Origin of the sequence: Flavobacterium sp. FlaQc-48 (assembly GCF_044007335.1) — a bacterium.
GTDB lineage: Bacteria > Bacteroidota > Bacteroidia > Flavobacteriales > Flavobacteriaceae > Flavobacterium.
This window is the reverse complement of the sequence record NZ_JBIPCR010000018.1, coordinates 1-57,671: the sequence shown is the minus strand read 5'-3', so window position 1 is coordinate 57,671 and position 57,671 is coordinate 1. Positions and strand designations below refer to the sequence as shown.

Annotated in this window: 41 protein-coding genes (1 of these 41 running past the window's edge); 23 read left to right on the top strand and 18 right to left on the bottom strand. The window is 35.2% G+C overall.

Annotated features, from left to right (window positions below):
- From ACHRWY_RS22280 to ACHRWY_RS22235, 10 genes are all read left to right on the top strand, one after another.
- On the top strand, positions 1-2,118 hold the 3' portion of the coding sequence (locus tag ACHRWY_RS22280) for a patatin-like phospholipase family protein (RefSeq protein ID WP_395357598.1). 201 nt of this gene lie to the left of the window's left edge; 2,118 of the gene's 2,319 nt are visible here — the last part of the coding sequence; its start codon lies beyond the left edge, outside the window; it ends in the stop codon at positions 2,116-2,118.
- A 287-nt stretch (positions 2,119-2,405) separates the two neighbouring features.
- Entirely contained in the window at positions 2,406-2,960 is a 555-nt protein-coding gene (locus tag ACHRWY_RS22275) for a hypothetical protein (RefSeq protein WP_395357597.1), read from the top strand.
- A 119-nt stretch (positions 2,961-3,079) separates the two neighbouring features.
- Positions 3,080-3,364, top strand: a complete 285-nt coding sequence (locus ACHRWY_RS22270; RefSeq protein WP_395357596.1) for a hypothetical protein — start codon at positions 3,080-3,082, stop codon at positions 3,362-3,364.
- An 89-nt stretch (positions 3,365-3,453) separates the two neighbouring features.
- Positions 3,454-3,912 carry a hypothetical protein gene (locus ACHRWY_RS22265; protein ID WP_395357595.1) on the top strand — a complete coding sequence of 153 codons (459 nt, stop codon included), beginning with the start codon at positions 3,454-3,456 and terminating at the stop codon, positions 3,910-3,912.
- A 69-nt stretch (positions 3,913-3,981) separates the two neighbouring features.
- Positions 3,982-4,314 carry a DMT family transporter gene (locus ACHRWY_RS22260; RefSeq protein ID WP_395357594.1) on the top strand — a complete coding sequence of 111 codons (333 nt, stop codon included), beginning with the start codon at positions 3,982-3,984 and terminating at the stop codon, positions 4,312-4,314.
- 99 nt (positions 4,315-4,413) lie between these two features.
- Entirely contained in the window at positions 4,414-4,878 is a 465-nt protein-coding gene (locus tag ACHRWY_RS22255) for a GNAT family N-acetyltransferase (RefSeq protein WP_395357593.1), read from the top strand.
- A 134-nt stretch (positions 4,879-5,012) separates the two neighbouring features.
- Positions 5,013-5,864, top strand: coding sequence for a bifunctional helix-turn-helix domain-containing protein/methylated-DNA--[protein]-cysteine S-methyltransferase (locus ACHRWY_RS22250; RefSeq protein WP_395357592.1), 852 nt, complete (start codon positions 5,013-5,015; stop codon positions 5,862-5,864).
- A 10-nt stretch (positions 5,865-5,874) separates the two neighbouring features.
- Complete coding sequence (locus ACHRWY_RS22245) at positions 5,875-6,588, top strand: 2OG-Fe(II) oxygenase (protein WP_395357591.1); 714 nt, start codon at positions 5,875-5,877, stop codon at positions 6,586-6,588.
- A gap of 109 nt (positions 6,589-6,697) precedes the next feature.
- Positions 6,698-6,943: an Ada metal-binding domain-containing protein gene (locus ACHRWY_RS22240; RefSeq protein ID WP_395357590.1), complete on the top strand. Its 246-nt coding sequence runs from the start codon at positions 6,698-6,700 to the stop codon at positions 6,941-6,943.
- The gene (locus ACHRWY_RS22235) at positions 6,930-7,538 is read left to right on the top strand and encodes an alpha-ketoglutarate-dependent dioxygenase AlkB family protein (RefSeq protein ID WP_395357589.1); all 609 of its coding nucleotides are present in this window, start codon (positions 6,930-6,932) and stop codon (positions 7,536-7,538) included. The genes ACHRWY_RS22240 and ACHRWY_RS22235 overlap by 14 nt, the downstream gene beginning before the upstream one ends.
- 35 nt (positions 7,539-7,573) lie before the next feature.
- Here ACHRWY_RS22235 and ACHRWY_RS22230 read toward each other — a convergent pair whose 3' ends face one another.
- Genes ACHRWY_RS22230 through ACHRWY_RS22220 form a run of 3 tightly spaced genes read right to left on the bottom strand, consistent with a single transcriptional unit; the run spans position 7,574 to position 9,249 of the window.
- The gene (locus ACHRWY_RS22230) at positions 7,574-8,095 is read right to left on the bottom strand and encodes a GrpB family protein (protein WP_395357588.1); all 522 of its coding nucleotides are present in this window, start codon (positions 8,093-8,095) and stop codon (positions 7,574-7,576) included.
- 60 nt (positions 8,096-8,155) lie between these two features.
- Positions 8,156-8,476: an MmcQ/YjbR family DNA-binding protein gene (locus ACHRWY_RS22225; RefSeq protein ID WP_395357587.1), complete on the bottom strand. Its 321-nt coding sequence runs from the start codon at positions 8,474-8,476 to the stop codon at positions 8,156-8,158.
- A 17-nt stretch (positions 8,477-8,493) separates the two neighbouring features.
- Positions 8,494-9,249: an NrtR DNA-binding winged helix domain-containing protein gene (locus ACHRWY_RS22220; RefSeq protein WP_395357586.1), complete on the bottom strand. Its 756-nt coding sequence runs from the start codon at positions 9,247-9,249 to the stop codon at positions 8,494-8,496.
- Between the two features lie 351 nt (positions 9,250-9,600).
- Here ACHRWY_RS22220 and ACHRWY_RS22215 point away from each other — a divergent pair, with 351 nt between their 5' ends.
- Together ACHRWY_RS22215 and ACHRWY_RS22210 are read left to right on the top strand one after the other, a co-directional pair.
- Positions 9,601-9,858 carry a hypothetical protein gene (locus ACHRWY_RS22215; protein ID WP_395357585.1) on the top strand — a complete coding sequence of 86 codons (258 nt, stop codon included), beginning with the start codon at positions 9,601-9,603 and terminating at the stop codon, positions 9,856-9,858.
- A gap of 169 nt (positions 9,859-10,027) precedes the next feature.
- Positions 10,028-12,049, top strand: coding sequence for a hypothetical protein (locus tag ACHRWY_RS22210; protein ID WP_395357584.1), 2,022 nt, complete (start codon positions 10,028-10,030; stop codon positions 12,047-12,049).
- A 92-nt stretch (positions 12,050-12,141) separates the two neighbouring features.
- Here ACHRWY_RS22210 and ACHRWY_RS22205 read toward each other — a convergent pair whose 3' ends face one another.
- From ACHRWY_RS22205 to ACHRWY_RS22165, 9 genes are all read right to left on the bottom strand, one after another.
- Positions 12,142-14,367 carry a glycoside hydrolase family 3 N-terminal domain-containing protein gene (locus tag ACHRWY_RS22205; RefSeq protein ID WP_395357583.1) on the bottom strand — a complete coding sequence of 742 codons (2,226 nt, stop codon included), beginning with the start codon at positions 14,365-14,367 and terminating at the stop codon, positions 12,142-12,144.
- An 85-nt stretch (positions 14,368-14,452) separates the two neighbouring features.
- Positions 14,453-15,877, bottom strand: a complete 1,425-nt coding sequence (locus tag ACHRWY_RS22200) for a glycoside hydrolase family 30 beta sandwich domain-containing protein (protein ID WP_395357582.1) — start codon at positions 15,875-15,877, stop codon at positions 14,453-14,455.
- 2 nt (positions 15,878-15,879) lie between these two features.
- Complete coding sequence (locus tag ACHRWY_RS22195; protein WP_395357581.1) at positions 15,880-16,719, bottom strand: endonuclease/exonuclease/phosphatase family protein; 840 nt, start codon at positions 16,717-16,719, stop codon at positions 15,880-15,882.
- Positions 16,720-16,892: 173 nt separating this feature from the next.
- Positions 16,893-18,650 carry a cellulase family glycosylhydrolase gene (locus ACHRWY_RS22190; protein ID WP_395357580.1) on the bottom strand — a complete coding sequence of 586 codons (1,758 nt, stop codon included), beginning with the start codon at positions 18,648-18,650 and terminating at the stop codon, positions 16,893-16,895.
- A gap of 29 nt (positions 18,651-18,679) precedes the next feature.
- Positions 18,680-20,137, bottom strand: a complete 1,458-nt coding sequence (locus ACHRWY_RS22185) for a glycoside hydrolase family 30 beta sandwich domain-containing protein (RefSeq protein WP_395357579.1) — start codon at positions 20,135-20,137, stop codon at positions 18,680-18,682.
- A gap of 24 nt (positions 20,138-20,161) precedes the next feature.
- The gene (locus tag ACHRWY_RS22180) at positions 20,162-21,631 is read right to left on the bottom strand and encodes a glycoside hydrolase family 30 beta sandwich domain-containing protein (protein WP_395357578.1); all 1,470 of its coding nucleotides are present in this window, start codon (positions 21,629-21,631) and stop codon (positions 20,162-20,164) included.
- Positions 21,632-21,721: 90 nt separating this feature from the next.
- Positions 21,722-23,176, bottom strand: coding sequence for a glycoside hydrolase family 30 beta sandwich domain-containing protein (locus ACHRWY_RS22175; protein ID WP_395357577.1), 1,455 nt, complete (start codon positions 23,174-23,176; stop codon positions 21,722-21,724).
- Between the two features lie 403 nt (positions 23,177-23,579).
- Positions 23,580-25,088 carry a RagB/SusD family nutrient uptake outer membrane protein gene (locus ACHRWY_RS22170; protein WP_395357576.1) on the bottom strand — a complete coding sequence of 503 codons (1,509 nt, stop codon included), beginning with the start codon at positions 25,086-25,088 and terminating at the stop codon, positions 23,580-23,582.
- A 13-nt stretch (positions 25,089-25,101) separates the two neighbouring features.
- On the bottom strand, positions 25,102-28,212 hold the full coding sequence (locus ACHRWY_RS22165) for a SusC/RagA family TonB-linked outer membrane protein (protein WP_395357575.1): 3,111 nt from the start codon (positions 28,210-28,212) through the stop codon (positions 25,102-25,104).
- Positions 28,213-28,547: 335 nt separating this feature from the next.
- Here ACHRWY_RS22165 and ACHRWY_RS22160 point away from each other — a divergent pair, with 335 nt between their 5' ends.
- Entirely contained in the window at positions 28,548-31,418 is a 2,871-nt protein-coding gene (locus ACHRWY_RS22160) for a triple tyrosine motif-containing protein (RefSeq protein WP_395357574.1), read from the top strand.
- A gap of 61 nt (positions 31,419-31,479) precedes the next feature.
- On the opposite strand, the gene murF is transcribed toward ACHRWY_RS22160, so the two are convergent.
- Together murF and gldJ are read right to left on the bottom strand one after the other, a co-directional pair.
- Positions 31,480-32,766 (bottom strand): UDP-N-acetylmuramoyl-tripeptide--D-alanyl-D-alanine ligase, encoded by a 1,287-nt coding sequence (murF, locus tag ACHRWY_RS22155; RefSeq protein ID WP_395357573.1) that lies wholly within the window; start codon positions 32,764-32,766, stop codon positions 31,480-31,482.
- A 118-nt stretch (positions 32,767-32,884) separates the two neighbouring features.
- Entirely contained in the window at positions 32,885-34,570 is a 1,686-nt protein-coding gene (gene gldJ / locus ACHRWY_RS22150; protein ID WP_395357663.1) for a gliding motility lipoprotein GldJ, read from the bottom strand.
- Between the two features lie 213 nt (positions 34,571-34,783).
- On the opposite strand from gldJ, the gene porU reads away from it, so the two are divergent.
- From porU to ACHRWY_RS22120, 6 genes are all read left to right on the top strand, one after another.
- On the top strand, positions 34,784-38,620 hold the full coding sequence (gene porU, locus ACHRWY_RS22145) for a type IX secretion system sortase PorU (RefSeq protein WP_395357572.1): 3,837 nt from the start codon (positions 34,784-34,786) through the stop codon (positions 38,618-38,620).
- Positions 38,621-38,660: 40 nt separating this feature from the next.
- On the top strand, positions 38,661-39,869 hold the full coding sequence (gene porV, locus ACHRWY_RS22140; RefSeq protein WP_395357571.1) for a type IX secretion system outer membrane channel protein PorV: 1,209 nt from the start codon (positions 38,661-38,663) through the stop codon (positions 39,867-39,869).
- 77 nt (positions 39,870-39,946) lie between these two features.
- Positions 39,947-40,429: a cytidine deaminase gene (gene cdd / locus ACHRWY_RS22135; protein WP_395357570.1), complete on the top strand. Its 483-nt coding sequence runs from the start codon at positions 39,947-39,949 to the stop codon at positions 40,427-40,429.
- 158 nt (positions 40,430-40,587) lie between these two features.
- Entirely contained in the window at positions 40,588-41,586 is a 999-nt protein-coding gene (pdhA, locus tag ACHRWY_RS22130) for a pyruvate dehydrogenase (acetyl-transferring) E1 component subunit alpha (RefSeq protein WP_072954568.1), read from the top strand.
- A 7-nt stretch (positions 41,587-41,593) separates the two neighbouring features.
- Positions 41,594-43,249, top strand: coding sequence for a 2-oxo acid dehydrogenase subunit E2 (locus ACHRWY_RS22125; RefSeq protein WP_395357569.1), 1,656 nt, complete (start codon positions 41,594-41,596; stop codon positions 43,247-43,249).
- A gap of 123 nt (positions 43,250-43,372) precedes the next feature.
- Complete coding sequence (locus ACHRWY_RS22120; RefSeq protein WP_395357568.1) at positions 43,373-45,220, top strand: M1 family aminopeptidase/hydrolase; 1,848 nt, start codon at positions 43,373-43,375, stop codon at positions 45,218-45,220.
- 183 nt (positions 45,221-45,403) lie between these two features.
- Here the strand turns inward: ACHRWY_RS22120 and ACHRWY_RS22115 are convergent, their stop codons facing one another.
- Complete coding sequence (locus tag ACHRWY_RS22115) at positions 45,404-46,648, bottom strand: glycosyltransferase (protein WP_395357567.1); 1,245 nt, start codon at positions 46,646-46,648, stop codon at positions 45,404-45,406.
- Positions 46,649-46,762: 114 nt separating this feature from the next.
- Here ACHRWY_RS22115 and ACHRWY_RS22110 point away from each other — a divergent pair, with 114 nt between their 5' ends.
- Positions 46,763-47,344 carry a tRNA-(ms[2]io[6]A)-hydroxylase gene (locus ACHRWY_RS22110; protein ID WP_134148906.1) on the top strand — a complete coding sequence of 194 codons (582 nt, stop codon included), beginning with the start codon at positions 46,763-46,765 and terminating at the stop codon, positions 47,342-47,344.
- 51 nt (positions 47,345-47,395) lie between these two features.
- Positions 47,396-50,152 carry an AsmA-like C-terminal region-containing protein gene (locus ACHRWY_RS22105; protein WP_395357566.1) on the top strand — a complete coding sequence of 919 codons (2,757 nt, stop codon included), beginning with the start codon at positions 47,396-47,398 and terminating at the stop codon, positions 50,150-50,152.
- Positions 50,153-50,247: 95 nt separating this feature from the next.
- Here ACHRWY_RS22105 and ACHRWY_RS22100 read toward each other — a convergent pair whose 3' ends face one another.
- From ACHRWY_RS22100 to rplU, 3 genes are all read right to left on the bottom strand, one after another.
- Positions 50,248-51,531, bottom strand: coding sequence for a hypothetical protein (locus tag ACHRWY_RS22100; RefSeq protein WP_395357565.1), 1,284 nt, complete (start codon positions 51,529-51,531; stop codon positions 50,248-50,250).
- Positions 51,532-51,844: 313 nt separating this feature from the next.
- Complete coding sequence (gene rpmA, locus ACHRWY_RS22095) at positions 51,845-52,105, bottom strand: 50S ribosomal protein L27 (protein WP_017497241.1); 261 nt, start codon at positions 52,103-52,105, stop codon at positions 51,845-51,847.
- A 24-nt stretch (positions 52,106-52,129) separates the two neighbouring features.
- On the bottom strand, positions 52,130-52,570 hold the full coding sequence (gene rplU / locus ACHRWY_RS22090) for a 50S ribosomal protein L21 (RefSeq protein WP_395357564.1): 441 nt from the start codon (positions 52,568-52,570) through the stop codon (positions 52,130-52,132).
- Positions 52,571-52,845: 275 nt separating this feature from the next.
- On the opposite strand from rplU, the gene ACHRWY_RS22085 reads away from it, so the two are divergent.
- Both ACHRWY_RS22085 and ACHRWY_RS22080 read left to right on the top strand, forming a co-directional pair.
- Positions 52,846-54,168, top strand: coding sequence for a M16 family metallopeptidase (locus ACHRWY_RS22085; RefSeq protein WP_395357563.1), 1,323 nt, complete (start codon positions 52,846-52,848; stop codon positions 54,166-54,168).
- 12 nt (positions 54,169-54,180) lie between these two features.
- Positions 54,181-56,229, top strand: a complete 2,049-nt coding sequence (locus ACHRWY_RS22080) for a M16 family metallopeptidase (protein WP_395357562.1) — start codon at positions 54,181-54,183, stop codon at positions 56,227-56,229.
- Positions 56,230-57,671 lie beyond the last annotated feature (1,442 nt).

The following is a 57,671-nucleotide window of genomic DNA, read 5'->3' as shown; positions in this document are numbered from 1 at the left end:
ATTATTGGAGGCTTGTATGCCATGGGATATTCTGGCGATAGCATCGAAAAATTAACCAAAAACATTATTTGGGATAAATTACTTGGCGGCGGTCAGTCATTAAAATCTGTAAGTGTAGAAGAAAAAAGAGAATTTCAGAGATACTTAGTTGGAATAGGAGTTAAAGATAAAAAATTAAACAGTGTTGGCTCTCTTTTAAATGATCAAAATTTAAGAGAACTCCTTTCTGAATTGACCTATCCTGTATACAATATTAAAGATTTTGACAGCCTTCCGATACCTTTTAGAGCCATGGCCACCGATTTGGCCGAGGGAAAAGAGGTCATTCTAAGCAAAGGCAGTCTTGCTTATGCCATGAGAGCTAGTATGTCATTGCCAGGTATTTTCAAGCCTATGACATACGAAAAAACAGTATTAGTCGACGGAGGGGTATTGAATAATTTCCCAACAGATGTAGCCAAAGAAATGGGGGCGGACATTATTATTGGCAGTGATGTAGGAGGCGGATTGGAGCCAATAGACAAACTGAACAATCTTCTCACTATATTGACTCAAACCAGTATGTTCCCGAGTAATATTAAGAACCCGGCAAACCGAAAACTTTGTAATATCTTAATAGATCACCTGCCAAACTTACGTTTTTCTACTGCTGATTTTGCAGATAGCGAAGAAATCTATAAAGATGGTAAAATTGCCACAACAGAAAACCTTCCGGCTTTAATTGCATTATCTGAAAAATTAAAAGGATACACACAACGAACTCACGAATTACCAAACTTACCGGCAGATTTTATTCTGGACACTATTGTTTACAAAAAAATCAGTCCGGAAAACCTTGCTCTTGTATTAGGAAGAATAAACCTCAAAACGAATACAAAATATACCACCAAAGATTTAATAGCAGGCATTAACCGAGCCATGGGTACCAATCTTTTTGACGAAATCACGCACAGTTTTTTTATCAAAGACGGCAACAAACTAGGAGTTACAATATTTGGACATGAACGTGCCAAAAACCAGCTGAACACATCAGTACATTACGACACTTACCGGGGCGTTGGAATCATTTTTAATTACACTGCCAGAAATGTTCTGGCCAGAGCATCCCGCCTACTTTTAACACTCGATATTGCAGAGCAGCCAAAAGCACGAATCAATTATCAGAAAAATTTTGGAAAAAACAGAGACTGGTGGTGGTCATCTGAACTTTATGGAGCCTTTTTAAGGCAAGAGATCTATCTTAGTGGTAAAGCATCAGATAATGTACTTTATAATTCTTTTGAATTTAATAATGAGATGAACCGAAATTTAAATTCACTAAAAAGCTATTTTGGCTACGGTTTAAACTATCAATACACTAATTTAAAACCAAAATACGACAGAGATTACAACCCAAACTCACTCAACATCAACAATTACTCTCTAAACAGTATAGAAATAAACATACATTATTCCTACAATGATATGGATAAAGTTTTCTTTGCTGAAAATGGAACAATTATAAAAGCAAATGTAACCCGATCATTGTTAACAGATGTCTATACCTCTTTTACCGACCCAAATCAAACAAGCATATCCGGTGCAACCAACGGTTATACAAAATTTGGCTTCAGTTTTGAAAAGAGAGCACTCTTAAAAAAGAAAATCACAGGAATCATTGGGTTTGATTCTTATTTTATTTTTCAGGATCAACTTAAAGACAATCAAATCTCATTTTCAGATTTTGGTTATGCTTCAAAATATTTCTTTGGAGGAATTATACCAAGTTCCGGCAGTAATCGTTTTTCATTTCCCGGCCTACATGAAGACGAACTCAATGTTACCCAATATATGGGCTTAAAAATCGCTTCTCAAATAAACCTTATGGGAAAAATCTACCTAACTCCCCATTTTAATATCGCGACTGTTGGGTTTGAAACTTTTGATAAATACATTAACAAGGCATTTAGTCCAAAAGGAAAGTGGGATGATAGCTTTGATCCCAGCCTTGTACTATCTGGAGGGGCCGCTATCTCCTATCAGTCGATCTTGGGCCCTATCCATTTTGATATTTCCTGGATAAATAATATAGACAAAGTGAGATTGTTTTTTAGTGTCGGATTGTCATTCAATCCATAGAAAAACAACTAGTAGATCCTTCTGATTTAAAATCCGTCATGTTTATTTTTTTATAATCAGAGCGTGCCACCATCCCGATAAGAGGGCAAAAATACTGTACGTGTATACGCCCTCTTATCAGGATGCTGTCGGGCTATCCGGGCTACTTCGGTAGCTTCCTCCTATCCCTCACGCAAACGGTAACGAGACGTAAAAATTAATCAGATATTTTTGAATAATTTTTAAATTATGCTATACATTTGAGTTCAAAAAAAAACCTAACAAATATGAGAACACGCTTTATTTTAATGCTAATAATACTGTTACCAATTTTTGCTGCTGCACAATTCAACAACCAGGCCAGAGCCATGCACCAGCAAATGAACAACCAGAATCAAAAATGGGCAAGTGAGCGCAGAACAGCAGATCAGCAATGGCAAATGAGAAACATGATGTCTCAGACAAATAAAATTCAGAGTGCTGAAAACAAGTTAGCCAAAGAAGAAAAAAACAAACAGAAACTAGAAAAGAAAACAGATCAACTCAATGCTGATCTAAAAACAAACCAAGATCAATTAGCCAATCTTAAAAGCAATTCCGAAAACAACAATAATCCGGATCTTCAAAAAAACATCGCAAAATCTGAAAAGAAAATAGCAAAATCTGAAGAAAAATTAAATCAATCAAAAACAAAATTAGAATCAAGTGCTAAAAAAGTCGAAGATTTCAAAAAACAAATAGAAACCTCTAAAGCAGAAAAAGAAGAACTAACTAAAAAACAGGAGGAAGAAAAAAAGGTTAAAGAAGAAGAAAAAGAGAAAAAACAAAAAGAAAAGGAAGAAAAAAAAGCGGCAAAAAAATAAACCAGTTTATTTCGATATAACAAACCCTTACTAATATCAATTTATAGTAAGGGTTTTCTTTTATATAGTATCTTTGAAACTGATTCTAAAATCTCATTAAATCGACAACAATTAACAATATGATTGAAAAAGTTTTATGTGACATACACGGTTCAAAAGATATGTCTTTTGCCTGTATTCATATTGCAATGGCTATAGACAAAAAAGAAAAAGTTGGCTTTTTTTATTCGGAAGCCGAAGAAGACCTTCCGCAAATTGCCTGGTGCGGAGCATGTGAACAATGGCTGCTGGATAACGGCGAAGAATGGACAGACGTTTTTCAAACTAATGCCGATTTTAAAACGCTATGTGCCGATTGTTTTGATGAGGCAAAAAACAAGGAACCTGAAATTCATATACGATAAAAAATTTCAGCGTAAATAGTGTTTCGCTGGATAAAAAAGAATTAAAATAATTTTAGATTATTGCATTTTACCACACTTCAAAACTAGTCATGAAAAAAGAAGATTTCAAAATTAATCTGGCGAAAGCCCTGGATGGACTTATCGATTTCACGCAGGAAATGGTAACAAATAAATTACCAAACCAGTATAAGTTTATGATTAAAACGAATTGTTCATACGATGGAAATGAATTAGAAAATGATGAAGAAGTTTATCCTGATGACAAAATTGATGAGACAAGTTCGATTAATCCTGCAACAGAGTCTGCCGTAATTGATTATTTATGGCGTAATGGCAAGGTGCCTAAATGGATTAATGTTCAGGTTGAAAAGTGCGATGATAATTTTAGCTACATAAAATTGGAATGTTGCGGAAGATTTTCAACTTCCCCAAATCATAAAAATGGTCCGTTCAGAAGTTTAGGCCCTAATATACCTTATCATTATCTTGATCCAATTTCTGAAAAGCTTATCAAGAAAGTCGATTTGAATGAAATCAAGAAATATTAATATACAACAAACCTACTAATTCATCTGTTCACATCAACACAAAGCTTAACTTTGTAAAAAACGTGAAATATGAAAAACTTTTTCTTTTTAGGTATTGCCATTATATTCGAAATCATTGCCACTTCGGCTTTAAAAAAATCGGAGCAATTCACGCAGCTTATCCCAAGCATCATAACAATTGTGGGCTATTTTGCTGCATTTTATTTTTTAAGCTTTGCTATCAGAACCATCCCGGTGGGGATTGCTTATGCGATTTGGTCCGGAGTAGGAATTGTTCTGATTACTATTATTGGAGCCCTTTTCTTCAAACAAATACCGGATTTACCAGCAATTATTGGCTTAGCTTTAATTATGACTGGCGTTGTGGTCATTAATGTTTTTTCTAAAACTACGGCACATTAAATCAATAATAAATTGTTTCAGGTTTCAGGTTGCTTCAGGCCTTAAAAAGTTGATCCCTTTTTCATCAATTCTCGACATATTCATTTTAAAAACAAAACAATGGATTTCAAAAAAGCCACAATTTCAGATTTGACAGAAATGCAGGAAATGTATATCGAAACCATAAAATGGACTTGCAAAAATGATTACAGCCCGTTAGAGATTGACGCATGGGTTTCCGGGCTAAACAATGTAGAACGCTGGCTCAAAGTTATTCATACGCAATTTGTTTTATTAGCTCTTATTGACGATAAAATTGTAGGGTACGGAACACTAAAAGATGGAAATTACATTGATTTCTTTTGCGTTCACAAAGATTTCCAGCGACAAGGAATTGCTGATAAAATATTTAATAAATTAGAGATTGAAGCCAGAAAAGAAAACTCAAAAAGTATCACAGCAGATGTAAGTATAACTGCAAAACCCTTTTTCATTAAGAAAGGTTTCATCATAAAAGCCGAACAAAAAAACATCAGATTAGGTGTTGAGCTTATCAATTACAAAATGGAAAAAAATCTAAAGTAAGAATAATTGTTTCAGGTTCAGAACCTGAAACTTGAAACCTGAAACAACAAAACAACAAAACAAAAACCTCCGCAAGTTTCGGATTTTATACCCGCAAAAACCAATCGATCTTTGCATTATAAAATTGAACGACAATGAACACACAGGAAAACATTAATTATAATAGGATTGCCGATGCGATCGATTATATCAAAGTAAACTTTAAGGAACAACCCAACTTAGATGAGGTTGCCGAAAAAGTGCATTTAAGCCCGTTTCACTTTCAGCGCTTGTTTACGGAATGGGCAGGAACAAGTCCAAAGAAATTTTTGCAATATATTAGTGTCGAACATGCCAAACAAATTCTCAAAGAAAATAATAAAGCTACTTTATCTGACGCCGCTTATGATACCGGATTATCAGGAACCAGCCGTTTGCATGATTTGTTCGTAAACATCGAAGGAATGACTCCGGCAGAATACAAAAATGGCGGTAAAAAACTGGAAATCAACTTTAGTTTTGCCGAAAGCCCGTTTGGGAATATTATTGTTGCTTCTACACAAAAGGGTGTTTGTTTTATGGCTTTTGCCAAAAATGAAGAAACCGGATTTCAGGATTTAAAACAAAAATTCCCAAATGCAGCATTCGTACGAAAACTGGATCCGGCACAACAAAATGCCTTGTTTATCTTCCAAAACGACTGGAGTAAATTATCTGAAATCAAACTGCATTTAAAAGGAACTGATTTTCAATTGAAGGTTTGGGAAACCTTGCTTAAAATCCCGATGGGGCAACTTTCTACTTACGGTTCTATCGCACACCAAATCGAGAAACCAAATGCTTCAAGAGCTGTAGGAACTGCCATTGGCAGTAATCCTGTAGCGTTTTTGATTCCATGCCACCGTGTAATTCAGTCTTCCGGAACCTTTGGCGGTTATATGTGGGGAAATACCCGAAAAACGGCTATTATTGGCTGGGAAGGCGCACAAATTAATTCAGATATTTAAACCTTTTTTCATGCAAAATATACAATCAAAAATTGCTTCTCTTAATTGGGAAAGCATCACTGAATCTATGCACGAAACTGGATTTGCCATTATTCCAAATGTGCTTAATAACGAACAATGCGAGGATTTAAAATTCGATTATGATAACCCCGCTTTATATCGAAAAACGGTTGTTATGGAACGTTATCGGTTTGGTTTGGGAGAATACAAATATTTCAATTATCCGTTGCCCAATTTAATCCAGACGATCCGAACCTTTATTTATCCTAAACTGGCTCCAATTGCAAATGCGTGGATGAAAGTATTGAATATCAATACTAATTTTCCTGAAACTCATGAAAAATTACTGGAACAATGTCACAATAATAACCAACTAAAAGCAACTGTTTTAATCTTAAAATATGGCAAAAGTGGCTTTAACACCTTACATCAGGATTTGTATGGCGATGTTTATTTTCCCATTCAAATTGTTCTTTTCCTCAATGAACCTGATAAAGATTTTACTGGTGGTGAATTTGTATTAACGCAGCAAACGCCCAGGGCGCAATCGAAAGCCATTGTCTTAAAACCTAAAAAAGGGGATATTTTGGTTTTCACCACCAATTTCAGACCTGTAAAAGGGACAAAAGGGTATTATCGTGTCAATATGAAACATGGTGTCAGCGAAATTCATTCTGGCGAACGCCATACATTGGGGATTATTTTTCACGATGCGTTGTCGTAATTTTAAGGAACAAAGGCAAAGAGGTCCAGAGGAACAAAGTTGCCAGGATATGCATAAAAAAAACCTCTGAACTTTTGTTCCTCTGAACCCTTTGTAACCTTAAAAAAAAATGATAAAACACAATGAAATTTCTGATCACGATCTCCGAATTAAAATTAAAAATGCAGAAATTTGTTTTGGTGGAAACCGAAAACTAAAAATCTACGGATCTCTAAAATGTTCGTCAGGAAAAAGAATGAAACGAGAAAACCGGGTTTTCTTTTTATCTGAAAATGAAGCCAGGCAAAACAGTTTCAGACCTTGCGGACATTGTATGAAAACCGAATATCAAAACTGGAAAAATGGACTTATTTAATCCTCAAACTGACGAAACTACCAACCTGCTTCCTAAAGACGGAACCGTAAATTATTATGGCAAACTATTCTCCAGAGAAGATTCAAATCGTTATCTGGAAGTGCTTTTGAATACTATCGAATGGAAAAATGATGAAGCTGTTATCTTCGGGAAGTTAATTCTTACGAAGCGAAAAGTGGCCTGGTATGGCGATTCGGGTTTTGAATATACGTATTCGAATACTACCAAAAAAGCACTTTTGTGGACAAAGGAATTATTGGAATTAAAAACAATTATCGAACAGGAAACAGGCGAAACTTTCAACTCTTGTCTGCTGAATTTATATCATTCCGGCGATGAAGGAATGGCATGGCACAGCGATGCTGAAAAAGATTTAAAGAAGAACGGCGCTATTGGTTCGGTAAGTTTTGGTGCCGAAAGAAAGTTTGCTTTCAAACATAAAGAAACGAAAGAAACGGTTTCTTTAATCTTAGAACACGGCAGTTTATTAGTCATGAAAGATACCACTCAAACACATTGGCTTCACCGATTACCACCAACGAAAACAATATCAAAGCCCAGAGTGAATTTAACTTTTAGAACAATTGTAGCGTAAAAGCTTAAATTCTTATTTTTCATCAAAGAATGAGTTTATAATAATCCGCATTTTTTATAAATATCCAAAATTACGCCTTCCTTGCCTAAAAGGTAATTATCTATATCATGAGGAAATTTTTCAGCCATTTCAATTTTAATCTGGCTGTATCGATCTCTGTCATCATTATGCGCACGAAGGTGATTGCGAAAAGTAATATGTCGTTTTAATTCATTGGCATCTTTATGACATACATATAAATGATGCTCCATAAGGTGTTCTTTATTTTTATAACTAAAAGCTTCCCGACCTTCTATACCTAAATCACCAACATGCTCGTAACCAATTGTCTTCAGTTTTTCTTTTACTAATAAAAACATATTATCTCCGATTACAACATCAATATCAATAATAGGTTTTGCATATAATCCTACCACAGATGTACTCCCAACATGCTCAATTGACAACACTATATTGTTTATAACGGCAAGCAATTCTTTTTCAATTTTTTTAAACTCTTCTGCCCAATCAGGATGGTATGGAACTACTACTATATTCCAACTTTCACTACCAATCATATCAATATTTTTTCGCAAATATAATAATTGGTTAAACCTGTCGGGTTTGGCAGTTCGTAATTACTTCTTTTTTTTTGCAACATTTTGATAAGAAAGCTTTAATGCGTCTTCAAACATTTCTGGTCTTACTTTTGAAAGTTCAACAATTGTCCAGCCTTGTTTGCCCCATTTATTGGGTATTGGATAAAAAATCATTTCGCTTGACGCACAAAAAACAGACTGATCGATTTCGTTTAATTTCAAAACGGCCTGATTATTCTTTTCATCAAAAGTGGCGAATATCTTTTTATTGATCCTGAAAGAGGTTTTTTCGAAATGAGGATCTTCGGTTGCATTTTCAAACGCCAAGGCCAATTTTCTAAATGTTTCAATATTTACCATACCTGTCTATTTACAAATTACCAGCCTTGATTTAATCCATTTTTAAGGACTTCTTCGTATTTATCTTTATCAAAAGTATATAAGTTCGGGGCTTTGTGCGCAACATTACTTTTCTTTTCGTCGAGTTTATTTAAAATCCCGATATTGGTTATTTTACGCAAAAAATTTCTTCTGTCCAGTTTTCTATCCAAAATGGTTTCGTACAGTTTTTGAAGTTCGGGAATTGTAAATTTCTCCGGTAATAAATTATATCCAACCGGCATTAAATTCAGCTCAATTCTTAAAGTATCTAAAGCTTTATCGAGAATCTCTTTATGGTCTAAAATAAGTTCCGGCACTTCTTTATGATCAATCCATTCTATAACTTCGTCTTTATTTGCTGGTCTCGGAATTGTTTTTAAAAAATCAACTAAGGCATAGTACCCAATCGTAACAAATCGCTGCGTGAGCCATTTGCCTTTTTCCTCTTCAATTTTTAAATATTTCAGCACTTCTTCCCCAAAGTGCTGATCGTTTCGTTTTATTTTGCCGAAAGTAGCAAATTGCCTCAAAAAAATTCCTTCAACACCCGTTCTTTCATTCAAAACAGTAACCGCCGCAGTATCTATATCCTGATCGATGGGGATGAATCCGCCTGGCAGAGACCATATATGGCTATGCGGAACTTTAATCAACAAAACTTTAAGCTGATTGTCATGAAAACCAAAAATTACACAGTCAATAGATAGTCCGGGCTGATAATTGTGATTATTTTCTATAATATCTTTTAACATTCAATTTTCAATTAAATACAACTTTCTTATCTTCAAATAACGATGCAATTTACTTCATTTTAATAAAACCAAAACAATTTAAAGCATTCATACTTTTTTAAGGTCAGAATGAGTCCTTAATTAAAGAAGTGTACGGATTACAATTTTAACTTAAAATTAAAAGGCAATTTAAAAAAAATAAGTACATTGCGTCATAATAACACATTACGTTTTTAATTTGTTATTTTTTCAGAAAAAACAACACAAAAAGAGATAACATATTAATTTACAGATTTTAATATTGGTGTTGTTTTGTAACAAAAACTAAAACAAATAGTCTGTTTAAGTATAGAAAACATTAATGATTTACACATGAGCATTCCAAATCTATCAAAACTGAACAAGAAGCTTATTAAAAAGATATACTCGTCTTTGGGAGTAGTATCAAAAAATGATCTTTTAGAAGCTTCCTTAAAATACAGTGAAGAACAGGAAAGAATTTTTAACCGAATGATCGTTGAAACGGAATCAAAAGATAAAAAAGCAAAACGTGAAGCTTTCGATAAAGCATTGTATGCATCCTATAAAGGAATTGGAGCTATGGATTTTATACATACTGTTTTGAAATAATTTTCCCTAAATCTCTTAATTTTAGATACAACCTCGCTTTTAGTGAGGTTTTTTTATTTGTACAAATATAATTTTTACAAATACCTGCCATATATCTATCACAATTATCTATTTTTGTCAATCTCAAAAGTAAGAATATACGCAATTAAATAATATAAAAGCTATTAAGATGGAAAATACAGCAGAATTAGAAAAATACAAAATTCAGAAACCTGAAAATTGGGCTGCCCAAATTAACGACTCTCAACTTATTGAAAATATAAAAGAATCTGACTTTTCTAACAAGCAAGTCGATGAAGGAAGGGATTACTGTTATTTTTTAGATAAAATTTATTACACCAGTGATACTGAAAATAGTGAATATGCTTGTGTGGCATATACTCTTAATGAACCTTCAAATCTGGAAAATGCATCTGTAATGGATGTTGTGGTCGAGGAAAACGAAACTTATATTATACACCGAATAAGTGTTTTAAGAGAAGGTGTTTTGGTTGATAAAATCTCAGATACCAAAATCAAAGTACTGGATAGTGAGAACCAAAGTGATGGCGGAGTTTTGAGCAGTAATAAAAAGATTAATATTACGATTAAAGATTTACGTCTTTACGATGTTTTAATCATGGAAGATTCCAGGGTAAAGGTCTTTACAGATCGTGACTTTTTACGCAAAGAATTTCTAAAATTCGTTTGGGTAAGTCCAAGTACTTATTGGGCTTACGGAAGCTATAAATTTACTTTTATTAATGATCGTAAAAGCACAATTACCTACAAAAAAACTTTTTTCAGAGATGAACAAGGAAATGTATTAGAACCGGAAATCAGCTATTTAGAAAAAGGGCAGAGATTTACAATCGAAAAAGAAAACTACATCAACTTTGTCGATACCAATCGTGAAATTTCTCCTTTTATAGATTTTGCCACTGCCAATAACTGGACCGAGCTGTCTAACTATATTTCGCCTTTGTATGAAGAGGTTTATAGTAAAGCCTCCTTACAGGAATTTGCTCCTAATCTGGTTGAAAAACTGGATGCCATTACCAACAAAGATGAACAATTGCAATTTGCTATAGATTATGTGCAAAATCATGTTTATTATGTTTTTAATGCAGATGAAATGAACGGGCACAAACCACAAGAGCCAGCTGTAACGTATCAAAATAAGCAAGGAGACTGCAAAGCAAAATCGGTGTTACTGAAAGTGGTTTTAGATTATATCAAAGTGGATGCTTCTGTGGTATTGGTTAATTTCAACACAGATCATTATCTCAAATATTATTTACCATCGCTACTTACCTTCAATCATGTCATTGTAAAAATCGATTATAAAGGTGAGACGTATTTTATTGATGCAACAAGTCGTGATGAATTTGGTTTGATCGAAAATCGCGGGTTTATTTATTTTATGCACTATTTAGAAGTTAAGCCAAATCAGGAATTACAAATTAAAAAACCGCATAGATTCCCTTATTACGGGATCAATGAAAAAGCAGATTTGAATGTTCAGAACAACATTGGAAATCTTTTATTAACAACAACTTACAAAGGAAATCGTGCTAATTATATGCGTAAGTATTTTAAAAATACGAACAAAAGAGAAATCATAGACAGTTGGAATAATTTCTTTTTTTACACATTGAATTATAATAATGACCGAAACGGAACTGATGTTCGGAATATCTTTAAAGATGCAACAATTGAGACTTTAAAAGATGACAAAAAACTGAACGAATATACGATTCAATATAAATCTACTGTTGAAGATCCGTATTATGTAGATGCACAAAAAAATCGTTTTTTAATGTATTTTGATCGAAATATCATTAAAAATAATGCACGCGATTTTCTGCATACTGATATTACATTCTGGCACAATTTTGATAATGAAAAATACGAAATCAACCTTTATACAGATCAGCGAATAGATGTAGAAGAAAAATTTACGGTACAGGAAAGCACCATTAAAAATCCGTATTTTGATTATACAAGCCGTAAAAAAATTACTAAAAATGGGGCAACAATCTATATTGATTACAAACCATTGGTCAATTTGGAAATTCCGGCAGCAGATTTTGAAGAATTCAGAAATGCACATCACGAAGTCGCAGATAGTAATTTTGGACTGGGAATTGATATTATAGAACAAGGTTTTATGAATTTGATGAAATTTAATTTCAAGAAACTGGTAAAATAATCACAACAAAAAAACGGAGCTAATTGTAGCTCCGTTTTTTTTGCATTCTTATTCTACATCTGTAATGCTGTGTTTCTATGTGTTTAAAAAATTTAAAGCAATTCAAAATCTGCTTTTAATTTGATATCTGCTGATGAAGCTCCAATCATGACTTCAAAATCTCCCGGTTCTGCTGTCCATTCTAATTTGTTATTGTAGAAAGAAAGCTTCTCTTTGTCAATTGTAAATTCGATCGTTTTAGATTCCCCTGCGTTTAATTTTACTTTTTGAAAATCTCTTAATTCTAAAACCGGTCTTACCACAGATCCGAATTTATCTTTTAAGTACAATTGTACCACTTCTTCTCCGGCTACTTTTCCAACATTTGATAATTGAAAAGAAACTTTAATGGTTTCATTGCTTTTTATTTTAACCGAAGACAATTTCAAATCTGAATAATTGAATTTTGTATAACTCAAACCATATCCAAAAGGAAATTTAGGTGAGTTTTTCAAATCAATATAGGCAGAAACATAATTTTTTGAATCTTCATCTTTAGCTGGTCTTCCTGTACTAAAATGATTGTAATAAATTGGAATCTGCCCTACTTCTCTAGGAAAAGTCATTGGCAGTTTTCCGGATGGATTGTAATCTCCAAATAAAACATTGGCGATTGCATTTCCTGCTTCTGTACCTAACCACCAGGTATAAACAATCGCCGGAACGTTATCAGCCGTCCAGTTAAAAATAAGCGGCCTTCCTGCATTTACCAAAACCACAACCGGTTTTCCTGTTGCCTGAATTGCCTTTACTAAATCTTCCTGAACTCCGGGTAAATGAAGATCGCTTCGGCTTTTTGCTTCACCGCTCATGTCTCGTCTTTCACCGATACTTAAAATCACAACATCGGCTTGTTGTGCAGCTGCCACAGCTTCTGCAAAACCATCTTTGTTATTTCCGTCAACATCACACCCTTTAGCATAAAGCAATTTGGTGTTTTTGCCTACTTTATTTTGCAAACCATCCCATTGCGAAACGATCCATTTATTATAATCCACCTCCGGTAATTCTACAGACCAAAAGCCCATGTTTTCTTTGTATTCTTTTACCATTGGTCCAATAAAAGCAATCGTTTTCAGGTTTTTAGACAATGGTAAAGTCTCCTTTTCATTCTTTAATAAAACGATACTTTTTTGCGCTACATCAAGGGCCGCTTTTCTATTTTCAGGATCATTCAAAGCTTTATCGGCTCTTTTTTGATCTGAATATCGATACGGATCATCAAATAAACCCAATTCAAATTTCTTGCGTAAAATGCGTTTCACCGCATCATCAATCAAATCAACAGGTACTTTTCCTTCTTTAACCAATTCGGCTAAATGATATCTGTAGGCATTACTTTCCATATCCATATCACTTCCGGCAGTAATGGCAGAAAGTGCGGCAGCTTTAAGGTCTTTTGAATATCCGTGTGCTACCATTTCTCCAATCGATCCCCAGTCTGAAACTACAAAACCCTGAAAGTTCCATTTTCCTTTTAAGATATCACGTTGCAAATGTGCATTTGCCGTTGCAGGAATTCCGTTTAAATCATTAAATGAATTCATAAAAGTAGCTGCTCCTGCATCAAGAGCTGCTTTGAAGGGTGGTAAATACGTTTCCCACAACATTCTTTCGCTCATGTCTACAGAATTATAATCTCTTCCGCCAACCGCTGCACCATACGCTGCAAAGTGTTTAACGCAAGCCATAACGGAGTTTAAATCGCCTAGTTTATTGCCCTGAAAACCTTTTACTCTGGCATAAGCAATTTTAGATCCCAGATACGTATCTTCTCCGGCCCCCTCCATAACTCTTCCCCAACGCGGGTCACGGCCAATATCAACCATTGGTGCAAAAGTCCAGTGAATTCCGCTTGCAGAAGCTTCTGTAGCAGCAACTCTGGCTGCCAGCTCGATTGCCGCTAAATCCCAGCTCGCAGCCTCGGCTAACGGAATTGGAAAGGTTGTTTTGTAACCATGAATGACGTCCTGGCCAAATAACAACGGAATTTTAAGACGGGACTGCATTGCCAGTTCCTGATATTGTCTGGTATATTTTGTTCCGATGATATTTAGCATTGAACCTACAATTCCTGCTTTTATTTCGGCTTGCTTGTTTGGGTTTATCGTAATAGGTCCTGTTGCAGAATTGTCTCCTGTATACTGATTAAGCTGACCTATTTTTTCTTCAATCGTCATTTTTTTCAATAAAGCATTTACTTTCTGATCGATTGTTTCTTGTTGGGCAGCCGCAAAGAAGGACACCATCAACAAGGTAAATGTGGTTATTTTTTTCATACGCAGATAATATTTCTTTTTTAATGAATAGAGAATCGTCATTCCTGAGTTCAGTTTATAATGCGATTCCGGTATTTAATTTTGATTACCAAACGTAAGTTGCCACCGCCCCAGCGTTTAAAGTAGTTGAAATTTGTTTTTGATTGTATTTTATATTGAATGATGCTGTTGTGGTTCCGTCATTTTCTACCAGTAAAACAATTTGCCCTGACGGAGTTTTGAAAGCTACATTATATAAATTACCACTAATATTGCTGCCAATTCTAACCGATCCCTCAGGAACAAATTTAGAGGCATGACCAATAATATAATACCCAACTTCTCTTTTTATATTCTGGGCCTGATCAATCATTAATGCCCCTTTGCAGGTAGAACATCCGCCTGGTGTAAAAGGTTTATAGAATTCATCATTCGCCAATCCCCACGAAAGTGCGTTTACACTCCAGTTACGCATAGAGCCAATGACAACATTTTTCACACTCCATTTCAAATCAGATTCAAAACTACTTTTTGATCCTGTATATTGTTCTGTAAAATATAAATCTTTCTTTGGAAAAGCATCGTGAACTGTAGACAAAGCGCTTATGTCTCCTTCATACAAGTGAAATGCTGAACCGGCAACAAAAGGATTCGCTTTTGCATCTTTTAAAATCGTCAAAGGATATTCCGGTTTGTTGCAATTGTGATCGTAAACCACAATTTTGGTTTTGATATTAGCTTTCGCGAAAGCGGGACCTAAATGATTTCCGATAAAATCGGCCTGCTGTTCTGCAAGCATTAATAAACTTGGGTTATTTCCGGGATGCAACGGTTCATTTTGAGGCGTAACAGCATCTATAATAATTCCCTGGGCTTTCATTGCCTGAATATATTTTACAAAATACGCTGCATAAACCTGATAGTATTTAGGTTGTAAACTTCCCCCTTTTGAGCTTCCGTTGTCTTTCATCCAAACAGGTGGTGACCATGGAGAACCCATAATTTTTATGTTTGGATTTATTGCTAGAATTTCTTTTAAAAGTGGTACTACATCTTTTAGATCAGGTCCCAGATTAAATTTTTCCAGTTTTAAATCGGTCTGGCCTTCCGGCAAATCATCATACGAAAAAACTACTTCATTCAAGTCAGAGGCCCCAATACTAATACGAAGATAACTCAACCCGATTGCATCATTTTTTCTGGAAAACAATTCCTGAAGCAATGCTTCTTTTTTTGCTTGATCCAGTTTTAGGATTGCCTGAGCACTTCCTCCTGTCAAAGAAAATCCGAAACCTTCGATGGTTTGAAATTTCTGAGAAGGATTTACTTCAATAGTCGGATTGGAATTGGTTTCTGTATTGAAAACCAAATCGTTTTGCTTTTGAAGTTTTAAAGACTCATCTGTTGTTGTTATCCAGGCTTCTGCTTTGTTTGAAGTACCTGCTGGATTTTTTGAAGTTCCGCACTTTATCTGAACTGCAATAAGTGGCAGCAAAAGTAAAATTTGAAGTTTTTTGTTGATGTTTTTCATTTTTAATCTATTTCTATTAGAACAGGTAAATGATCCGATGGATATTTTAAATCTTTAGAATCACTTAACACTGCATGTTTTTGAATTTTTAATCCGCTATTTTTAGAGATAAAAATATAATCCAGCAATAATGTCACTGGTTCATTGTGCTTGAAATCGTTGAATGTTCCTGAGGGCCCAAAAGGCTTTTCTATCGAGACATCTTTAGTATCATCCATTACTTTTTTAATAGTTACAATTTGTTTGGTTTCAGGTTCTGAATTAAAATCTCCCATTAAAAAAACAGGATACTTTTTTGTGTTTAATGCTGCTATTTTCGAAAGCACCAACTCTACTCCTTTTACTCTTGCAACTTCTCCCATGTGATCGAGATGTAAGTTAAAAACCCAAAATATCTTTTTTGTTTTTAAATCTTTAAAGAGTCCATACGTACAAACTCTGTTGCAGGCTGCATCCCAGCCTCTTGATACCTTATCTGGTGTTTCTGAAAGCCAGAACGTGTTTGATTCCTGTACCTGAAAGCGGTCTTTTTTATAATAAACCGTACAGGCTTCTCCTTTTCCTTCTTCTTCCCTGCCTATTCCAAATTTGTTGTAATTGGGCAAAGCCGAAGCAATATCAGTAACCTGGTTTGGCGTTGCTTCCTGGACCCCAAAAATATCCGGACTGTAAAATTGAATTTGCGAAGCAAAATAATCCTTCCGGTTTGGCCATGCATTTTCTCCGTCAGAAGCTACGTCCAGACGAATATTATAGGTCATAATTTTTAGATTCTGACCATAAAATGAGGTACAGCCAAAAAGCAGGATTACGGCTAAAAAAAGTACATTTATTTTTTTCATGTTAAATAATTTTAATTCGGTAAAGCTACCAATTCATTAGCCTTAAAGAAGAACGTTAACTTTAAAAAAAATGTTAATTAAATATTCCATAATGATTAATATCAAACTTGTCATAACTTTTTAGTGTCATTTTTTCTTTCCAAATTTTACATGAAACCCATACTAATTTTTGTCTATTTTTTAGAGTTTCCTTTTTTACCTTCTGAAAAATCCAAATAATTTAGATTGAATCCTCCTTTTTCAAAAACCACCTTAATTTTATTTGTTCCCGTATTTAATTCTACACCGGATAAAATAATGGTTTTCCATTTTTCATTTCCTCCGGTTACAGGAAGTGTAATTGTTTCTGATTTTTTTCCGTTTTCTTTTTCCAGATATAATTTCCCCTCTAAGTTTTCACTTGAATATCGAATGGTTACGTTGTATTTGCCTTGTTTTTTAACCTGCGTGGTAAATTGCAGCCATTCTCCGTCTTCAATGAAGGAAACCTGATAGCCGTTTGAACCTGCATCTTTACAAGGCAGGATATCAACTCCGTCATTACGCATCGTATTTCCTTTATTCCATTCGTCAAACTTTCCTGTTTCTACTCTGTAGTTTACAAAATCCTTATCTGAGTAGGCATATCCATTTGTTCCTAAATCATATTGCGTTGCGGCAATTCTACCGGGAATTAAATGTTTTTTATAGGGTTTTGTATCGTTTGTCTGCACTTGTCTGAACATGGCGTCGACAACATCCGGTTTAACGGTTAGGTTTTCCATTTTGTAATTATCAGCCATTTTCATTAACGTTTTTTTCGAGAAATCAGCTGATGGTTTTTGACCTCCGTCTTTCCAGTATTTTAATAAAACATCATATTCGGGAATTTTAGTTACTGATGTTACACCGGCAATGTTTTCAATTTTTTTCATTGGCCAAAAAGCCCATCCAATATTGTTGGTTTCCATTAGCGTCAATGCATCTTTAAACCAGACATTAGAGTTTTCGCCACTTTCTCCTAACCAAATTGGCACATTATATTGGCTTCTGTAATCCAACATTTTCTGAATTGATTCTTTGGTATTGTAGTTCCAGTATTTATGAAAACTCAATGCCATATTTTCATCCCATAAAGGAAAAATTCCGTTGTAGTTGTTCCCCCAGCAGTTCCCTTCAATAAAAATTAAATGGTTGGTGTCGACTTCTCGAATTGCTTTTGTAACCTTCACCATTAAATCTCTTAAAGGCCCGTTTGAATTCTCGTCGCAACCATTTTTATTCGTTCCTGTAAAGTTCCAATTGGGTTCGTTGATGATGTCATAAGCTCCAATCCAGGGATTATCTCTGTAGCGGGAAGCCAGTTTTTTCCACAAGGCAATCATTTTTTTCTGATTGGCTTCGCTCTCCCAAAGTGATGGTTTTGTGGTGTCGTAATCCGAAATTGCCGCATCATTCCCTTGTCCGCCAGGTGTTGCATGTAAATCTAAAATCAGGTACATTTTGTTTTCGGCACACCATTTCAGCAAATTATCGGTCATCGTAAACCCTTCTTCTATCCAGGTAATTTCACCATTTTTTTCTTCCTGAATTGATGGTGTATATAAGTTGTAATGCATAGGCAAACGAATAGAGTTAAACCCCCAGGCCGCAAGCGAATCGACATCGCGTTTAGTGATTCCGTTTGCTTTATAAGCTGCATAAAATTCTTTTGTTCCCTGTTCGCCTGCAACTTCCTGAATTTTTTGTCTGATGATATATTGCGGACTTGCAAATGGTTGTGTTTGCATCATATATCCTTCCTGTACCATCCAGCCTCCAACACCAAGACCTCTTAATAGTATATTTTTTCCGTTACCGTCTACTATTTTTTGTCCGTCTCTATGTAAAAACCCTTGTCCGAAAGAAGCAATCGAAACTAAAAGCTGTAATGTTATAAGTATGTTTTTCATCTGAAAAATAATTTATTTTGTATTCTGTTTTATTTCCATGTATAAGTTCCAACAGCTCCGGCATCCAGAGTCGTTGCGATCCATTTTCCATTGAATTTAATATTGAAAGTTTCGCTTGTAGCCCCATCATTTTCGACAATTAAAACTTTGGAACCAGATGGTGTTAAAAAGGCAACATTCTGTAAATTCCCGCTATTATTACTTCCAATTCTGACAGAGCCTGCCGGAACAAATTTTGAGGCATGGGCAATGATATAATACGCTACATTACGCTGAAAATTGTCGTTTGAAGTTATGGTTATGGCTCCTTTACAAGTCGTACAACCACCTTCGGTATGAGGCTGAAAAGAGGCGTTATTTGCTAAATTCCATTCTAATGCATTCTTACTGTAATTTCTCATGGAACCAATGATAACATTTTTAAGGTGCCATTTTAAATCTCCTCCAAAATCGCCTGTTGAAGAAGTCCATTGCTCTGTGAAATAAATATTTTTGCCCGGGTAAGCATTATAGACATCTGACAGTGCACTGATGTTTCCGGCATATAAATGAAACGCTGATCCGTCTACAAAAGAGAATGCAAGGGCATCGGCTAAAATTTCTTTAGGATAATTAGTATTATCACAGTTATGATCGTACGCAATAATTTTGGTGGTAATATTTGCGGTTTTGAATGCCGGTCCTAAATTATTTTTAATAAAGTTCGTTTGTTCTGCAGCAGACATATACATACTTGGATTATTTCCGTCATGTAAAGGTTCGTTTTGAGGTGTTACAGCGTCAATAGTAATACCTTCTGCTTTCATTTGCTGAATGTATTTTACAAAATATTTAGCATAAACATCATAATATTGGGTGTTGAGTTTTCCTCCGGCAAAGCTGTTTTTGTCTTTCATCCAAAGTGGCGCTGTCCAGGGGGTAGCCAGAACTAAAATTTTAGGATTAATTGCGAGGATTTCTTTTAAAACAGCAATTAGGTTTTTGTCTTTTTCTAAACTAAATTTAGCCAGATTCAAGTCTGTTTCTCCTGCTGTAAGGTCATTATAAGTGTACGTTTCAGCACTTAAATCTGAAGCACCAATGCTGATCCTGATATAACTTACTCCTATTGAATTTTGGGCAGAACCAAATAATTCCTGTAACAATGCGCTTCTTTTTGACGCATTTAACTGATTTATAACATCGACACTTCCTCCGGTTAGGGTATATCCAAAGCCATCGATGGTTTGATATTTCTGAGAGGCATTTACCTCAATATTTGCATAAGTATTGCTTATTGTACCAAATCCTAAAATTCCGGTTTGTTTTGCCAATAAAACACTTTGATCTCCTTTTGTGAGCCAAAAATCAACATCATTTATAAGTTCCGGAGCGGTAGGAGGCGGTCCGGGATCAGCAGCATCATTTGAAGATGAACATTTGACCTGAGCAAATACCATTAAGGTAAAGAACAATACCTGTATGGTGTTTTTTAAATTAAATTTCATTCTATTTGTTTTTTAGTCCGGCACTTAGTATACAATTGTTTGCATAGCATGCGCCGGGATCGTTATAGTATTTTGCAAATCGTGGTTTATCAGGGTGTAAACAATCTCTTTATCGGATTGGTTCATGACAACAGTAATTACTTTGCCATCAGCGTTTTTAAAAGAGGTGCTTATTAAGCTTTTATCGGTTATAGTTTGGATTATTCTTTTTGCGCCGGGACGAATGAATTTTGAGAAATGACCTATATAATAATACATTGGTGTATAGATTAATTCATCTTTTGTGGTATTAGCATGGAGGGGTGCAAAACAAAAGTTTCCAACATGATTGGGGCCTCCGTTTTGATCAAGTAAAATGTTCCAGTCTGTCCAGCCAACAGTTCCGTTATTAAAATCGTTGATCATGTTAAGTCCGTATCGTTCTGCATTTCCCCAAAACTGAAATTTAGAAGCATCAAATTTTTCGATACAGCCTTCTGTAAAAAGTAAGTTTTTGTTTGGAAACGCTTTGTGTACTTCTTCTACAGATTCAAATTTGGGAGTACCTCCGTTCCAGGTTTCATACCAGTGAAATCCAATTCCCCAGGCATATTTTGAAACTTCAGGATCTGAAAACACAAGATGGGCCCTTTTGGTTAGCATATCTCCGCGATTGTGATCCCAGATGATTACGTTTTTAGCACTAAGTCCTTCTTTTTCTAAAGTGGGGCCCAGAAAATTTTTCAGGAAATCCCTTTCGGCTTCCGGAGTATAAATACAGGATTCCCAACGTTGTTTTGCCATTGGTTCGTTTTGAATTGTTAATCCCCACACCGGAATTCCTTCTTTTTCGTATTCTTTTATAAATTTGACGTAATAATTGGCCCAGGATTGCGCAAATTCAGGCAATAAAACGCCGCCATGCAAAATATCATTATTGTCTTTCATAAAAGCTGGGGGACTCCATGGGCTAACAAATAAGGTTAATTTCCCGCCGGCTGTTTCAATTGCTTTTTTGATTAATGGAATCCGATATTTTCTATCATGATCAATATTGAAGGTTTTTAGATCTTTATCACCTTCTGTAACATAAGTATAGCTTTTGCTGCTAAAATCACAGCTGTGAATATTGGTTCTGGCCAGAGAATAGCCAATTCCTTTGTTCTTATCATAATAAGCTGTTAGGAATTCTTGTTGTTTTTTAGGCGATAATTTGGCAAAAACTTCAGCACTGGCATCTGTAATTGCTCCTCCAATTCCTAAAAAAGTCTGATCTGTTTTTTCAGTATCTATAGTAATAGCAACTGTTGATTCTTTTTGTTGTGAAGAAGGTTCTGAAATAAGATTATCTGATGAAGACAATCTTAAATTAGTATTTTCGGCCGTAGTAAAAACCGTAATTTTTTTATTTGTTTTGGATGCAGAAACAGCACTGCCATTTGCAGTTTTTGATGGTAAACAACTCACCTGCAAGATTAATATTGATACGAATAAGATTCTATTTATGGTTTTCATTGTTACTTCAAAAAACATTTTATTTTAAATCAAAAAGTTGAGGGTTGAATTGGATGATTCAAATCAACCCTCGTATTAACTCAAAAAATATTAATAAACAAGTGTCTGAATAGCATGTGCAGGAATTTTGACTATTGTTTTTTCTGCTGCTATAATCAAATTATAAGTCATTTCTTTATCCGTTTTATTCATAACGATCGTTGCCATAGTACCATCTGTATTTAAAAATGAAGTACTTAACAGACCGCTTCTGCTTACCGCAGAACTAACCCGTACTGCATTTAAGCGAATGAATTTTGAAAAATGCCCGATATAATAATACGATGGCGTGTAAATTAATTGCCCGGTGGTAGTATCAGCATGAATTGGTGCAAAACAAAAATTCCCAACATGGTTAGGTCCTCCGTTTTGATCTAAAAGAATATTCCAGTCCGTCCAGCCGGCAGTTCCATTATTAAAATCATTAATCATAGAGATTCCGTATCTTTCACCGTTGCCCCAGAACTGATATTTGGCAGCATCAAACTTCTCTACACAACCTTCTGTAAACAAAAGTTTTTTATCCGGATATGCTTCGTTTACTTTTGCAACATTATCAAACATTGAATCTCCGCCAGACCAGTTTTCATACCAGTGAAATCCCATTCCCCAAACATATTTTGAAGCTTCCGGATCAGAGTAAATTACATTAGCCCTGTAATTCATTAAATCACGATTGTGATCCCAGGCAATGATTTTTACATCTCCCAATTTTTCTTTTTTCAAGGTTGGCCCAAGGAAATTTTTAATAAAATCTCTTTCTGCTTCGGCAGTATAAATACAGGATTCCCAAGTTTGAACAGCCATTGGTTCATTTTGGGTTGATGTTCCCCAAATTGGAATACCTTCTTTTTCATATTCTTTTATAAACCTGGCATAGAAATTTGCCCAGGTTTGATAATATTCCGGTAATAATGTTCCTCCTTTTAGTACATCTTTATTGCTTTTCATAAAAGCATTTGGTGACCATGGAGCCACATAGGTGGTTAATTTTCCTCCTGCTGTTTTTATCGCCTGCTTTATCAACGGAATTCGATATTGCCTGTCATGATCAATAGAAAAGGTTTTTAAATCTTTATCTCCTTCTTTGATATAAGAATAGCTTCCACTGCTAAAATCAGAACTTTGTATCGTGGTTCTTAGCAATGAATAGCCTATTCCCTTTTGTTTATCATAGTAGGCATTTAAGAATTCTGTTTGTTTTTCTTTTGAAAGTTTAGCAAATATTTCGGCACTCGCATCAGTAATAGCTCCTCCAATTCCCATAAAGGTTTGAAACTTTTTAGAGGGTTCTACAAAAACAGAAGTCTCTGTTTCCAAAGGTTGTTTGGCAGCTGTAAAGGATAAGTTATCTGTAGATGTTAATCTTAAATTTGAATTTTCAGCTGTGGTATAAACGGTTATCTTTTTTCCGGTGGTTGTAAATTCTTTTTTTGTTTTTGGTTGTTGGGCAAAAGCCCCTAACGAAAACAAAAAACAAAGAGCTTTTAAACTATTTTTTTTCATTCTTTCCTTATTTTTTAAATTCCAAATTGAAGTTTTTTGGTGAACTCTTCTTCACTAAAAACTTTCGGCAGCTTAAGGATTTAAAAAATAGCCCATACTCATAATGATTATGGGCTATTTACAACCAAACTTAAACTTAACTTAAACTTTATTTTCTCTCATTTTGATTCCTGATTCCAGATTACATATTGATGCAGAACATCTTTTTAATAAAACCTGCGAAGGAAATCTTCCTGAGAATTTATTTTAGTAAAACTGTACCGCTTGATTCATCCCGTTATCAGGTTGTCTAATAATGTACATTAACAATACCAGCTGAACTATTAAGAAACTATCTCTTATTTAGTGTGCCTAATACTAATAACAGCATTAGGCATACACTCTATTTAGTTTTTAATTTCTACTATTGATAGTTAGGATTTTGTTTCAATTTAGTACCATTAAGCTCAGTGTAAGGTATTGGGAAAATCTCATCTGTACCCGCATCAAAACCTCTGTCAGATAAAGCTGCTGCTGCATCTCCCCATCTTACTAAATCAAAAAATCTATGACCTTCACCAGCTAACTCCATTCTTCTCTCGCTTTTAATAGCGGCTAATGTTACCGGTACAGAAGGCAAACCAGCTCTATCTCTAACCGCATCAAGTAATGCTTGTGCTCTGGCTCCTGATCCTAAAGCTTCTGCCTCCATTAAATAAGTATCAGCAAGTCTGATGATATATGAATTTTGCTTGTAGTTCAACTCTGCATTACCTCCACCTGTACGAACATCTGATTGTCTTGGAAGGTATTTATTTAAGAAATAACCTGTATCCTGATAAGCCGGAATGTAATCTGCTTTTCCTGCTGCTTTTAAAGCTTTCAAATCAAGAATAGTAGCTCCAAATCTTGGATCCGTTTTCATTACATCATATAATTTTTGAGTGGCAACATTGAAAGCCCATCCAGAAGGAAGATCCGGTGCAGTAGAACCAGTAGGTCTTGAGTACCCTCTTGGCCCAACCATAATATTTAAAGTGTTTCCTTCATCTTTACCAGTTCCCCAAAATGTCCAGTCAGAATTACCTGCACTGGTATGAGATACTTCTAATAAGGACTCTGCATTAAACTTATTTGAAGTCACCCATAAATCACTAAACTTACTTAGCAATTTATTTCCATATTGATTGGTTTGTCCCGGTGTACCATTCACTTGAGCCAAAACAGCAGCTGCTTCAGGTTTTTTACCTTCAAACAAATATACTTTTCCTAATATCGCCTGAGCTGCTCCTTTATTAAGTCTTCCGGCTTCAGTGTCCGGAACAACAGTATTAGGTAAAGCAGCAATAGCTTCTAATAGATCTTTTTCTATTTGCGCATACACTACCTCTGGTGCAACCTGCTCCGGGTTATAAATAGTCTGAGTTGTTAAAGGCACCAAAACCAATGGAATATTCTTAAACAATCGTACCAAATTAAAATAGTACAGTGCACGCAATGCTTTCGCTTCTGCGGCAAATCTGGCTCTTACCGTATTATCCATAGTAGCTGCCGGAAGTTTATCCAATAAGATATTTGCTCTCGAAACACCTTGATAATGATCGTTCCAGTAACTTCCCGGAATACTGATTGAAGTAAGGGAGTGAGTAGAGAAATTCTGAATACCGGTTCCATCAGTAGAACTTCCACCACCAGCATAGAAATCGTCTGATCCTGCATTTAGCATGGCTACCAGATTTTCGAATCCGCCTGTATTTTTTCTAATCGGATCGTAAACTCCCATTAAGGCAGCATAACATTGTTGTTCGTTAGAAAAGTAAGTACTTGTATCAAATTTTCCCTGCGGATCAATTGTTACAAAATCTTCAGAGCAAGATCCCAGAAAAGCCATTGCCACGGCAATGTATATATATTTAAATTTTATAGTTTTCATAATTCTTTAATTATTAAAATTGAACGTTAGCTCCTAACAGAATAGATCTCGCTTGTGGATAAACTCCTTTATCTACACCATAAACCTGACCTCCAATTTCCGGATCATACCCCGTATATTTGGTAAATGTGATTAAGTTTTCTCCTGTTACGTAAAAACGAATTTTATCTGAACCAATTTTAGAGGATAGGTTAGTTGGAAGTGTGTATCCAAGCTGAACAATCTTAAGACGTAAATAATTTCCGTTTTCCAGATAAAAATCAGACATATTAGTGAAGTTTTTATTTGGATCATTGTTCGTTAATCTAGGATAATCGTTTGAAGTTCCTTCTCCGGACCAGTGACCTAATGCACTTGTTTGATAGTTGGCATTCAAAATATCAAGTCTTCTTAGACCCTGGAAAATTTTACTTCCTGCTGATCCCTGAGTAAATGCCATGAAATCAAAGCCTTTATAATCTAAATTTACAGTAAGACCAAAAGTATATTTAGGGATGTTCGTTCCTAAAAATTGTTTATCATCATCTGTAATTTTACCATCACCATTGGTATCTGTCCAACGGAAATCCCCTGGTTTAGCATTTGGCTGGATTAAACCTCCTGCCGCATTTTTGTAGGCAGCAACTTCAGCATCATTTTGAAAAATCCCTGCCGTTTTAAAACCATAAAACTCGTTGAATGAGTGACCAACCTGTGTTCTGGTTACCGGTCCCATAGACTGGAAAGTAGCATCTCCAACAATGTAATTTGTAGATGATCCTACATAAGTAATCTCATTTTTTAAATAAGCAACATTTGCATTTACACCTAAGTTAAAGTCTCCAAGTCTTTTCTTGTAACCCAATTCAACTTCAAAACCACTGTTGTTCATATCCGCAATATTCGCAGAAGGTGCATCAACAACTCCCACATATCCTGGGATAACAACGTTTCTTAAAATTCCTTTGGTAGTCTTTTTGTAATAATCTAAAACAAGCGTAAAATCATTAAACAGTTTTGCGTCAAGACCTACAGTAGTTTGTGATGTTTCTTCCCATCCTAAATCTGCGTTAGGCAAAGTAGAGTTTCCATAACCCGTTGTAATTGCCCCTGTATTCCCAACAGAATAGTTATAACCTCCAACAACTAAAGCTCTGTATTTGAAATCATCGATATTATCATTACCTACAACTCCATAACCTCCACGTAGTTTTAAAGTGTTAACTACATTGTTTTCTTTCCAGAATCCCTCTTTTGAAAGAACCCATCCTAAAGAGAATGAAGGGAAAACCCCGAATTTTTTATTTTCACCAAAACGAGTCGATCCATCACGGCGAATGATCCCTGTGAAAAGATATTTTTCTAAATAATCATAATTTGCACGTAAAAACAAAGAAGCTAATTTATGTTCTGTAAGATCACTTGCTCTGTTTACACGGTCAGTCTGAGGAATGTCAAAGTTAAAAGAGGCATCTTTGTAGCTTGTAATGGGTAAACCATACATAGTCACTCCGATAGTACCACCAATGTTTTCAACGTAAGCTCCCTGTCCTGCCAAAACGTTTACAGTATGATTTCCGAATTTATTAGAATAGGTTAAAATGTTTTCAAGAGTCCAGGCCAATGATTTATTATTATCCTGACTGTAGTTATTACGATCTTCTTTCATATTTGGATTTAGGAAAAAAGTAGGTGTAAACCCTTGTTTCCCCCAATATGATATTTTACCACCAAGTGTAGTTCTGAATTTTAAATGACTTGTAATGTTTGCTTCTAAATAAGCATTTCCAACAAAATCATCTGACCAGTCATAACCTCCCAGTCTTGTTTGTGTATATGCCAGAGGATTTGTCATCTCTTGTTGTACCAAAGAAGAAATTCCGTAAAGATTTCCGTTTGCATCTCTAACAGCATTTGGGTTGGTATAAAAACCAGTTCCGGCAACTGCAGGATCCGTAACCACTAATGGAGTAAGAGGATCTAAGTTAATTGCAGAACTTAAAGGTCCTCCAAATTCGCTGTTTGTATTTCCAATACCTTTAGTTTTTTGGTGAGTGTACCCAAAAGTCTGACCAAACGTAAAGTAATCCGAAATTTTATGTGTTGAATTTAAACGGAAATTTTTCTTTGTATACTCCGAAATATCTGTCGCAACAATACCTTCCTGATCTTGTATTCCAAAAGAAACATAAAAAGTAGATTTTTCGCCACCACCACTAAAACTTAATTCGTGCGTGTATCTAAAAGCTGAATCATTAAAGATGGCATCCTGCCAGTCTGTACCTTTACCAAAAGAAGCCGGATTGGCATATTTAATACCGCCACCGTCTGCTATAGACTTATCGTTCATTATTTTTGCATACTGTGAAGCATTCAGCATGTCCAACTTTTTAGCCGGACCCGAAATACCTGCAAAACCATTATAACTTACTGAAATTTTCCCTGATTTTCCTTTTTTAGTGGTTACAAGGATAACCCCTGTTGCTGCACGAGTACCATAAATTGCAGCAGAAGCAGCATCTTTAAGAACTTCGATAGATTCAATATCACTTTGATTGATAAAACCAACTGCGTTTGCATCTATTGCAACACCATCAACAACCCATAGAGGATCATTTCCTCCTTCTCTAAAAGTAGTTATACCTCTAATACGAACCTTCGATTTTTCACCAGGTTGTCCGGAAACAGCAGCTACAGATACCCCGGCTACCCTTCCTTGTAATGATTGTTCGACTCTTCCATTAGGAACTTTTTCAAGGTCAGCTGCTTTTACACTGGAGATTGCCCCTGTAACAACTGATTTCTTTTGAGTACCATATCCTACTACTACAACCTCATTTAATGATTGTGATTCAGGTTTTAATTGAATTGTAATTTTTGTTCTTCCGTTTACAGATTCATTAATTGGAGAATACCCGATAAAAGTAACGGTTAATACACCGTTTGAAGGTACTTGAATTTGGAATTTTCCATCAAAATCAGATGCCGTTGCCTTCGTTGTACCTTTTATTAAAATAGTAGCACCCGGAACAGGCATTCCACTTTCATCATTTATAACTCCGTTTACAGTGACATCCTGTGCCACAGCTATAACCGAGAATAACAAAGACGAAATACAAAAAATAAGTAATTTTGTTAATTTCATTTTTCTAAAAATTTTGGTTAATTAATTAGTAATTTGATGCAATAATAATGTTAATTTTTTACTATTAGCAACTAATTTTCACTACAAAAACACATCAAACCAAATTTTAATACATTACAAAAACACATCATTTTTAACATAAACATATGATTTACAATAAATTAAAAATTAATTTTTAGATGTTATGAAAATGTTAATTACAGAAATAAACACTACACTTGCCTTAGATTGTTTATTTTTATAAAAAATACAGTCTTCTACATCGTGATAGTAGAGACAAAAACGCCATAAACCACTACAAAACAAACACTTAACCAGTAAAAATTAAAAAAATTATGAAATTGATAAAATCATATTTTATTATTACTTTTTTTACATTATTCACAATTACATTTTTCGGACAAGTTAAAAACATAGGGCTTCCGGACGTAAGAAATTACAAACGAAACGAATACAAAGGAGGTACTCAAAACTGGAATATTGGTCAGGATAAAAATGGAAACTTATATTTTGCAAATAATAACGGCCTTTTACAATTTGACGGATCGTCCTGGAGAAAATATCCGTTACCCAACCTAACTTCAGTACGCTGTCTTAAAATTGATGATTCAGGGAAAATTTTTGTTGGAGGATATAACGAATTCGGCTATTTCAAACCAAATAATAAAGGAAGGCTCGAATACACATCATTAGCTAAAAAAGTAGACAAAAACAAAATCAAAATAATTGACTTTATCTGGAAAATTCATTCCTTAAACAATCAGACTATTTTTCAGTCTTTCGCGCGGGCTTACATTTTAAAAAACGGGAAACTCTCTATATTAAAAGCACCTAAAAGATTTCAATTTTCATTTCAGGTTAACAACAAACTTTATTTTCAGGATATCGAAAAAGGTATTTTAGAATATCGCGATGAGAAATTAATCCCTTTAGCCAATACCACTACCTTAAACAATACCGAAATCTGGGGCATGTATACCCTATCGAAAGATAAGATGCTAATAATTACCTTAGAAAAAGGGTTGTTCATTTATGAAAACAACAGTATCACACCCTGGAAATCAGAAGCTAATGATTTTGTCAAAAAAAATAACTCATTAGGAGGCGTCACGATCAACAAAAACTTTATTGTTTTAAATTCCGTATTAGACGGCATTATTATTTGCGATTTTAATGGCAAAATAATCCAGCATGTAAATCGAAAAAAAGGATTGCAAAATAATACTGTTTTAACCTCTTTTATAGACAACAAAAACAACCTATGGCTTGGACTGGACAACGGTATAGCGTTTTTAAATGAAAGTTCACCATTTACCTATTTTGGATTTAGCTATGACATTAGTACGGTATATGCTTCTGTAATTCACCAGGGAAACCTGTATGTTGCTACAAATCAAGGTGTTTTTTATCACGCCTGGAACAATAGTTTTAAGGAAGATGTTTTTAAACTTGTCGAAGGAACTACTGCGCAATCATGGAATGTTCAGGTAATTGACAATCAACTAATTTGCTCTAATAACAGAGGAGCATTAGCCATTCAGGGAGGAAGAGTAACCCACACTATAGATTCTAAAGGGTATTTTGGATTCAAAAATATACCCAACCATCCTGGCTTTTTTATTGGCTCTAATTACGATGGATTTGCTGTATTTCAAAAAACGGCTAATGGGCTAATATTCAAAAATCAAATTTCAGGCTTCGACAAATCATCCAATAGCTTTGAGCTGGATGAATCCTACTTATGGCTTAAAAAAGACGAATCAATATACCGAATGCAACTTAGTACTGATTTGACAAGATTTTCCATAATCAAAAAAATAGATCAGCTATCTCCTTTTTACAAGAACATTGGCAGCCTTCAAAAAATTGGTGGAAAGATCTATTTCCAAACTAATAATCACTTTTACAAATTCTCTAAAGAACAGGATTTGTTTTATGAAGACAAGAACCTGTCGGCATTATTCAAAAATATTCCGGTCATAAATGCTTTAAGCGAAGATTCACAATCGAACTTGTGGTATACATTTGATGAATCTCTTGGGGTATTAATGAAACAAAATAATCAATACAAAAATATTGTTGCCCCATTTTCAAACTTAACAGGCAATCTGGTAAGCAATTATTTATCTGTAAATACGATAGATTCAAAAAACATTTTTATTGGCTTAACGGATGGCCTGGCGCATTACGATTCAAAATTACTGAACAATTTTGTTACAAAACCAAAGGCCTTCATTAGAAGTTTTTCATTTCCGGGTGACACCATCGTTTTAGGAAATAATCAAAATAAAATAGAAAATGTCCGAATTCCCTATTCGTCAAATCATGTGCGATTTACGTTTTCATCTCCCACTTATGAAAATCTGGAGAATGTTCAGTTCTCCTATCAATTAGAACCTTTTGATGAGAAATGGAGCAACTGGTCTACGATTTCAATTAAAGAATATACCAACCTGCGGGAAGGAGAATATAAAATGAACGTAAAGGTTCGAAACAGTTACGGAATTCAATCTGAACCTTCAACACTTTCTTTTACCGTTTCACCACCCTGGTACAGACATTTTCTGGCTTATATGCTGTACTTCACATTAATCATAATAGGTGTTTTTTTAATTTCAAGCAGGATAAAAATGAAAATCAGAAAAAACAAATATTACGAGACTATCGAGCAACGAAGACTTTATCTTGAAAAAGAATCAAAAATAAGACAAGAACAATTTGACCTTGAGAAAGAAATTGAAAAATTGAAAAATGACAAACTTCAAATCAAAATCCTCGCAAAAGACAAAGAACTGGTTAATAATTCACTACAAGTAGTTAAGAAAAACAAAATACTAAACGGAATCATTCACAAACTAAAAGAAATTGACGTTGAAGCACTTGATGACTCTACTAAATTTCAGGTCAACAAATTAAACAAAAGCATTGTTAAAGAAGTAAACACGGATAAAAGCTGGAAAGATTTAGAAAAACACATTAAAAATGTACACTTTGAGTTCCTTAAACGATTAAAAGAAAAATATCCAACGATATCTTCCCGGGAACTCGATCTTTCTACTTATTTACTGATGAATATGTCTACCAAAGAAATAGCCGAGATTATGAACATTTCAACCGGGGGTGTCGAACTGGCAAGATACCGCCTAAGAAAGAAACTGGGCCTGAATAAAAAAGAAAACCTGATTGGGTTCTTAATGAGTATTTAAATAAAGCAGGAAAGCCATTCGTTGTCGCGAATGGCTTTCCTGTTTTGTTTTCAATTTTCTATCAATCAATAAATTCTAATGTTCGCTCTAAAGCCATGCCTCTTGAACCTTTAATGAGAATTGTATTTTCATTAAAATGGAGTGTTTTCAAATAAGCCGCAAAAGTCTCAAAAGTCTCAAAAAAATGAACATTTTCACGGGCCACTTTATTTTCATAAAATGATTTCCCTATTAAGTAACATATCGATTTATCCTGATTTAACAACGAATCTGCCACTATTTTATGTTCTTGCTGACTTTCATCACCCAACTCAAACATATCTCCTAAAATCATTATTTTGTTGTCATTTTCCAGTTGCAGGAAATTACTAATCGCAACAGCCATACTACTCGGATTGGCATTGTAAGCATCCAGAATAATCTGATTTGTACCTTTTCTCAATAATTGCGACCTGTTATTCTCCGGCACATAACTTTCTATCGCCGCTTTGATATCGCTTTCATCAACTTTAAAATAATAGCCCATTGCAACTGCTGCATTGATATTATTAGCATTATAAAGTCCTATTAAATGCGATTTTAAACCAAAATTATTATACGCTATAGCAACAAAAGGATTTGCACTTAATTCTTTGATATTTAAATCTGAGCTATCCTTGTTCACTCCAAAAGTGAAAGATTTAATTCCAACAGATTTTTCAATCTGAATTGGATCTTCAAGATTTACAAAAACCAGTTTATCGTTTTTAGCAAGGTACTGATACATCTCGCTTTTGCCTTCTATTACTCCTTCAACACCTCCAAAACCTTCCAGATGCGCCTTTCCAAAATTGGTAATATAACCGTAATCAGGTTGTGCAATTTCACACAAAAACTCAATTTCCTTCTTATGGTTCGCCCCCATTTCAACAATTCCAATCTCAGTTTCTTTCGTAAAAGACAACAATGTTAACGGAACGCCAATATGGTTATTTAAATTTCCTACCGTTGCTTTGGCTTTATACTTTTTAGACAAAACAACATTTATAAGTTCTTTTGTAGTTGTTTTTCCGTTACTTCCGGTTAAGGCTACAATGGGTAATTTTAAATATGTCCGATGAAATTTTGCCAGTTCCTGCAATGTTTGTAAGCTGTTGTCGACCACAATAGTCCTTTCATCAATAACATAAGATGCATTATCGACGATAACATATAAAGCACCTAATTCTAAAGCTTTTGCCGCAAATGTATTGGCATCAAAATTTTCGCCTTTAATAGCAAAAAACAGAGAATCCTCTTCAATTTTTCTGGTATCAATTGAAACCGATTTACATTGTAAAAATAAATTATGAATGTCTTGAATGTTCATTTATAAACAATTTTATGGATCATAAAAATAGAAAAAAAACAATACAAAAAATCCAAATTCCTTACTGAAATATTCAGCTTTTGGAATTTGGATTTTTTATTATTGAAATTTCTAAAACTTAATTTCTAGGCGATTTTCTTTTTTCAGCTTTTGCACCTACTCTGGACATTGCACATCTAAATCCGATGTAATCTGTTGCCATATCCTGAGGGAAATATCTTCTTTGAGCCGGGTCTAACCAATATGCTCTGTCTCTCCATGAACCGCCTTTGTAAACTCTTACATTATCATCGATTAAAGTAGTACGCTTACTAGAGTTGTCATATTTTCTAACCATCTGACCTAAACTATCTGTAGTTACATTATGCTTAGGAGAGTTGTACATAGACTGATCTGCTTTTGATCCTGCTTCTGAATCTCCAAAGTCAAAATATTTAGAGGATTGTTTATCACCATCTCTATAGTTGATATTGTCACTTGTACTAAAGTTTTGTCTCAAATACGTTTCATTTTCATCAACTGGAACCTGAGCAATTTCTCCTGGCAAGTTTGTAGCCACTTTTTTACCGTTGCTTAAAGTTTTGTATTGAATATTATCTTTAGTGATAATCTCAATTTTACCATCTTTACCAATTTTGTTCTTAGCATATTGATTTCCTCTAAAGTAGTTGAAATCATTCGCTTCATTATCAATAATAGGTCTGTAAACATCGGCAACCCATTCAGCTACGTTTCCAGCCATATCGTATAATCCAAAATCATTAGGAGCATAGCTTTTTACAGAATTTGTAATATCTGCACCATCATCAGACCAACCTGCAATTCCACCGTAATCACCGTTTCCTTGTTTAAAGTTAGCCAATTGATCTCCTTTGTTTTTACGTTTAGCTGAACGTGTATAATCTCCGGACCAAGGATATTTCTTTTGTCCTTTATATATATTGTATTCTCTTTGTCCAACATCAGCTGCAGCAGCATATTCCCATTCTGCTTCAGTAGGAAGTCTGTATTCTGGCAGGATAATTCCTGAAGAACGTTGTGCATACACATTTTTCTCTTCCGGTACTACACCGTCTTTTCCTGCTTTTGGTCTTCTTCCATTTGGATTTTTCTTCAAAACAAGTTCTTCGCTACCACCATAAGTAGTACTTGGAGAAGCAACATATGCTTCTGTATTAAAGATACTTTCAGCAGTAACATCTTGTGTTTTAGCCCCTTTTTTAAGGTATCCGTTTTTCTCTAAAACGGCTTCGTTTACACGGTCAGTTCTCCATTTACTAAATTCAACAGCCTGAATCCAGTTTACCCCTACTACAGGATAGTTAGCGTAAGATGGGTGTCTTAAATAGTTATTAGTCATCGTTTCGTTGTAACCTAAACGATTTCTCCATACTAAAGTATCAGGAGACGCACCTTCATAAATATTTTTGTAATTTTCTTCTGTTGGTGGAAAAACTTTCTTTAACCACTCCAGGTACTCTAAGTACATACCATTTGTAACTTCAGTTTCATCCATATAGAATGACTGAACGTGTTGTTGAGTAGGTGTGTTATTCCAATCATGCATAACATCATCCTGTACTTTACCCATAGTAAACGTACCTCCCTCAACAAAAACTAAACCAGGACCAGCCTGTTGTTTTTTTCCTGCATTTCTGGCAGCAGTTCCATTCTGACTATCTACATCCCAACCAGTTGCTCTGGAAGCGTGACTGGAACTCGATTTTTTGCTACAACTAGCCGTGCCCAACATCAATACCATTGACATCATTAATTGCAAGACTACAATTTTGTTTACTTTCATACTCATTCTTAGGTGATAAATTTAGGTGCTGCAATATAATAATTAACATTTAATTAGCAACATCTGTTCTAATAATTTTATTTAGCTGTTTTTTACCAGAAAATAACCTATAGTTACGAACGCAAAAATATACTTTTTATTATTTACTATAACATGAAATACTATATTTTTACTTACTAAAATATTTTTAATTTAAAACCGTTTTTCCAACTGATGAAACAAGCCCTAATCTTATATCTTTTTTTGATTCCTCTTATCTCATTTTCCCAGATAAATGGGAGCTTCACATTAGATTGGCAAAATAAAAAGGAGATGGGTTTTGGTGACTCAAAAATAAAAATACCATACTTTTCGGGAAACAGTTTTAGGTACGACACTACTAAAAAAAGCATAATATTGTTACTAAACCTGAATGAATCGGGTTATTCAGACAGCAATTCCGTTCAAATTAGCAACATTATTTACGAATCAATATCAATTGCAGACTTAGGCGACTTATCAAAGGAAAGCATACCCGAAAAACCAAATGAAACGTTAAATACGACCACATCAAGAGATAGAAAACAGACCTTCTTATCATTATCTCCTATAATAAAGGAAGGAAATGTATTTAAAAAAATAAAATCATTTTCTTACACTACAACAAGTTCAGCCTCAGTAAACAGCAGCACATCTTCTTTTCAAAAAACCAATGCGGTCTACAATTCCGTTTTAGCTTCCGGAGACTGGTATCGTTTTTATATCGAAAAATCAGGTGTATATAAAATTTCAAAATCATTTTTACAAAGTCTGGGTTTTGATCCCGCTAAGTCAGACCCGAGAAGAATAAAGATTTACGGAAACGGCGGAAGAATGCTGCCACTGCCCAACAGCACGTACTACCCTGAAGATCTAACTGAAAACGCTATACAGGTTATTGGAGAAAGCGACGGAACATTCAACAATGAAGACTATATCCTTTTCTATGGTGAAGGAGTTAACAATTGGAGCACGGAAAGCCAGACCAACCTTAATTTATACGACACAAAATCATATTATTACATCACAACTACCGGCAGCGAGGGAAAACGCATTTCAAACCTAAACCAGCCAACGGGAAATACCACCCTGGAACTAAACACTTTTGACGACTATCAATTTCATGAAATCGACAAAACGAACATTGCCCACCTGGGCCGCCAATGGTACGGAGAATCTTTTGACATCAATCAGGAACAGGAATTCGAATTTAATTTCCCCAATATTGACACTTCAACACCTGTAAAAATACAATTAAATGCAGCTTCGGCAGCTTATACCCCTACTTCATTTATCGTTTCTGCAAACGGACAAAATATTGGCTCAATTAATTTTCAGGCTTTATCTTCTGGTTCTGACCTGAAATTTTACGAACAAAAACTCCCTGCCAACAGCTCTTTTACAGGTTCTGAAAACATAAAAATAAAACTTACCTATAATAATAACGGCGTTCCCGGATCAAAAGGATACCTGGACTACATCAATTTAATCGCAAAAAGAAAACTATCAGGCACAGGAAAACAATTTAATTTTCAATACGACTTAGCCGGCGCAACAGCAGGAATCGCAAATTATACCATTGGAAACGCTTCAGGCATTTCACAAATTTGGGATATTACAGACCTATATAATATATCTAAAATAGAAAACACAAACCAGACTAGTTTTAGCTTTAAAGCTTCGCTGGGAGAAGTTAGAAAATACATCGCCATTGATCCTTCAGATTATTTCACCCCTTTAAAAGAAAGCCAGTCCAAAGTGGTTAATCAAAATTTAAAAGGAACTCTTTTCAAAAATGCCCAAAACAGCTTTCAGGATATCGATTATGTAATTGTCACTCCCAAATCCTTAGTTACCCAAGCCGAAAAATTAGCCAGCTTTCATCGGACAAATTCTAATCTCAATGTAAAAGTCATTGCATTAGAAAACATCTATCAGGAATTTTCTTCAGGAAAGCAGGACATTGCCGCTATCAGAAACTGCATCAAATACATCTACAACAACGCTTCAGCCCCAGAAAAAAGAATAAAATATTTAAATTTATTTGGAGACGCGTCCTTTGATTACAAAAACAGAATCGAAAACAATAATAATATTGTACCTATATATCAATCTGTAACCAGCAACACAACCGGAGAAGCATCATTTGCATCTGATGATTTTTACGCCCTGATGGATCCCAACGAAGGGGTAGTTGTATTCCCTTTTGGAGGAATTGATATTGCAACAGGAAGAATGCTCGTTTCAGACAACGCGCAAGCAGCCGAAATGGTCAATAAAGTTTTAGAATACCATGACACTAAATCGTATGGAAACTGGCGCAATAATATCGTAATGATTAGCGACGATTCTGATCAGGCTTCAGATGTAACAATACAATCCCGTCTAAACAATCTGGCAGATGTTATAGGTACCCAAAAGCCATTTTTCAATATAGAGAAAATCCTTTTAGACGCTTACACACAAGAAGCATCAGCAGGAGGGGCAAGGTACCCAAAAGCAAGAACAGACCTGTTTAATGCTTTCGAAAAAGGTGCTTTAGTCTTTAATTATTTAGGACATGGTGGCGAAGATGGCCTCGCAGGTGAACGAATTTGGGAAAAATCAGACGGGCAAAATTTAAACAATCAATACAAATACCCTTTATTCATTACCATAACTTGTGAGTTTTCAAGATTCGATGACCCAACAAGACCAACAGCCGGCGAGTATACTTTCTGGAATCCAAAAGGCGGCGCCATCTCAATGTTGACAACCATACGCGCAATCGGGCAATTTAACGCCGAGAACTTTAACGACAGCTTAAGCAAAAATTTATTTTCTTACGGATCTAACCAATACACTACAATTGCCGAATCACTTCGTATTTCTAAAAATGAAAACCCAAGTTCAGCCAGTAATGTAATTTTTTACATTGGAGATCCAGCCATAACACTAGCGATTCCAAAACCCAGAATTAATTTAACAAAAGTAAATGATATTGTGATTTCTCAAACAATTCCCGATTTCCAGTCTTTGGCAAAAATTAAAATTTCAGGTGAAATTACAGATGAGAACAATAATCTTTTAAGCAATTATAATGGCGAACTGGCAACAGCAATTTTCGACAAATTAATCACTACCACGACCTTAAATAATGATGGATATAGCCCTGCAATGTCATTTAAGGTTTTAGGGGAAACGATCTTCAGAGGAAATGCCTCTGTAACCAATGGTCAGTTTGAATTTACCTTTGTAGTTCCTCGCGATATAAGAATTCCTGTCGATTATGGCCGAATTAGCTTTTATGCAAAAAAAAATCAGCCATTAGAAAACCAATCCGGTTACAATACAGCTATAAAAATTGGCGGAATAAATCAAAATGCACCTCAGGACAATATAAGTCCAAAAGTGAAGTTATATATGAACGATGAAACTTTTGTGTCAGGTGGAATTACAAATGAATCGCCATTTTTATTAGCGTTTCTTGAGGATGAAAATGGTATTAATACTGCAAGCGGAATCGGACATGATATTGTAGCAATTTTAGACGGAGATGTAAGTAATCCCTATGTTTTGAATGATTATTATCAAACAAAACTGGATGATTACACCAACGGAAACTTACGTTTCCCTTTGCGAAATTTAGCCGCCGGAATGCATACAATATCTTTTACGGCATGGGATGTTTATAACAATCCCGTAACCAGTGAAATACAATTTATAGTTGTTGGAGATGAAACATTAACATTATCACACGTTCTTAATTACCCAAATCCTTTTTCGACTTATACCCAGTTTTGGTTTTCACATAACAGGCCTTACGAACCCTTAGATGTTCAGGTTCAGGTCATGACTATTACCGGAAAAGTCGTATGGACAAAAAATCAAATCATTACAACCGAAGGTTTTTTATCCAGAGAAATAACCTGGGACGGAAAAGATGATTTTGGTGACAGAATAGGAAAAGGTGTGTATATTTACAAACTCACAGTGAAATCAAACTTAACAAATAAAAAGGCAGAAAAATACGAAAAGCTTGTCATCTTATAATAATCTATATATTTGTATCATAAATACCATATTTACGTAAATGAAAAAAATATCACACCTATTAATTTGCTTTTTAATTATTTCATACGCAAAAGCCCAAACCATTGAACGCCCTATAACCACCGGAGTTCCATTTTTATTAGTAGCAGCAGATGCCAGAGCAGCCGGTTTGGCAGATCAGGGGGTCGCTACTTCATCCGATGCTTTTTCTCAACAATGGAATCCTGCCAAGTATGCTTTTTCAGTAGACAAACAAGGTTTTTCTATTAGCTACACCCCTTATTTAACAGACTTAGCCAATGACATCTCATTGGGCCAGGTAACCTATTACAACAAAATCAACGAAAGAAGTGCCTTTGCAGGTAGTTTTCGTTATTTTGGTTTTGGAGATATCGAACTAAGAACAACAGGAGATCCAAATGAAGCCGCAAGAATTGTTTCCCCAAACGAATTTGCCCTAGACGGGTCATATTCATTAAAACTAAGCGAAACATTCTCAATGGCAGTAGCCGCGAGATACATTCGTTCTAACCTGAAAATTGCTTCAGAAGATATCGACGCTTCGCCTGCCAGTACTTTTGCTGTAGACGTTGCAGGATTTTATCAATCAGAAGAAATTGCATATTCAGACTTTAACGGAAGATGGAGAGCCGGGTTCAACATGCAAAATCTTGGTCAAAAAATAAGCTACGATAATGACGATTTAAGTTCCAACTTTTTACCAGCCAACCTTCGATTAGGTGGTGGTTTCGATTTTATTTTAGATGACTATAATAAAGTAGCACTTAGTGTTGAATTTACCAAACTGTTAGTACCAACTCCTCCGGGACCCGGAACACCGGTAGACGCAAATGGAGATGGAGACTACAATGATGTTGGAGACATTTCTCAGGAACAGGCAGATGCCGCAAACTACAAAAAGTACAACGACATAGGCTGGGTTTCCGGAATTTTTAAATCTTTTGGAGATGCTCCGGGCGGATTTAGCGAAGAATTAAAAGAAATCACTTACAGCGCAGCAGCAGAATATATGTACCAGGATGCTTTTGCATTACGTGCAGGATATTTTCACGAAAGCCCAATGAAAGGGGCAAGACAGTTTTTCTCTTTAGGGGCCGGTTTTAAATACAACGTCGTAAAAGTCGATGTTTCGTATTTATTTTCAACTTCAAAAGTTAAAAATCCGTTAGAAAATACACTTCGTTTTTCTTTAACCTTTAACTTTGGCGACAAATACGAGGTTTATTAAACACAAAACATAAATAAAACAATAACAATCCAAATTTCTATTTTTAGGAATTTGGATTTTTTTTCCCATAAAAAGAAATGAAAGAAATAAGCATAACATCATCTTTTACCGTTTACAGTTCTTTTGAAGAACTTTCAAAAGACGTGCAGGACCTAATGAACGAGGCAGTTGAAATTCGCAAAAAGGCTTACGCGCCCTATTCACAATTTAGAGTTGGAGCCGCATTACTTTTAGATAACGGAAAAATAGTCCTAGGATCCAATCAGGAAAATGCTGCTTATCCGTCGGGATTATGCGCAGAACGTGTTGCCATTTTTCACGCCGGAAGTATTTATCCGGAAGCTAAAATTCTAAAAATCGCCATTACAGCAGCTTCAGATACCAACCAAACAAAAGCCCCAATCCCGCCATGTGGTTCTTGCCGCCAATCTATCGCAGAATACGAAATCAAACAAGACACCCCTATCGAAATCTTTTTTATGGGCGAAATTGGCGAAGTTTACAAATCAGCATCCCTGAAAAATTTGCTGCCTTTTATGTTTGATAAAAAGTTCTTGTAAAAAAAAGCCAAAAAGTACCTTTTAAATTTTACTTCTTAATAGGAATGTCTTATTTTTGCATCCCGACCTTTCGGGCGCAAATTTGTGGGAGGAAACTATTTTGCGTTATAGGCAACAATTGATAACACAAACAAACTTTAGCAAAAGAAAGAATTCAGATGAAAGAAGTTACAAAAGAAGTATATTTAAAGTGGTACGAAGACATGCTACTTTGGAGAAAGTTTGAAGACAAACTTGCAGCATTATACATTCAACAAAAAGTTAGAGGTTTTTTACACCTATATAATGGTCAGGAAGCTGTACTAGCGGGTGCATTGCACGCTATGGACCTGACTAAAGACAAAATGATTACTGCTTACAGAAATCACGTACAACCAATTGGTATGGGAGTTGATCCCAGACGTGTAATGGCTGAACTTTTAGGAAAAGCAACAGGAACTTCTAAAGGTATGGGAGGTTCTATGCACATTTTCTCTAAAGAACACCGTTTTTACGGAGGACACGGAATCGTAGGTGGACAAATTCCGGTAGGAGCTGGTTTAGCTTTTGCTGATAAATATTTTGAAACCGGCGGAGTTACCATGACTTACTTTGGTGATGGTGCTGCAAGACAAGGTTCATTACACGAAGCTTTCAACATGGCCATGCTATGGAAATTACCAGTTGTATTTATCGTTGAAAACAACGGGTATGCAATGGGAACTTCAGTTGAAAGAACTGCAAACCACACTGATATCTGGAAACTTGGTTTAGGATACGAAATGCCTTGCGGACCAGTTGACGGAATGAATCCTGTAAAAGTTGCTGAAGCTATGACAGAAGCAATTGACAGAGCACGTCGTGGCGACGGACCAACTTTCCTTGAAATGAAAACATACCGTTACAGAGGACACTCTATGTCTGATGCACAATTATACCGTTCTAAAGAAGAGGTTGAAGAATACAAAAAAATTGACCCGATTACTCAGGTTTTAGATGTAATTAAGGATCAAAAATATGCTACAGAAGAAGAAATTGAGGCAATTGACCAAAGAGTTAAAGATTTGGTTGAAGAATGTGTGAAATTCGCTGAAGAATCTCCATATCCTGAATTGCAACAATTATACGACGTAGTATACGCACAAGAAGATTACCCATTCACACCTCATAAACTATAACATTATTATGGCTATAAAAGTAACAATGCCTCGCTTGAGCGATACTATGACGGAAGGAACGGTAGCGACCTGGTTAAAAAAAGTAGGCGACAAAATTAGCGAAGGAGACATCCTTGCTGAAATTGAAACAGATAAAGCAACAATGGAATTTGAGTCTTTCAACGAAGGAACTCTTTTACATATCGGAATTCAGGCTGGAGAAACTGCTCCCGTTGATTCATTATTAGCTATCATTGGTAACGAAGGAGAAGATATTTCTGCTCTTTTGGCTGGTGGTGACGCTCCGGCTGCAGAAGCTCCAAAAACAGAAGCTGCCCCTGCTGCTGAGGCAAAAACAGAAACTGCTGCTCCTGCAAAAGCTGCAGCTGAATTACCAAAAGGTGTTGTAGTTGTAACTATGCCACGTTTGAGTGATACAATGACAGAAGGAACAGTAGCAACCTGGTTGAAAAAAGTAGGTGATGCTGTTGCAGAAGGTGACATTTTAGCCGAAATTGAAACAGACAAAGCTACTATGGAGTTTGAGTCTTTCAATGCCGGAACATTATTATACATCGGAATTCAGGAAGGAAGCACTGCTCCTGTTGACAGCTTATTAGCTATCATTGGACCTGCCGGAACTGATATTTCCGGAATTGCTGACAATTATACTGCCGGAGGAACTGCAACTGCAAGTACTCCTGCAACAGAAGAAAAAGCCGCTCCAGCTGCCGAAAAAGCAACTGAAGCAACTGCTGACACTTCATCAAACGGAGGAAGAGTACTAGCCTCACCATTAGCTAAGAAAATTGCTTCTGACAAAGGAATCCAATTGAATCAGGTAAAAGGATCCGGAGAAAACGGACGTATCGTAAAAAGCGATATCGAGAACTTTACTCCCGCTGCACAAGCACAACAACCGGCTGCAAATGCAACTTCTGCTGCACCGAAAGCCGAAACTACTGCTCCTGCTGCACCAAAAGTATTTGTTCCTGCCGGAGAAGTTTTCACAGAAGAGATCAAAAACTCTCAAATGCGTAAAATTATCGCTAAACGTTTAGCTGAATCATTATTTACTGCTCCTCACTACAACTTAGTGATCGAAGTAAGTATGGATGAAGCTATGGGAGCAAGAGCAACAATCAATACCGTTCCGGATACAAAAGTATCTTTCAACGATATGGTAATCAAAGCTTGTGCTTTAGCATTGAAAAAACATCCAAAAATCAACTCTCAGTGGAAAGAAGACGCTATTATCATCAACCACCACGTAAATATTGGTGTTGCTGTAGCGGTTGAAGACGGATTAGTAGTTCCTGTATTGAAATTTACAGATGCTATGAGTTTATCTCAAATTGGTGCTTCAGTAAGAGATCTTGCAGGAAGAGCTAAAAACAAAAAATTAGGGCCACAAGAAATGGAAGGAAGTACTTTTACAGTATCTAACCTTGGAATGTTTGGTATCACTGAATTCAATTCAATTATCAACCAACCCAACTCCGCTATCCTTTCGGTAGGTGCAATTGTTGAGAAACCAGTAGTTAAAAATGGTCAGATTGTAGTAGGAAACACCATGATGTTATCATTGGCTTGTGACCACAGAACAATTGACGGTGCAACTGGCGCTCAATTCTTACAAACACTAAAACAATACATCGAAAGCCCGGTTACAATGTTGGCATAATTTTTTGTCAGCCTGATCGTTTCGAGTCTTCGAAAGAAGGTAATTCATAATAAAATCCCGTTTTGTTTATTCAAAACGGGATTTTTTGTTTAATTTTCATTCTTGAATTCAATACTCCATAATATGAAAAAACTAATTCTTGCCACTTTATTTCTCACAGTAATAGCCTGCCAGAAAAAAGATCAAACCGAAAAACCAGCAGTTGTTACAGATGAACACACTTTCTCTAAACCGGAACTTGCTGTAGTAAAACACTTAGATCTTGACATCAAAGTTGATTTTAACACTCAAACCATTTCAGGAAAAGCCTCCTGGCTAATTGACAATATCAGTAAAGGAAACGAAATTATTTTCGACGAAAACACGCTAAACATTACCAAAGTAACGTTAGGCGACGAAGAAAAAGAAACCAAATTCGAACTTGGCGCAGCAGTTGAATTTCACGGCAAACCACTTCGCATTACCATCGAACCCAATACAACCAAAGTAAATATTTACTACAGCACCTCAAAAGATGCCGTTGCCTTACAATGGCTGACTCCGGCACAAACGGCAGACAAAAAGAAACCTTTTCTTTTCTCACAAGGCGAAAGTATCTGGTCACGTACCTGGATTCCTTGTCAGGATTCACCGGGAATTCGTTTTACCTATAATGCAAAAGTTACCGTACCTAAAGATTTATTGGCCGTAATGAGCGCTGTAAATCCACAAAAGAAAAACGACACAGGAGTTTATACTTTCAAACAAGACAAAGCCATTCCGTCTTATTTAATGGCCATTGCCGTTGGAGACATTGAATTTCAATCCATTGATAACAGAACCGGAGTCTACGCAGAACCGTCAATGCTAAAAAAATCTGCCTGGGAATTTGCAGAACTCGGAAAAATGGTTGTTGCTGCCGAAAAACTTTACGGCCCTTATCGCTGGGGACGATATGATGTACTGGTTTTACCCCCTAGTTTCCCTTATGGCGGAATGGAGAATCCAAATTTAACATTCTTAACTCCGGGAGTTATTACAGGCGATCGTTCCTTAACAAGCTTATTAGCTCATGAACTAGGACATAGCTGGAGCGGAAATTTAGTTACAAACGCTACTTGGGATGATATCTGGCTAAACGAAGGCTTTACAACTTATGTAGAACACCGCATTGGCGAAGCAATTTTCGGTAAAAAAGAAGCCGAAATGCAAGATGTTTTAACTCGTAAAGACTTAGACGATAACATCGCTGAATATGGCGCAACAAATCCGGATACAAGATTAAAAGTAAGCCTTACAAACAGAAATCCTGATGATGGAATCAGTCAAATTCCTTACGTGAAAGGATACAATTTCTTAAAAGTAATTGAAGCTGCTGTTGGACGTGAAAAATTCGATCCGTTTATTAAGAATTATTTTGATGCTCATGCTTTTCAATCTATTACTACAGAAGATTTCGTAAAATATCTGAACGATAACCTAATCAAAGGCGACAAAGCACTCGCTGATAAAATAAAACTGGACGACTGGATTTACAAACCCGGAATTCCTTCGAATATAACTGCCGTTTCTTCTGAAGATTTTACAGCAATAGATAATATTCAGAAAAACTGGAGAACTACCGGCGTAAAAGGATTAAGTAAAAAAATTAAATCTACAACAGAAAAACAGCATTTCATTGATTATCTGCCTGCAGACATAACTTCTGAAGAAATGACTGCAATTGATAATGAATTCAGTTTTACTAAAAATGGAAACTTCGTCATCAAGCGCCAATGGTTTGCTCAGGCGATACTTCATCAATATAAACCTGCTTATTCTGCAATTGAACAATTTATGATTGCAACCAGCAGAACCGGATCGTTAATGACACTTTATAAAGAATTAGTAAAAACTCCGGAAGGAAAAACCTGGGCAAAACAAATTTTTGATAAAGCAAAATCAGGTTATCATGCCACAACTGTTCAGGCTGTTGAAGGTTTATTAAAATAGTTTACAATAACAGTTTACATCCCCGATTACAACATGTAATCGGGGATTTTTTTATCCCGTAGGGATTATAATTGCTTCTAGGTCATAGATGATGAAAATTATTTCAGCCGATTTTTTTTAAACCAATGCTGCTGTTTCGTCACAATTATATCGTGAAATAATAGATTTTAGAAAAATAGAAGCTTAATTTTTATTTTTCGCTTCAATCCACTTTGCCATGTATTTGGTGCTTTTTAAAGTATGATGCTGCAACAAACTTCCCATGAAATTTTGTAAGCGATGACTTTCTGCATCTATCAATAAAAAATCCACAGCTTTTATTAATTCAGCTAAATATTTACTCTTTTGAAAACATTGATTTACAATTGTAACTCCATTTTTTTGAGATTGTTTCCATAGCTTTTCATTCTGATATAAAGTAACGGCCTCTTTTGCAAATTGCTCAATATCATCAGTAATGAAACCATTCCAGGGCAAATTATCATGCATCGCTTCAGAACCAATTGTGGTCGTTACGCTTGGCGTTCCGCATTGCATCGCTTCTAATAATTTTCCTTTTAACCCTGCCCCAAAACGAATTGGCGCCAAAACCAGACGTGAATTTCTAACGATTTCATTAGCATCAGCCGCTCTTCCCATTATAAAAAAACCATTTTTAGGCTGATGTAATTGCAATACTTTCTGAGAAGGATACGCACCATAGACCTCTAAAACCGCTTCCGGAAACTGTTTTTTAATTAAAGGCCAGATGGTCTCTTTTAAATACTGAACAGTGTTCCAATTGGGTTCATGAAGAAAATTTCCGATGAAAACAAAATTTTTACGATCTTCAAATGATGGCAATTTCACGAGATCTTCTTCCAACATTTCCTCAACCAAAAAAGGCAGATAATGCAGCAAACTGGAATCAATTTTAAAAATATCCTGTAAAATCTTCATTTCAAATTCAGAAATAATAAACGACACATCACATCTTAAAACACTTGCAATTTCCCGTTTCGCCACTTCTTCCGACAGCAAATCATTTAAATCAAAAATTCTGTTTTCCTTGAATGCCTTTTGCCTTGCGGTCCTCAAGCAATGCAAATCCTCTGTATCCAATAACCGAATCGCCTTGGGACAGTTTTCAGAAACACGCCAGCCAAATTGTTCTTCAATCATGAAACGATCAAATAAAACCACGTCTGGATTGAGCGCTACTATAAAATCATCAAAGCTTGAATTATTCAGTTCAATTGACTTTTTAGTTACCCCAAATTCAGACAAATCAACCATAAAATCACTATCCAAAGCCGGGCTGGCAAATGTAATTTCAAATCTATTTGCTTTAAAAATTGAAATCAGTTGCATCATTCTTCCACCCGCCGCAGACGAATTTGGTTCAGGCCAGACAAAGCCAATGATTAAAAGTTTTTTTATCGGATTCATTTATATGGTTTCAAGCTACAAAATAATGCTTTTTTGAGCGTATTTACACGATGAATCCCGATTTTCAGTTAGAAAAAAGACTAATTTTGCAGAATATCTTTTTTCAATAAAATTATGTTAGGATTAAAATTAGCCACAGACCCACGCTGGGTAAATATAGTCGAGTCGAATATCGAGGAAATTCTGACCGATCATGCCTGGTGCGAACAAAAAGCAGCCTCAAACGCCATTAGCTTAGTAACTTACAATTCTGAATTAGAAGAGTTAGTAACTGAAATGCTTGTGATTGCACGCGAAGAATTAGAGCACTTACAAATGGTTCATGATCTTATCAAAAAAAGAGGCCTGACTTTGGGACGTGAGAGAAAAGACCATTATGTAAATGAGCTTTTTAAATTCATGAAAAAAGATGGCAGCAGAAAAGATGCGCTTTGTGATCGTTTATTGTTCTCTGCTATGATCGAAGCCAGAAGCTGCGAGCGTTTTAAGGTACTTTCAGAAAATATCAAAGACGAAGAACTGGCTAAATTCTACCGTGATCTAATGATTTCTGAGGCAGGGCATTATACTACATTTTTAGGATTTGCACGAAAATATACAGACAATATAGATATCGATAAACGTTGGAAAGAATGGATTGAATACGAAGGCTCTATTATTACCAATTACGGAAAAAGTGAAACCGTTCACGGATAACGCATGCTTTCTAATTCGATTACACCTTACCTATAAATACTACAATTTGTTATGTCTACAAATAAAACAAAGTCTATTTTATTAAAAACGGCTAAATATCTAGCAATAACTTTTGTCGTTATTATAGGATTATTGTTCCTTACCCCTATCATTTTTGCTGATAAAATCAAAGAGCAGATTAAAAAAACAGCTAATGAAAAATTAACTGCAGAATTAAATTATTCTGACGTTTCCGTTTCATTTTTTCAACATTTTCCTTCACTAACTTTAACCTTAAGCGACTTAAGCCTTAACGGATCTGCTCCTTATAAAAACGAAAAATTTATTACGGCAAAAGAAGTTTCTTTTGGAATAGACGTAGCCAGTTTAGTTTTTAGCAAAGAAGTAAAAATCGATCAGATTTATTTATCGGATTCGTTTATTAATGTAAAAGTAAACCCAAAAGGAGAAGCAAACTATAATGTTTACAAATCTTCATCGCAAGCGGCAACATCAAAAGACACTAGTGAAACAGCCTTAAAACTGGAACGAATTGAGATTTTGAACAGTAAAATAATCTATGATGATCAGTCAACAAAAGTACATTTTGATGCTTTTGGATTTAACTATTTAGGAAAAGGCGATTTAAACAAAGCCGTTTTTGATTTGTATTCGAAAGCTAAAATCGAGAAATTAAATATTGCTTACGAAGGTGAACCGTATTTAATGAATAAAAAAATCGATGCCGACCTGATTACCAAGGTAAATGTAAACTCATTGTCTTTCTTTTTTCAACAGAACAACTTAAAAATCAATCAGCTTTTAGTCGATTTTAAAGGGAAATTTGACTTTTTGAAAGACGGTTACAATATGGATTTTGTTATAAAATCTGACAATAGCGACCTGTACGATGTTTTTACCGCTTTCCCTCCAAAATACATTACCTGGCTTTCTAAAACCGAATTAAAAGGAAATACGAATTTGCTTTTAACATTAAAGGGAGATTATATTGCTTCTCAAAAAATAGCTCCGGACTTAAATCTCGATATAAAAATAGACAACGGATTTGTGAATTATAACAAAAGTGCCTTTCCGGTTTCGAATCTAAATTTAGACATCAAAACAAAGGTGCCTTCATTAAATCCGGATCTTGTTATGGTTGATGCTCAAAACCTGTCTTTAAACATCAACAAAGATTATTTAAAATCGAAATTCAACATCAAAGGTGTGAACACCCCGGATATTAATGCTGATTTTAAAGCTAAAATTGACCTTGAAAAACTAACAAAAGCACTGGGAATTCCAGATATCGTTTTAAAAGGAAGTTTAGCAGGAGATCTAAAAGCCAACGGAATATTCGATCAGAAAAACAAGCTTTTCCCGGTTACAAAAGGAATTTTAGATTTAGAAAACGGCTATTTAAAAACACCATATTATCCAAATCCGATCACAAATATTACGATAAAATCTAAAATTGAGAACCAAAAAGGAACTTTTGATGATTTAAAAGTAAGCCTGAAACCAACTCAGTTTACTTTTGAAGGAAAACCGGTTTTTGTAGAGGCTGATTTAAGTAATTTCAATGATTTAGCGTATGATATTAAAGCAAAAGGAGAACTGGATGTAAACAAAATCTATAAAGTTTTCTCTCAAAAAGGACTTGATTTAGATGGTTTCATTAAAGCCGATTTAGTTTTAAAAGGCAAACAAAGCGATGCCGAAAAAGGAAATTACAGCAAACTTTACAACAAAGGAACGCTTGAATTAAGAAACATTGGTGTTGCATCAGAATATCTGCCAAAGAAATTCATCATCAAAGAAGGGATTTTCAAAATCAATCAGGATAAAATGTCGTTTAATAACTTTTTGGCCGCTTATGGCGAATCTGATTTTAAACTGAATGGTTATTTACAAAACGTTTTCAATTATGTAACCACAAAAACAGGCGTTCTAAGAGGATCTTTTAAAGTTACATCACGATATATCAATGTTGACGAATTCATGTCAAGCACACCGGCAAACACATCCGTAACACAAACAAAAACCGAAACTACGGCACCTCAGACCGAAGCAAAACAAACAGGGGTTATTATAATTCCAGCAAATTTGAATTTACAATTTGTTGCCAATGCCCAAAAAGTGAATTTTGACAAATTAAATCTTCAGAATGCGGTTGGTAATCTAAGCATGAACAAAGGCAAGCTGACCATGCAAAATACCGGTTTTAATTTAATTGGCTGTAATGTGAGCATGAACGCCACTTACCAGGCCTTGACACTACAAAAAGCAAACTTTGAATACGCGGTAAAAGCATCTGATTTTGACATTAAAAGAGCTTACAACGAAATTGAAGTCTTCCGAAAAATGGCGAGCGCTGCCGAAAAAGCACAAGGAATTGTTTCTGTAGACTACCAATTAAAGGGGCGCTTAAACGGTAATATGGATCCTGTTTACCCATCGCTTACAGGAGGAGGAACACTTTCTGTAAAAGATGTAAAAGTACGCGGATTGAAAATGTTTAATGCCGTAAGCAAGCAAACGAATACTGAATCGATAAAAAATCCGGATGTTTCTAAAGTTGATATCAAAACTACCATCAAGAATAATATCATGACAGTAGAACGCTTTAAATTTAAGTTTGCCGGCTTTCGTCCAAGAATTGAAGGCACAACAAGTTTAGACGGAAAACTGAACTTAAAAATGCGTTTAGGCTTACCTCCTTTTGGGATATTCGGAATTCCGCTTACCGTTACCGGAACACAGAACAACCCTAAAGTAAAAGTGGGAAGAAAATCTGAAGATCTCGAAGAAACAAAAGACACCGAGTAAAAAAAACAAAACCTGTTCCTAACGAACAGGTTTTTTATTGCAAAGAAATCCCAAATTCTAATATTGAGAAATGACCCCTTCTTTCATTTTAATTACTACACATACAATCTTGCCGAAACATACAAAATACCTTTCGCCAGCAACCACAACAAAACTGCCATTCCCAGAAATCCCCAGGCTGACATTTTACTTCTTTTCCAGCTAATAAAAAAGGTCGGAATCTCCCAATATTTGATGACAATATAAATACTTGTTCCTATTAAAAAAGCCCAAACTAGTTCGCCGGAATGAATAAAAAAGCTATAAAACAAAGCAGACGAAAGAAAAAGAACCGTAATAAATTGCAAATAATAGTAATTCTTATAATTGTGTTTGAAATTTGCCTTAAGCGACAACAGCAAAAAGGAAATAATAAGCAAACTTGTTAAAGCAATTATAACATACGAAAAAAGCGGATTATGTTGTGCTATAAAAAAACCATCTATAATTAAAGCCAAAACCACACAAGAAGCAAGCGAATGAATGCTTCTTTCGATAAAAGTATCTGTATACGGAATTAGAATTGGAGAAATGTATCGCTCTAAAATACGCCAAACCGGCAAAGCACAAATAGCCGCCATAACAGCAACAACAAGCTCATAATTGTATAAAGTATCAGCCGGAATTTTATACAGTACATACAAAAGCGCCAGACTCACTATAATAGCAGGAAGACAAATTGTTTTTACCGTTTCCCATTTATCATTTCCCCAAAAATTATCCTTTATCTTAAAAATATATTTCTTAACTAAATATTGCTGCGTAAAAATAGCTGTTGACTGACTCCACAACAAAAAGAGTCCTGTATGAATAATCACGGTACGCAAGGTCATTTCTTCTACAAAACATCCCCACACAATACATGCAACGCCTATCAACAACAATTCATACGTTAATAAAATTGCTGAGAATAAAAGCCTGAATAACGGTGCGAATTGTTTTATCAGAAGATCGATAAGTGAATTCCAATAATTGCGCAACAAACCAATTATAGCACATATCGCTATAAATGCGGCCAGATAAAACATCCAGTTCGCAAGAGATTGTGTCTGCATCCATAAATGTACCGCAGAATCTTTTTCAGGACTATAAATCACATGCGAATTAACGTAGATTTCATTAGCCAACTGATTTCTTACCGTATCATTAATCCCGGAAAACTGATGCTGATGTTTCTGCCAATATGCATTGGCAGCAGAACCGTTTTTTTGCAGAACCGCAAATTCGTATAAAATCTTTTTTTGAGAATCATTCAAAGAAACGATTTGTTCGGCAGGATAAATGTCTTTTGCAAACAGACTTGTACAGAACAGAAATAAAAGGAAAACTATTTTTTTCAAGGCTTAGATAGATTAGTCCAATCAAAAATACAAATAATAAACTCTTAAAATATACCTCATTCAAAATAAACACATGATTGGTTCGCCACGAATTCATGAATTAAAATTCCCTTATTTACTATAAAAAATTCGATTAATCTTAAAACAGCAGTTTCACAAAATAAATTCAAAAAGAAAAATAAATATTAAAATCAAAAATTCGTGAATTACTTCGTCAATTCGTTTCACTAGGGTCGCGGCTTTTAAAACGTTATTATAGCAAACAAAAAACCCGTTCATTTCTGAACGGGTTTTGTAATAAGTAGTCTAATGATTATGCTTCGAATGGAAGGATAGATACATAAGATTTGTTATCTTTTTTCTTTTGGAACTTAACAACTCCAGCTACTCTTGCGTGTAGGGTGTGATCTTTACTGATGTAAACGTTTTCACCTGGATTATGTTTTGAACCTCTTTGTCTAACGATGATGTTCCCAGCAATAGCAGCTTGACCACCAAAAATCTTAACGCCTAAACGTTTTGATTCTGATTCTCTACCATTCTTCGAACTACCGACACCTTTCTTGTGAGCCATGACGTATGAGTTTAAATATTGTTATTATTCTTTAGTAGCTTCTTTTTTTGCTTTTGGAGCTGCTGCTTTTTTCACTTTAGGAGCTTCTACTTCTTCAGTAGTTACTTCTTCTGCTACAACTGCTTTTTTAGCTGCTGCTTTTTTAGTTCCTCCAGCTGCAGTAATACCTTCAATTACAATTTGAGTAAGATATTGTCTGTGACCATTTCTCTTTTTGTATCCTTTTCTTCTTTTCTTTTTGAAAACGATAACTTTATCTCCTTTTAAGTGTTGTAACACTTTAGCTTCTACTGAAGCACCTTCTATAGCTGGGGCGCCTAAAGTTACATTTCCATTATCGTCTAATAAAAGAACTTTGTCAAAAGAAACTTTTGAACCTTCTTCATTAGCCAAACGGTGAACATAAACCTTTAAGTCTTTGCTTACTTTAAATTGTTGCCCTGCTATCTCTACGATTGCATACATACCAAATTGATTTATTGATTTTTAAGGTTGCAAATATACAATTAATAATTTACTGTGCAATCTCTTATTCTAAAAATATTTATTTCGCATTAATGTCTGTTTTTCAAGTCCTTTTGAAGGAAACACTCCATGAAAACAGATGTAAATTACTGTTAAACTTTATCCAAACCCGCTGAATTTTAAAAAACCTAACTAAAAAAGATTATTTTTGATGTAACGATAATCAACTCTTGGCTACCTATTATTTTAGGTAAATATAAAATTATTAATCTTTTATGAAAAATTCAATAATGATGTTAAGTGCTGCACTAATGCTTGGCGGAGTAGCTCACGCTCAAAAGGTAGCTTTTGAAGAATACAATTTAGACAACGGCATGCACGTAATCCTGCATAACGACCCATCGGCTCCCGTAGTAATTACTTCTGTAATGTACCATGTGGGCTCCAAAGACGAACGCCCGGACCGAACTGGTTTTGCGCATTTCTTTGAACATTTATTATTTGAAGGAACACAAAATATAAAACGCGGTGAATGGATGAAAATCGTTACTGCAAATGGCGGTGTCAACAATGCCAATACTTCTGACGACAGAACCTATTATTATGAAGTTTTCCCTTCAAACAGTTTAGAACTTGGATTATGGATGGAATCAGAGCGCCTGATGCACCCTATTATCAATAAGATTGGTGTTGAAACGCAAAACGAAGTTGTAAAAGAAGAAAAAAGAATGCGTTATGACAACCAGCCTTACGGGAATATACTTCCAGAGGTTAAGAAAAACATGTTCAAAAACCATCCGTACCGCTGGACCACTATTGGTTCTATGAAAGATCTTGATGCCGCAACCCTTGAAGAGTTTCAGGCTTTCAATAAAAAATTCTATACCCCAAATAATGCTGTTTTGGTTGTAGCCGGTGATTTTGACAAAACCAAAACAAAAGAATGGATTCAGAAATATTTTGCACCCATTCCAAGAGGTGAAGAGGTAAAAAAACAAACTTTTACAGAAGAGCCAATCACTCAAACCATTAAAGCCACTTACGAAGATCCGAATATTCAGATTCCGATGATTGTTGCCTCGTACAGAACACCATCAATGAAAACCAGGGATGCAAGGGTTTTAGACTTAATCTCTTCTTATTTAAGCGACGGAAAAAGTTCTAAACTGTACAAAAAAATAGTCGATGATAAAAAAATGGCGCTTCAGATTGGTGCTGTAGGTTTTAGCCAGGAAGATTACGGAATGTATATTTTATACGGTTTACCAATGGCCCCATACACAACAGCCGACATCTTAAAAGAAATGGACGAGGAAATTGTAAAAATCCAAACCGACCTGATTTCGGAGAAAGACTATCAAAAATTACAAAATAAATTCGATAATAATTTTGTGAACGCCAATGCAAGCGTAGAAGGAATTGCAGAGAACCTGGCTTCTTATTACTTATTATATGGAGATGTAAACCTAATCAATACCGAAATTGATCTTTACCATTCTATCACAAGAGAAGAAATCAGAGAAGTTGCTAAAAAGTATTTAAACCCTAACCAACGTTTAATTTTAGATTACATCCCTTCAACTAAAGTCCAAAATTAAGACCATCGAATCATGAAAAGAATACATACATTTTTAATCCTTTTATTCCTCACTGGAATTATGCAAGCACAAGACCGTCCACAACCAAAACCAGGCAACTCGCCCGTAGTCAACATCAAAAAGCCTCAAACTTTTGTCCTGGCAAACGGCATGAAAGTTTTGGTCGTAGAAAATCATAAATTACCACGGGTAAGTTTTAATCTAACCCTGGACAATGCCCCTTTTACAGAGGGAAATAAAAAAGGTGTTGACGAATTAACCAGCAGTTTAATTGGTAACGGAACTAAAAAAACAACCAAAGAAGCCTTTAATGAGGAGATTGATTTTTATGGCGCGAATATCAATTTTTCGTCGTCAGGTGCATCTGCAAGCTCCCTTTCTAAATACTCAGGACGCGTTCTGGAACTTTTAGCCGAAGGTGCTTTACAGCCTAATTTTACCCAAACAGAATTCGATAAAGAAAAAGCAAAATTAATCGAAGGGCTTAAAGCCGATGAAAAAAGCGTTCCGGCAATTGCAAGTCGCGTTGTTGACGTTTTAGCTTTTGGAAAAAACCACCCTTCAGGAGAATATCTTTCAGAAGAAACCGTGAAAAATGTTACTCTTGCGGATGTTCAGGCCAACTATTCGACCTATTTTGTTCCTGAAAATGCTTATTTAGTTGTTATTGGAGACATTAAATTTAAAGAAACAAAAGCCGCAGTAGAAAAACTTTTTGGCGGATGGAAGAAACAAACTGCCCCAAAAAACAGCTATCCAAATCCTGAAAATGTTTCTAAACTTCAAATTGATTTTGTAGATGTTCCAAATGCGGTTCAATCTGAAATTTCACTAGTGAATACTGTAAATTTAAAAATGAGCGATCCTGATTTTTTCCCTGCCGTAATTGCAAATCAAATTTTAGGAGGAGATTTTAACAGCTACCTAAACATGAATTTACGTGAACAGCATGCCTGGACTTATGGCGCAAGTTCAAATATTGGAAGTGGAAAATATGTAACTAAATTCAAAGCTTCATCAGCGGTTAGAAATACCGTTACAGATAGCGCAGTAGTTCAGTTTATAAAAGAAATCAAAAGAATCAGAACCGAAAAAGTTTCTGAAGATGTATTGAAAAACGTAAAAGCCGGATACATTGGCCGATTTGTAATGCAGGTCGAAAAACCCCAAACTGTTGCCCGTTACGCTTTGAATATCGAAACAGAACAGCTTCCTGCTGATTTTTACGAAAAATACATTCAAACCATAAACAACGTTACAGCCGATGATATTTATCGCGTTGCCAACAAATATTTCTTATTAGATAATATGCGAATTGTAATTGCCGGAAAAGGTTCTGATGTAATTACCGGTTTAGAAAAACTTCAAATTCCGATTTTCTATTTTGACAAATACGGAAATCCTGTAGAGAAACCTGTTACCAAAAAAGAAGCCCCGGCCGGAATTACTGCCAAAACAGTTTTCGAAAATTACCTTAAGGCCATTGGAGGAGAAAAAGCAGTTTCGGCTGTAAAAACACTGGCAATGACAGGAACTACAACCGTTCCTCAAGCTCCGGGACCTTTAACTTTTACGTCTAAATTAGATTCAAAAGGAAAAATGATGGTTTCGCTTGCCATGGGAACCATGAACTTAATGAAACAAGTTGTAAACGAAAAAGGCGCCTATATCGAACAACAGGGACAACGCAAAAACCTGGAAGGAACCGATCTTGCCGATATGAAAGCAAACGCAGCTCCTTTTGAAGAGTTACAACTCGTAAAAAGAACCGATTTAAAAGTTGACAGAATCGAACCTATAAACAATAGCGATGCTTATGCAATAGTCGATGGCAAAACAACGTATTTCTACGATGTTAAATCCGGCTTAAAAGTAGCCGAATCTAAAGTTCGTGAACAAGCCGGAAAATCATCAACACAAATAACCAACTTCAATGACTACAAAGAAGTAAAGGGTATAAAAGTTCCTTTTAATTTGGTTCAGAATGTAGGTTTTGAATTGGATATTAAAATGTCTGAGATTAAGATCAACGAAGGAGTTTCGGAGAAAGATTTTCTTTAAGAAGGTTCAAAGAGGCAAAGGCTCAGAGGTGCAAAGGTTCTGAGTTACTAAGCTACTAAGATTTCAGAGGCTTTGTCAAAGTTTAAAAACTTTGACAAAGCTTTTTTTATACCGTCATTTCTGCGAAAAAAAATTTTCCTGACAAGCTATATCGCGTAGATGTAATCCCTACGGGATAAAATGCTTGATGGTTTAATGATATTCTACCAACATATAATCTCTACGAGATATAATAATACAAGTTACTATTTTGGTAAATCATCATTTTTACTCCGCCAGGAGTTTAATAATATCATAATATACAATCCTTATGTGATATAATAATACATTACTTTAAGAAGGTTCAAAGAAGCAAAGGCTCAGAGGTGCAAAGGTTCTGAGTTACTAAGCTACTAAGATTTCAAAGGCTTTGTCAAAGCTTTTAAACTTTGACAAAGCTTTTTTTATACCGTCATTTCTGCGAAAACAAATTTTCCTGACAAACCATATTGCGTAGATGTAATCCCTACGGGATAAAATGCTTGATGGTTTAATCATATTCTACCAATATATAATCTCTACGAGATATAACAATACAAGTTACTATTTGGTAAATCATCATTTTTACTCCGCCAGGAGTTTAATAATATCATAATATACAATCCTTACGTGATATAATAATACATTACTTTAAGAAGGTGCAAAGAAGCAAAGGCTCAGAGGTGCAAAGGTTCTGAGTTACTAAGCTACTAAGATTTCAGAGGCTTTGTCAAAGTTTAAAAACTTTGACAAAGCCTTTTTTATACCGTCATTTCTGCGAAAACAAATTTTCATGACAAACCATATCGCGTAGATGTAATCCCTACGGGATAAAATGCTTGGTGGTTTAATGATATTCTACCAACATATAATCTCTACGAGATATAATAATACAAATTACTATTTTGGTAAATCATCATTTTTAATCCGCCAGGAGTTTAATAATACCATAATATACAATCCTTACGTGATATAATAATACATTACTTTAAGAAGGTTCAAAGAAGCAAAGGCTCAGAGGCGCAAAGGTTCTGAGTTACTAAGCTACTAAGATTTCAGAGGTTTTGTCAATGTTTTTAAACTTTGACAAAGCTTTTTTTATACCGTCATTTCTGCGAAAACAAATTTTCATGACAAACCATATCGCGTAGATGTAATCCCTACGGGATAAAACACCTGGTGGTTTAATCATATTCTACCAATATATAATCTCTACGAGATATAACAATACAAGTTACTATTTGGTAAATCATGATTTTTACTCCACCAGGAGTTTAATAATATCATAATATACAATCTTACGTGATATAATAATACATTACTTTAAGAAGGTTCAAAGAAGCAAAGGCTCAGAGGTGCAAAGGTTCTGAGTTACTAAGCTACTAAGATTTCAGAGGCTTTGTCAAAGTTTAAAAACTTTGACA

Bases quoted from the DNA above. Each gene is read 5' to 3' on its own strand.
- ACHRWY_RS22275 (WP_395357597.1), top strand. From the start codon at position 2,406: ATGCTAATAATACTGTTACCAATTTTTGCTGCTGCACAATTCAACAAC.
- ACHRWY_RS22270 (WP_395357596.1), top strand. From the start codon at position 3,080: ATGATTGAAAAAGTTTTATGTGACATACACGGTTCAAAAGATATGTCT.
- ACHRWY_RS22265 (WP_395357595.1), top strand. From the start codon at position 3,454: ATGAAAAAAGAAGATTTCAAAATTAATCTGGCGAAAGCCCTGGATGGA.
- ACHRWY_RS22260 (WP_395357594.1), top strand. From the start codon at position 3,982: ATGAAAAACTTTTTCTTTTTAGGTATTGCCATTATATTCGAAATCATT.
- ACHRWY_RS22255 (WP_395357593.1), top strand. From the start codon at position 4,414: ATGGATTTCAAAAAAGCCACAATTTCAGATTTGACAGAAATGCAGGAA.
- ACHRWY_RS22250 (WP_395357592.1), top strand. From the start codon at position 5,013: ATGAACACACAGGAAAACATTAATTATAATAGGATTGCCGATGCGATC.
- ACHRWY_RS22245 (WP_395357591.1), top strand. From the start codon at position 5,875: ATGCAAAATATACAATCAAAAATTGCTTCTCTTAATTGGGAAAGCATC.
- ACHRWY_RS22240 (WP_395357590.1), top strand. From the start codon at position 6,698: ATGATAAAACACAATGAAATTTCTGATCACGATCTCCGAATTAAAATT.
- ACHRWY_RS22235 (WP_395357589.1), top strand. From the start codon at position 6,930: ATGGACTTATTTAATCCTCAAACTGACGAAACTACCAACCTGCTTCCT.
- ACHRWY_RS22230 (WP_395357588.1), bottom strand. From the start codon at position 8,095: ATGATTGGTAGTGAAAGTTGGAATATAGTAGTAGTTCCATACCATCCT.
- ACHRWY_RS22225 (WP_395357587.1), bottom strand. From the start codon at position 8,476: ATGGTAAATATTGAAACATTTAGAAAATTGGCCTTGGCGTTTGAAAAT.
- ACHRWY_RS22220 (WP_395357586.1), bottom strand. From the start codon at position 9,249: ATGTTAAAAGATATTATAGAAAATAATCACAATTATCAGCCCGGACTA.
- ACHRWY_RS22215 (WP_395357585.1), top strand. From the start codon at position 9,601: ATGAGCATTCCAAATCTATCAAAACTGAACAAGAAGCTTATTAAAAAG.
- ACHRWY_RS22210 (WP_395357584.1), top strand. From the start codon at position 10,028: ATGGAAAATACAGCAGAATTAGAAAAATACAAAATTCAGAAACCTGAA.
- ACHRWY_RS22205 (WP_395357583.1), bottom strand. From the start codon at position 14,367: ATGAAAAAAATAACCACATTTACCTTGTTGATGGTGTCCTTCTTTGCG.
- ACHRWY_RS22200 (WP_395357582.1), bottom strand. From the start codon at position 15,877: ATGAAAAACATCAACAAAAAACTTCAAATTTTACTTTTGCTGCCACTT.
- ACHRWY_RS22195 (WP_395357581.1), bottom strand. From the start codon at position 16,719: ATGAAAAAAATAAATGTACTTTTTTTAGCCGTAATCCTGCTTTTTGGC.
- ACHRWY_RS22190 (WP_395357580.1), bottom strand. From the start codon at position 18,650: ATGAAAAACATACTTATAACATTACAGCTTTTAGTTTCGATTGCTTCT.
- ACHRWY_RS22185 (WP_395357579.1), bottom strand. From the start codon at position 20,137: ATGAAATTTAATTTAAAAAACACCATACAGGTATTGTTCTTTACCTTA.
- ACHRWY_RS22180 (WP_395357578.1), bottom strand. From the start codon at position 21,631: ATGAAAACCATAAATAGAATCTTATTCGTATCAATATTAATCTTGCAG.
- ACHRWY_RS22175 (WP_395357577.1), bottom strand. From the start codon at position 23,176: ATGAAAAAAAATAGTTTAAAAGCTCTTTGTTTTTTGTTTTCGTTAGGG.
- ACHRWY_RS22170 (WP_395357576.1), bottom strand. From the start codon at position 25,088: ATGAAAACTATAAAATTTAAATATATATACATTGCCGTGGCAATGGCT.
- ACHRWY_RS22165 (WP_395357575.1), bottom strand. From the start codon at position 28,212: ATGAAATTAACAAAATTACTTATTTTTTGTATTTCGTCTTTGTTATTC.
- ACHRWY_RS22160 (WP_395357574.1), top strand. From the start codon at position 28,548: ATGAAATTGATAAAATCATATTTTATTATTACTTTTTTTACATTATTC.
- murF (WP_395357573.1), bottom strand. From the start codon at position 32,766: ATGAACATTCAAGACATTCATAATTTATTTTTACAATGTAAATCGGTT.
- gldJ (WP_395357663.1), bottom strand. From the start codon at position 34,570: ATGAAAGTAAACAAAATTGTAGTCTTGCAATTAATGATGTCAATGGTA.
- porU (WP_395357572.1), top strand. From the start codon at position 34,784: ATGAAACAAGCCCTAATCTTATATCTTTTTTTGATTCCTCTTATCTCA.
- porV (WP_395357571.1), top strand. From the start codon at position 38,661: ATGAAAAAAATATCACACCTATTAATTTGCTTTTTAATTATTTCATAC.
- cdd (WP_395357570.1), top strand. From the start codon at position 39,947: ATGAAAGAAATAAGCATAACATCATCTTTTACCGTTTACAGTTCTTTT.
- pdhA (WP_072954568.1), top strand. From the start codon at position 40,588: ATGAAAGAAGTTACAAAAGAAGTATATTTAAAGTGGTACGAAGACATG.
- ACHRWY_RS22125 (WP_395357569.1), top strand. From the start codon at position 41,594: ATGGCTATAAAAGTAACAATGCCTCGCTTGAGCGATACTATGACGGAA.
- ACHRWY_RS22120 (WP_395357568.1), top strand. From the start codon at position 43,373: ATGAAAAAACTAATTCTTGCCACTTTATTTCTCACAGTAATAGCCTGC.
- ACHRWY_RS22115 (WP_395357567.1), bottom strand. From the start codon at position 46,648: ATGAATCCGATAAAAAAACTTTTAATCATTGGCTTTGTCTGGCCTGAA.
- ACHRWY_RS22110 (WP_134148906.1), top strand. From the start codon at position 46,763: ATGTTAGGATTAAAATTAGCCACAGACCCACGCTGGGTAAATATAGTC.
- ACHRWY_RS22105 (WP_395357566.1), top strand. From the start codon at position 47,396: ATGTCTACAAATAAAACAAAGTCTATTTTATTAAAAACGGCTAAATAT.
- rpmA (WP_017497241.1), bottom strand. From the start codon at position 52,105: ATGGCTCACAAGAAAGGTGTCGGTAGTTCGAAGAATGGTAGAGAATCA.
- rplU (WP_395357564.1), bottom strand. From the start codon at position 52,570: ATGTATGCAATCGTAGAGATAGCAGGGCAACAATTTAAAGTAAGCAAA.
- ACHRWY_RS22085 (WP_395357563.1), top strand. From the start codon at position 52,846: ATGAAAAATTCAATAATGATGTTAAGTGCTGCACTAATGCTTGGCGGA.
- ACHRWY_RS22080 (WP_395357562.1), top strand. From the start codon at position 54,181: ATGAAAAGAATACATACATTTTTAATCCTTTTATTCCTCACTGGAATT.